Raw genomic sequence first — 56,950 nt, 5'->3', positions numbered from 1 at the left:
ATCGCCCGTGGGATCTAACGCCTTGTAATTTACTAAAAGTCCCATTTCAAAATACCGTTGATTTATTGTATGGGGTGGAAGAAGTGTTTCGGAAGACTGATTTATATTTTTATGAGAAATTTATTCATATAAGGAAAGCTGGATTCATTGACGTAGAAGAACGTGAAAATAAAGCGCCAGGAGCCGCTTGTTTTACCTTGCCTCATAGTAAAGAGGTTTTTGTGTATTCTAATTTTAGTCCATCATTTTATGCAATTAATGCACTTATACATGAAGTAGGGCATGCCTTTCATTTTTATAAACAATTTAACAATGATAGTAGTATGCAAGAAAAATATCTTCGCGAAGAAGTGGCTGAGCTTTATTCTCTCAGTCTTGAGTTTCTAGTAATGGATAAGCTGGATATCTTTTATAAGCAAGAGGATGAATATAAAGAAGTACAGCGCGTACAATTATATCGTGCTTTCTCACTGTTAATGTCGTCAATTGCAGGAGATGTATTTCAGCACTGGCTGTATTCAAATCCAAACCATACTCCAGGAGAACGTGATAAGAAATATATGGAACTATGCGAAAGGTATCAATATTCATCAGTCGATATTGCTGGATTAGAAGATGAAATTAGTTCAAGTTGGTTAGAATCATTTCATTTTATTCAGTTTCCTTTTTATAAAATTGAATATGCAATTGCACAAATAGGAGCAATGCAATTGTTTCAAATTTATCGAGAAGACCCAGAAAAAGCGATTGCTTTCTTTAAAGAAGGTGCGAGTGCAGATTGGAATTTATCCATGCAAGAAATATATGAAAAAACAGGTATCACGTTTGACTTTTCGGAAGAAAGGATAGAAAGTACTGCAAGTGTAATTTTTGATCTAATTAATGAATTAAAATAAGGATAGCATTTGCTATCCTTATAACTGTTTGTTCGTAGATTTTTTCTTGTTTATATAAAATGTAATAATAGCCGCAATGATGAAAATAGGTATGGCATACGCTTGCCCAACAAACAACTTCCAGCCAATATGATTATAACCTTCAGATGCTGGAGCAATCATAGCGATTATGCAAACAATAATATAGAGTACTAGTGCAGGGATTATATTTTTCATTTGTTCACCTCCTTTTCATAAAATTATCACATGTATATTTGTATAATACATTATAGTTTGAGAAAAGATATATGTTTTTCTAACATTTATGTAAATAAAAGGGTTGTTATTAAGTGGAATAGAATAGGTGTATGTAGAATGATATAGGGGTGTTACATATAATGAACAATATATTAAATCGAATAAAGAAAGATGTAAGTATAGAATTATTGAATACACTATGGCCTGGTTTTAATAGGGCTGCATTTGCACTATATAATGATGAGCATGTGTATGTATTTCATCATCCATTATTTTTGAAAGATGATGGTGAGTATGCCATTTTAAAGCGGGATGAACAATTTAAGGCTGATACATTTATCCTATTAAAAGATTATCCGACTGCCATCGTGAATATGAATAGGCATAGAGATTATGAAAGTTTACTTGCAGTTGTGGTGCACGAACTTTTTCATTGCTATCAATATTTGAATAAAGAAAGTAGATTTCCAAATGAAACTTTAGGATTTCAATATCCTATAATAGAGGGAAATATAGAATTGCGAAATAAAGAACGAATGTGTTTATATGATGCTGTGCATTGTAAGTCACAAGCTGAGAAATATAATTATATTAAGCAATTTATTGAACTAAGAGAGCAAAGAACTAGTTTTATGAAAGAAGAGTTTATCACTTATGAGTGTATGGTTGAAAGTATAGAGGGGCCTGCTTGGTATGTTGAAATGAACGCCCACATTGCAGTATGTAAAAATGATGAAAGTGAAACATTACGAAAATATAGCGGACTTATTTTAGATATATATGATGCTAATTGTAACATTAGGAAGAGTTGCTATAGCTCAGGAATGCTTTTATGTTTATTATTAGATGAGATGCATTCTGAATGGAGAACGAGCTTCTTTAATAGTGATAAATCATTATATGCTTTTTTAAAACAAAACATTAATGTTGTTTTAAGTTTAAATAATGAATTTGCAATAAGTAAAGAAACGAAGCAAATCCTTCATTTTGTACAAAACGAAAGGGATAAGGATTTTATGCAATTTTATAAAGAAGAAGGGTATCATCTGTATATTGTAGGGAATATAAAATTAAATTCGTTTAATCCAATGAATGTAAAATTAAACAAAAATAAAGCGTTACATAAAACCTTTTTAAGTGTATGTATACATAATAAAACATATATGATAAATCAACCTGTTTTAGCATCTTTTGAAGAAAATTTTAAAAATATGACACAAGTTCATATTATAATGAATGAAAAGCCGATAGTAACAAATAATGGTTGGAACGTAGTGGGTGTTGGTAATATAGAAGCTGAGTATGAAGAAGAAGAGAATTCTATATTTTTATATTTAAAAAGTTAGAAGTGAGGTAAGAAATAAAGATGAAAAGGTTATGCATAATTCCATGCGGAAAAAAGAAGATTTGGGATAAGTATCCAGATTTCGGACCGATGGAGGCAAAAGATGTATATATTAGCCCGTTCGGAAAAGCATGTCAGGCGTATGCAACTCTGTTTTTCGAGAATTGGGTTATCTTATCGGCGAAGCATGGATTTTTAAGACCAAATGATATTGTTCTAGAAAACTATGACCTAGCATTTGATTCAAAAAGCGATGAGATTATTAGCGTGGAACAATTAAAACAACAGATGATTGAAAAAGACTTGCTTCAGTTTGATGAAATTGTTTTACTTGCAGGCAAGAAGCATAAGAAAGTAGTGACACAATTATATCCAGAAGAAAACATTACGTATCCGTTAGCAGGATGTAAAGGAATTGGATATATGTTACAGAGGTTGAAAGGGGCTGTGGGGGAAGGAAAGGAACTATAGCCAACTTGTTGTAAGAGCTTTTTAGTTATATATATTGTGAGCAAAAAAATAGAAAATACATATTAATTTAAAGCTCAAATATTGGGCTTTTTTCTTTGTAGTAATCTCTTTAAATATATTAGGTACAACTAATAGAAAAGTATAACATTTATAACTATACTTATAAATCTAGAATGTAGACTAGTAAACAAACCTCTTTCTACTTTTCATCATAGAATATGATGAATTCTATTTAGGAGGAGGAATATTTATGGGGAATCATTGTAATTGCAGGCGTTCATTTTGGGATGATTTAATGTTCGGAAGATGTGGATGTAAATGCAGGGATTGTCACGAATGTCGTTGCAAAGAGAAACCGAAATGTGATTGTCACGAATGTCGTTGCAAAGAGAAACCGAAATGTGATTGTGACGAGTGTCGCTGCAAGGAGAAATCGAAGTGTGATTGTGAAAAATGCAATTGTAAAGAGAAACCGAAATGTCATTGTAAACATGAAGGGTATTAATAATAAAAAAGAGTACGCTAAGTACTCTTTAATTTTTTAAGGTTATATTCCATCTTGAACAGATTTTTTTACAATTTCCCACGTGTCTTGTTTTTTAATCTTGATAGCTACATTAGTTCCGGTAGATTCCTTATAAAAGATATATCCATTGTTTTCGTCCACATATGTCAATGGTTCACTTATGCAATCTCGCGAACAAGATGTATTAATTAGCTCGATTAATGATAGTTCGCTCGGATCGGTTTTACTTGCATCTATAATAGTATCAACGTCTATTTTACGGTAACCTTGTAAATTCACATGGAAACTTTGTTCGATTTCACCTGTAATACTAGTATTCATTACTTCAACTGAAAGTTTCTTTTCTTGAAGAAATCCGTTTTCAAAAATTAATTTTGTATATCCAAGCCATGCGATTAAAACTAGCATGATAAACATAGTAAATATTTTAAGTGTTCGAAGCCGTTTACTAACAATTGTTTCTGAGTATTTCATCCAGTTTAATCCTCCAATGTTTTTAATTTAAAGTATGCCTAGATACATATTTTTAGAAGAAAGATAGAAGTTAACGAGTGCTTGATTCAAAAAAGAAAGCATCCGAAGTTAGATGCTTTCTTTTTTGCGTATATTTCGCTATCTGTTCGTTACTTGTTTCATAAGTGGTCTAATTTCTTTAACGGGTGGTTTTTTATCATAGGCATCAACGTAAGAGAAATAGTAATTTAAGTTTCGAAGAAGACCTTTTCCTATTTTAGCGCTCAAGAACGGAAATACTTGTCCAGTATAATCATCGAGAGATTTACAGTAATATTTTTCATCTAGATAAATACTGTATTTACATGTTAGTTCTACTAGTGAGTTCCCTTCTTCATCAATTACTTCTTTAGAATCAATAATGTCTATTAATGCGAATTTTTCATTTAGATAAACTTTCTTCTTTTTCTCGTGTTTATTTGTGAGGATAAATACGAGACCAATGGCGTTAATCAAACTATTTCCTCCTATAAAAAACGGATATTAATAAAATATATCGATATACGTTAAATGTAAAGAGGAGAGGTGAAATTTCATTGATAGAAAGTTTAATAAGCCGATTTGTGTTTTCAAATCGGCTTATTATTATTGAAACACTTGCGGGAATTGTTTTACGATTGCGTTTGTTATCATATCAGCCATTTCTAATGCTTCTTTTTCAATTTTATCATATAGTTTTACGCTTGCTTCAAAATCTTTATTTAGGAAGGCAAGCGCTTCTGCTTTCGTAAGTGCTAAATGTTCATAAAACATTTTTCTGAATTCTTCTTTTTCTATATAAGGGTTGATGCTAGCAAGAAACGCCACAATTTCATCACCATTAGCGTACCATTTTTTCTCTATAGCGGCAGCTGCATTTTGATCACCAGCTTTTGCGGCTTTAACTAGATCCGCAGCAATGACTAAGTGGTCTTTAATTAATGCACTATATTTTTTTACAGCATCCTCACCATAGAATGGTTCAAGTGATAGTCCCATATGTGTTGCATTTTGAAGAAGACGCCCAACTGTCACGTTAACGTCTGGTAAATTAAAGACAATACTTATAATAGCTAATCTCGTCCAAGCGACATGTTGTTCCCATAAAGAACGCATATAACCTTTTAAAAAGTTCTCGTTTTTACTAATTCGGTAATTACGTACAGATGTATCAAAGTGTACATAAGGGTTATGATAGGGGGAGTAATACGATTGCCAATAAGAATACATAAACGGTAACACTCCTTTGAACATGTATAACTCAAAGTATGATGGGAATTTATTTTTAGTTACGTGTCCTAGATTAATTTCAGAAATTGATATGGAAAAAGATGAAGGATTTTATTGTGGTATATATAAATAAAATGAATATAAAAATAAACAAGGCTCTGCAAGGGAAGTTGCAGAGCCTCAAAAGGGTATTGCCGAGATGTCGGACTCGACTAAGTAATGTTATCATAAAATTCTATTAAAAAAACCTGGTAAATGTGTCCAAATAAAAGTGGATCTTTAATAAAGTTAAAGGGATCCGCTTCCCGCAGCAGATCCCTTTAACTAGATAATGTTGATGAGCAAAAACTCATCTAGAGTACTTTTATAGTAACAAGTAAAAATCGTTTTGTGTATTGAGAAAAAAAGAATTACTTCATTAAATGTTAAGAACTTATATTTTACTTCTGGTTAATATAATCATTTGTTGTAAGTGAAGTATGGTTATAAAATGGAGAAAAGACTTGCAAGCATCTAAAAGCGTAATGAAATATATAATAGTCAAAAAAGACCTGCTTATATAAGCAGGTCAAATTAAGGGGTTTTATCCAACAGAATATGTCATATGATATCAACTGTATTGTATTAAGTCTATAAGGTTTATATTGAGAAAAGTTTTGTGAATGGATATATTTCGCACACGTATTAACGTTTAAAAAGTTGAGAAAGAAAATGAAAAAGCTTTTTATAAGAAAATAATGGCTGGTATTTATAATATGCTTCATATTTCCACGCATCATGATTCGAGAATTGGAGTTGATTCGGTACTGTTTTCTGCTTGGTGGAACTAATATTCTGCTGTTTCATATAGTAACCTCCTGAATTCATATGTATAAGATTAGTAGTATTCAAGGAAGATTAATAAAATGTATATTTATTTTGTAATTCATTTTATATGTGCTTTATTTATGTTTTAAAATTTATAAATAGCCATTAAAACACCGTTGCTAAACAACCTCTAAAACGTAGAGAAGCATAAAATAATGAAAAAGCAAGCTGTTAGTCTTGTATTCATCACTTTCATGACACATAAGTGATGATATAATAGTAATAGATGAAAGATAAAGAAAAGCAGGTGACTCTTTTTTGTTTACAAAAGCACAAGAACTTTTAGCGTCTTATTTCGGTTATTCGTCATTCCGAAGAGGGCAAGATGAAACAATTAAAAATGTATTAGATGGGAAAGATACAGTCTGTATCATGCCTACGGGCGGTGGTAAGTCAATTTGTTATCAAATTCCCGCATTAGTATTCGAAGGAACGACATTAGTTATTTCACCTTTGATTTCACTTATGAAAGACCAAGTAGATACATTAGTACAAAACGGTATTTCAGCTACTTATATTAATAGTTCTATTTCGATTGCGGAAGCGAATCAACGAATTCAATTAGCAAAACAAGGACATTATAAGTTACTTTATGTGGCGCCGGAGCGTCTTGATTCAATGGAATTTGTTGACCAACTTATCGATATGAAAATCCCGATGATTGCAATTGATGAGGCGCACTGTATTTCGCAGTGGGGACATGATTTCCGTCCGAGTTATTTACATATACATCGCATATTAGATTATCTTCCAGAAAAACCGCTTGTCCTAGCATTAACTGCGACGGCAACACCACAAGTTCGTGAAGATATTTGCAACACGCTTGGAATTAATCAAGAAAATACGATTATGACAACGTTTGAGCGCGAGAACTTATCATTTTCTGTTATTAAAGGACAAGATCGTAATGCATATTTAGCGGATTATATTCGTCAAAATCAAAAAGAATCTGGGATTATATATGCAGCTACTAGAAAAGTAGTTGATCAGTTGTATGAAGATTTAATGAAAGCAGGAGTTTCTGTATCAAAATACCATGCTGGTATGAGTGATACAGATCGAAATGAGCAGCAAGAACTCTTTTTACGTGATGAAGTGAGTGTAATGGTAGCGACATCTGCATTTGGGATGGGAATTGATAAATCGAATATTCGTTACGTTATCCATTATCAACTGCCAAAAAACATGGAAAGTTATTATCAAGAAGCAGGACGTGCTGGCCGTGATGGATTAGATAGTGCATGTATATTGTTATATTCTTCTCAAGATGTGCAAGTACAGCGCTTTTTAATTGACCAATCGACAGGAGAATCTCGTTTTTCAAATGAACTTGAAAAACTGCAAAATATGACTGATTACTGTCATACAGAACAATGTTTACAATCATTTATTTTGCAATACTTTGGAGAAGAACCGAAAGAAGATTGCGGCCGCTGCGGTAATTGTACGGACGACCGCGAAAGTATCGATGTGACGAGAGAATCACAAATGGTTCTATCTTGCATGATTAGGACGAACCAGCGATTTGGAAAACAAATGATTGCACAAGTACTAACTGGATCTAAAAATAAGAAAGTTATTGAATTTAATTTTCATACTTTACCAACATACGGATTACTATCAAATCGAAGCGTCAAAGAAGTCAGTGAATTTATTGAGTTTCTAATTTCAGATGAGTTAATTGCAGTTGAACATGGTACGTATCCAACATTAAAAGTAACAGAAAAAGGGAAAGAAGTATTATTAGGTAAAGAGAATGTTTTACGTAAAGAACGAGTAGAGACAAGACAAATTGTTCAAGATCATCCTTTATTTGAAGTGCTTCGCGAAGTACGTAAAGAAATTGCGCAAGGAGAAGGTGTACCTCCATTCGTTATTTTCTCTGATCAAACGTTGAAAGATATGTGTGCAAAAATGCCGCATAGTGACTCTGAACTTTTAACTGTGAAAGGGATCGGCGAACATAAACTTGTGAAGTATGGTTCTCATTTCTTACAAGCAGTTCAGCACTTTATTAAGGACAATCCAAACTATGCTGAAACAGTTAAAACAGAAGTGGTGACAGAGCGGAAAAAGTCAGGGAAAGCTTCAGCAAATTCTCATTTAGAAACGTATGAAATGTATAAACAAGGCATTGATCTTGATGAAATTGCGAAAGAACGTGGCTTATCAAGACAAACAATTGAAAATCATTTAATTCGCTCTTTTGAGGATGGAATGGAAATAGACTGGAACAGTTTTGTTCCTGCAGAATATGAATCACTGATTGAAACTGCCGTGCAAAATGCAGAGGGTGGTCTGAAATCAATTAAGGAACAACTTCCAAATGAAGTGAGTTACTTTATGATTCGTGCATATTTACAATTTAGAAAGTAGATATATAAAAAGGGGATAGGGATATATGCATCACGTTTTCGTGTATGGCACATTAAGAAAAGAGCAAACGAATGCTCATTTTATGCAAGGGGCAATATGCATCGCAGACGGAGCATGGACGTATGGTAAATTATTTGATACAAACGAAGGGTATCCGGCAATGATTTGTTCAAATGAGGACAAAGTATACGGAGAAGTTTATGAAGTAAATGAGGTTGTTCTGCAAAAATTAGATGAACTTGAAGAATATACAGGTAATGCAGAAAGTGATTTATATGACCGAATCACCGAAACGGTTTATTTAGGTGATAGAGAAATACGTGCATTTGTGTATGTTGCTCAAGATATAGGGATGTTAAAGAAAGTTATCATTTCTGGTGATTGGGTAGAGTATCAACAAGAAAAATAATAGCAGTCATAGAGCGGATAGTGGTATCATCCATTATCTGCTTTTTATATTGGTACTTTCAAAATTCTTATTATTTTGATAAATTGTAAATATAGGGAAATTTGAATGGTTTTTTTCATGGGTGTTAGAGATTTAGTTTTTCACCTGTAGAAGAAAAATCTATTGCAGGAGGAGAATAATAATGAACGAATTAAATGTGAGAGAATTTTACGAAAAACAATTTAAACTATCCAATTACGATATCAATACAGAAAGCTGGTTAGAGCAAGTTGCGAAAGAAGTTAAAGAACAAGTTGGATATCCATTCCATTCGATGTTGGAACTAGGAGCAGGAAATGGTGGATTCGCAAGGGCGATGTCTAAGTTACAAGTGAAAATGACTACAGTTGAGCTTATACCAGAGTTAGTTATGTTTGCAAAAGAGCATTCTACTAATGATATAGATATTCATTGCGCTGATTTTTATAAAATTAATTTTGAAGAAAAGTTTGATGTTGTTAGTTATTTAGATGGATTTGGTGTAGGAACAGATGATGAACAATTGATTCTATTAAAACGCATTAAAAACTGGATGAAGGATGATGGATGTGCACTTATTGATATGTATCAACCATTGTATTGGAAAAAAGCAAGTGGACAAGAAATGACCTTAAGTGCAGCTATGCGAAAATACGAATATGATCTTATAAATGAGAGAATGTTAGATCATTGGTGGCATCCTAATAATCCAAATGATATAGTTACACAGTCTTTACGTTGTTATACGGTAGATGAGATTAGCAATCTATGTGCTGAAGCTGGTTTAAGTATTGTAGGATTCTTCCCAGGAGGAGCATATGATTTTGAAAAACGAAAATATAAAGAATTAGCAACTTTAAATGAATGCTTGGCGTACCGGATTAAAATAAAGAAGAGTAGAGATTAATCTCTACTCTTTTTTGATTTAGAAAATTCTTACTAAAACTATTGACTTTATAAATGGATTTTTAATACAATTGTATTTCGACTAAAAAATTGAACGGACAGGAGGGAATCATCAAATGAACAACATTTTTGAAGAAGAGTTACAAAGGATGAAAGCTACATTAAGTACGATGGATGATCAATTAGAACAGCTCGAAAGCATTCCGGTTTATTATGGAGATGATTTTAAAGAACAAATTCTAGAAAGTATGAGAGAATCTAATAGACAAAACTTACGTATTGGAGTGCAAGAACCATACTTTGGAAGATTAGATTTTCAAGAGGACGGCAAGGAAGAAGTTATGCCGATCTACATCGGTAAAGTAGGTGTTTCACATAAAGACACAATGAAACCGATTGTAATTGATTGGCGGGCACCTGTCGCAAGTATGTTTTATTCATTTACCGGCGGTGATGAATTAGCGTTTTATCAATCGCCAGATGGATTAGTAGAAGGTGATGTTTATTTAAAGCGAAACATCTCAATCCGAAAAAGAGAACTAGAACGTGTTGTTGATACATATGTAAAAGGAAATGAAGATGTATCTCATGCCGATGATTTTCTTCTATATCGATTAGGTGAGAATAAAGATAATAAACTAAAGGATATTGTTTCAACGATACAATCGGAGCAAAACGATATTATTCGTGCGGAAAGAAACTTACCATTATTAATTCAAGGGGTTGCAGGAAGCGGAAAAACAACGATCGCTTTACATCGCCTTGCTTTTTTAATTTATGAATATCGTGAACAATTAGAAGCTGAGAGAATGATTGTATTCGCTCCGAATAGTCTGTTTTTAGACTATATTTCGAGTGTGCTTCCTGAATTAGGTGTAGGGAATATTAGTCAAACAACATTTCCAGATTGGGCATTACGTACGTTAGATGATTCGGTGAAACTGAAGCAGACAGAAGAAAAATTGAAAGAAGCATTTTCTATTAATCGTGATGAAGAAAAGGTTATGCTCGGTAAATTGAAAGGTACACTAGAATTTAAGTCCTTTATTGAAGAGAGAATGATTCAATTTGAAAATGAATTAGTACCAACAAGTGATTTTGAGGCATGGGACAAAGCTATTATTCCGGTAGAAGACATAAAAAAATGGATGCAAGTTGAATATAAACATTATCCATTAAAGAAAAGAAGAGAAAGATTAGTCGGCAGAATGAAGCGCTGGATTGAAATTGAACTGAAAAAGTATGGAGAAACAAACGAGAAGAAATTACTAAAAAAAGAAGCGACAAAGAGATTGAACACATATATGAAGTTTTGGCCGAAAATGAGTGCACTTTCACTATATAGTTCAATATTGAAAAGTAAAGAAATACTCGAAGTATTGCCTGAAGAACTTGTGAAAGAAACTGAAAAGAGTTGTCGTAAAAAAGAAGTGTATGTAGAAGATTTACCAGCTTTAATTTACATACATCACCGCATAACAGGTATTGAAATCGGACAGAAATTCCATCACGTCGTTATTGATGAAGCGCAAGATTTCTCGCCATTCCAAGTTTATGTAGTAAAAGAAATTACACTAGGTAATTCTTTTACTATATTAGGTGATTTATCTCAAGCAATTTATGATTATCAAGGGATTGAAGATTGGAGTGCTTTTAAAGAAGTATTCCAAGAAACAGGTTATTATGAACTGACGAGAAGTTATCGTTCTACAAAAGAAATTATAGAATTTGCGAACGAAATAATTAAAAATGCAGAGATTCCAGTTGGGCTCGCAACACCAGTTTTTCGCAGTGGTGAAGATGTTAAGGTAATCCATGCAGAAGATCAATTTAATGAAATTATGAAGACGTTAAAACATCTACAAAACGAAGATGTGAAAACCATTGCGGTAATAGGAAGAACAGACGATGAATGCCGCGATATATATGGAAAATTAACAAAAGCAGGATTGGCCGTAAACGTCATTGAAGCAGATCAAAGTAAATATGAAGGTGGTATTTCAGTAGTACCTGTATACTTGGCAAAAGGGCTAGAATTTGATGCTGTTCTATTAATCGATGTTGATGAAGAACATTATAAAAATACGAAACATGATGCAAAGTTACTATATGTCGGATGTACAAGGTCACTTCATGATTTATGGATTTTCCATAGCGGAGAAATATCGCCTTTAATTAATGGATTAAAATAAATATTACATACAAGAGGATTTTCTAGTAACAAAAAGAAGAACCTCTTGTTTTTCTATATAAAGACATGGAGAGAGGATAACTATGATAACAAAAGTAATAACAAAAAGAAATTGGGAAATCGCAAAGGTAGATGGAGAAGTTAATGAAGCTTCACTTAAAGAAGAGGGATTTATTCATTGTTCATTTTTACAGCAAGCTTTAAAAGTTGTTGAAAAATGTTTTAGTCATGAAGAAAATGTTTTATTACTGACAATCGATCCATCCTTAATAAAAGCAGAAATAAAATATGAACTTGCTTCTAACGGTCAAGAATATCCGCATGTATATGGAGTAATTAATATTGAGGCAATTGTAGGTGTTACCCCATTTACTAAAGAAAAAGGAGAGTTTATATTACAAGAGGTACAAAATTAAGGTTGTAATAGCTGTTTAAATTAACAAGAAAAGCACAAATTATATAGTTTGTGCTTTTTTATTATCTATTTTTTGTAAATACGCATTGTTTTTATCACACTAATACTGTACGATACATAGTATAAAACATATACTGTATGACATATAGTAATGGAAATGAGGTGAGTGAATGGATGCTTTATTAAATTCGTTAATTACTGAACTAAGAAGAGGGACATTAACATTAGCGGTTTTAAGCCAGTTAAGAACACCGCAGTATGGGTATTCACTTGTCCAATTATTGGAGCAATCAGGGATCACAATCGATCAAAGTACTTTATATCCACTACTTCGCCGATTAGAAAAGCAAGAGCTAGTGACGAGTAGTTGGGATAAAACGGAGAGTAGGCCTCGTAAGTATTACGTTTTAAGTGAATACGGATTAGAGATATTTTTGCAGTTAAAAAAGGAATGGATAAAGGATTCGAAAGAACTTTATAACTTATTAAAGGAGGAGGACAAGAATGAATTTGATTGATATTTATGTCGAAGAAGTAGCGAAGAGATTACCTGAAAAAAATCGTGAAGATATTATTCTTGAACTACGGTCAACTATCGAGGATATGTTACCTGATGAGTATAATGAGGAAGATGTAAAGAGTGTCCTTGAAAAATTGGGAAGCCCAGTTTCATTGGCTAATGGCTATCTGGATAGACCGATGTATTTAATTGGACCACGTTATTTTGATGTATATACGACATTGTTAAAAATGATTATACCAATAGCAGCTGTAATCGCACTTATTGCAATGGTTGCAGAAAATTTTGTAGGATATAATGGTGAGCAAGCGGTATTAAATGTTATTTTAAATTTGATAGGTAAAGGAATTGGGGAAATTGTCGAAGTAGGCCTCCATGTATTTTTCTGGTTGACACTTGTATTTGCAATTTTAGAAAGAACAGATAAAGACAAAGGTACTCAACCGTTGACGACAAGTTTAAAAAAATGGACGCCTGATGATTTGAAAAATACTTCGTATGTTCCAAAGAAAAAGTCGATCTCAAAGTTCGAAGTGTTTGGAGGTCTAATGTGGACGGCAATATGGGCGACACTTTACTTTTATGCGAATCATCTCGTTGGCGTATACCACGGTACGGAAAATGGATTGAAGTTTATTGCGCCGACGTTTAATCAAGATGTATTAATTCAGTATTGGCCAATCGTTGCTATTATGATTGTATTTGAAATAGGTATATCTCTTTATAAGTTAGTACAGGGACAATGGACGCGAAGATTAGCAATCGGGAATGCTATACTTCAAATAGCTGGAACAATAGTATTCATTGTAATTGTAGTAAATCCGTATTTATTTAACGAAGGATTTATTACGTATGTGGCAAATGTGTTTACTACTTCTCCAGAGGAATTTAAAAAGTGGTTAATTGGTGGAGGTATTATCATTTATATTTTATCTGCGGTATTAAATATATTTGATGGTTTCCGAAAAGCTCGTATTCGTATGTAGTAGTGAAAGGAAAGAAGATATACTTTATGAAAGGAAGAAAGCAATGATAAGGGAAGCAAGGAAACAAGATGTAACATACATGTTAGATATTTATAATGATGCTATATTGAATACAACAGCCGTCTATACGTATAAACCTGTAACCCTTGAAAATAGAATAGATTGGTATGAACAAAAAAAGGCTAACGGCTATCCGATTTTAGTATGTGAATTAGATAATAAAATAGTAGGATTTGCGACATTTGGCCCGTTTAGAGCTTGGCCTGCCTATAAATATTCAATTGAGCATTCTGTGTACGTTCATAAGGAATATAGAAAAAATGGGATAGGAACTTCTTTAATGAAAGCATTGATTACAGTTGCAAAAGAAAGGAAATATATGACCTTAATTGCTGGAATTGATGCAGAAAATGAGAAAAGCATTGCCTTACATGAAAACTATGGATTTGTTCATGCGGGGACAATTAAGAAGGCTGGTTATAAGTTTAACAGGTGGTTAGATTTAGCTTTTTATCAATTGGAGCTTAATGGTCCTAAAAAGCCTACGGAAGAGTAAATGTTTGCGTTATGCGAATTATGTATTTTAGAAAGATAGTATGGGGAAATTTCATGCTATCTTTTTTATTGTATGGATAAATAACATGTAATAAAAAAAGTTTTTTATATTCTATATCGAATTGTGAGAAGATGATAAAACAATATAAAAAGAGGTATGGATATGCATTTACAAAAAGTATAGCAAAGGCATACTAGGGGTGAGTGATTGAAAAGAAACTTAAAAACTTCAACAATCATCATATTAATTTTAACGATTATCGCTATGGAAGTTGGAATCGCGATTTACGATCATAATCTGTCATTAGATACAATTTACTTTGCAGCAATCCTCATTTGTATTGTATTGCTTTTTGGCACACGTGTTTCTGAAGAGAAAGAAAGTACATCGAAACAGAGACGAAGAAAAACAGCTTGGCCATCTATTTTATTATCTATCGCTTGTTTTGCCGTTATAAGTTATATAAGAATAGGCTATGTCTCTGTGCCAGGGATAATTGGTTTTTCATGTTTTGTTACTTATGGTGGATTCGTGTTTATTAGTATTTTAAAAAGGAAAAGGAAAAATTAAAGGTAGCTAACTAAATTGAAAGGAAGAAATATATGAAACACTTAGAGAATGGGACTCGCGCTGAAGGAGAATACATAAAAAATAAAGTAATTCAATATAACATATCTATTTTAACAGATGAAGCAAAACGGCCGATGGAACAAGTAAGTTTCGTAGTGAAAGATGAGGGTGGAAAAATCTTTGGCGGGGTAACAGGAACGATGTATTTTTATCACCTTCATATAGATTTTTTGTGGGTTGATGAATCAGTTCGTCATGATGGTTATGGTAGTCAACTGTTACATAAAATTGAAGACATTGCGAAGGAAAAACGTTGTAGATTAATATTATTAGATTCATTTAGTTTTCAAGCACCAGAATTTTATAAAAAGCACGGATACCGAGAATATGGTGTAGTTGAAGATCATCCTAAAGGACATAGTCAACACTTTTTAGAGAAGCGGTTATAGTAATAGTATTCGTGTTCTAGAAGGAAAGTGGATTTTAAAAGCATCACCAAACAAGGTGATGCTATTTTTAATTTATAGCAACTACTCAAGCTGATGTAATTATGGGGACAAATAGTACGATTCGTATAGCTATGATTTTCTTTTTTACTGTAAATGAGTTACTGTCTTTGTAAAAGACACTTGTCGTATTTACTATATGTACTAATAAATACTATTGAATTTTTAGGAGAGGAAGAGCAATAAGACGAGCTCTGAATATAATAATGATAAAGGAGGTGTTAAGCAATGGGTTATATTGTAGATATTTCGAAATGGAACGGTAACATTAACTGGGATGTAGCAGCTCCACAACTAGATTTCGTAATCGCTAGGGTACAAGATGGTTCGAATTACGTAGACCCTTTATATAAAAATTACGCTCAAGCAATGAAAATAAGAAATATTCCTTTCGGTAATTATGCATTTTGCCGATTTATTTCAATTTCTGATGCGAAGAAGGAAGCGCAAGATTTTTGGAATCGCGGTGATAAGAGCGCTACTGTTTGGGCGGCTGATGTAGAAGTAAAAACAATGGATGATATGAGAGCCGGTACACAAGCTTTTATCGATGAATTACGCCGACTAGGAGCTAAGAAAGTTGGCTTATATGTTGGTCATCATGTATATGAACCATTCGGTATGGCGAACGTAAAAAGTGATTTTGTATGGATTCCTAGATATGGAGGTAATAAACCAGCATATCCTTGTGATATTTGGCAATACACCGAGACAGGTGATGTACCAGGTATTGGCAAATGTGATTTAAATCAATTAATAGGAAATAAGCCACTTTTCTGGTTTACTGAATCAGTACCAAAACAAGAAAATATACAGGCACAAGTTTCTAAACAAAATATTATCCAATCTGGAGCCTTTTCACCTTATGAAACTCCAGATGTTATGGGAGCATTAACTTCTTTAAAAATGACTGCTACCTTCATTTTACAATCGGATGGTTTAACGTATTTTGTTACTGAACCTACCAGTGATACGCAATTAAATGCTATGAAAGGCTGGCTTGATCAAAAAGGTTGGTGGTATGAAGTTAAATAGCTCCTATATGTGAAAAAAGAAGAGCCATCCAACAGGACGGCTCTTCTCAAATTATTATTGAATCTTGCTATTCAAATAATTTATCCATTAAATTCTGGATTTCACGTCTTCTTTTATCTGTTTCGTTCTTATCAATTGTATACGTATCATCCTCGATTATAAGAATATCACCTTCTTTTGCAGTAGAAGGGAGTTTTGATTTAGGTACATCAATTGTTACGTTATTTACTTCAATAACTGCTAGTTCGCCTTCAAAACGGTCAATAATACCTCTTTTCATAATTATCTCTCCGTTCTTACAGAAATTTTTGAACCATCACCATTAATAACTACAGTTCCATTTAAATCTGTTCTATATACATTAACAGACATTGCATTTAACTTTGCCAAAGTTTCCTGTGTAGGATGGCCATAGCGGTTACCTGCACCGGCACTGATCACAGCGATACTTGGTTTCACTGCATCTAAAAATGGCTGAGAAGAAGATGTCTTACTTCCATGATGACCAGGTTTTAATACATCAGATTTTAGGTTAGAACCATGTGCTAGAACCATATCTTTTTCGCTTTTAGATTCAGCATCACCAGTAAATAAGAAAGATTTGCTACCGTGTGTTACTTTTAATACCGCACTCCACTCATTTAGATCGTTACCGTATTCTTTCACGGGAGCTAAAAATTGTGAGTTTAAACCGTTGATTGGTAAAGTTACTCCAGATTTCGCTTCTTTAATTGTTAATCCTTTGTTAGCTACTGCAGTTAGGAAGTCTTTGAACGTTTGTGTCGTATGACTTACTTTAGGGGCATAAACGTTTTTTACATTCATAGCATAAAGCACTTCATCTAATCCGCCTACATGATCAGCATCAGGATGAGTGGCAATCATATAATCAATAGTTTGGAATCCTAATCCTTTTAAATAATTTGCTACTACTTTACCTTTGCCGTTGTTACCAGCGTCAATAAGGATCGTTTCTCCACTTGGAGATTTAATAAAAGTAGCATCACCTTGTCCGACATCAATATAATGTACCTCTAAGTTACCTTTTGGCTTAGGAAGAGCTGGACGGAAATTTGGTTCTAATACACGAGCCAAAAATGCAGCGAATTGCTCACGAGTTACTTTTACACCTGGACCAAATGTACCATCAGGCAATCCAGTAGTAATATTATTTTGTGCTAAAATTTTGACATAATTGTAACCCCAGTGATTAGATGGAACATCAGGGAAATTGACGTCTGCACCTGTAGGCTTCAAATTAAAAGTTTTAACTAAAACTACTGCCATTTCTGCACGAGTTAATGAGCGGTCAGGGAAATAGTTTGTTTCACGTTGTACAATGTTATTATGTGCTAACTTATGTACAGAATCATAGTAATAGATACCTTTGGCTACATCGGAAAAAATATGATTATAGCTAGATGGTTTTTCTAATTTTAATGATAAATCTAGCATTAAGGCCATTTGTCCACGAGTTACATCATCACTCGGTTTAAAAGTTCCTTCTGGCGTACCTTTAATGATACCTTTATCCGATAAATAGTTAATTTCTTTAATTGCCCAATGATTAGATTGGACATCAGGGAAAGATTTAGCACTTGTAAAATTAGGGATGAATAATGATAAGATTATGACAAATGCTGTTAATAATAAACTAAACTTTTTCAAAAGATCGCCTCACTTTATGTATTTTTTACCTAATTAACTTTACCATTTTTTTCAATAAATTCAAGTTTTAATAGGTAAATATTATAATAGAAATACTTTTGGTGTTATATTCATTGATTTTCTCTTATTTTGTATATTTGGTATAATTAATATGAAAGGATGAGAGTAACGATTGCAATTGTAAAATCGATATAATAAATTTATTTTATGAAGGTTTTTTGTAACAGGTTGGATTCTATAGTTTTATATGGAAAGAAGTAAAGTAAGACAAATTATATATAATGAGCAATTTGATGGGAGAAGGAAAATGTACACATATAAATTGCAAAATGAACAACCAATTTGCGTAGAAAAAATAAAAAAACTTTATGACTCTGTCGGTTGGTGGCCAGAAAGAAAAGAAATCGATATTCAAAAAATGTTAAAGCATAGTATAGCAATTGGGGTATGGGAAGAAAATGAATTAATTGGATTTGCTAGAGTTGTTTCTGATGGCGTTTTTCGAGCGTACATAGAAGATGTTGTCGTACATGAGAATGTAAGAAATAAAGGTATTGGAGAGAAGATGCTTACAATATTACTTCAAGAAATATCTCATGTTCATATTGTTAGTCTATTTTGTGGAGAGAAATTAATAAAGTTTTATGGTGAACAGAAATTTCAAGCGACAAAGCAAATTGTGATGCATCGTAATCAAATAGTGAAAGAATAAGAGGTGCCAATGAGAATGAATACAACAAGAACATATTGTTTATCAAAAAGAAAAGCAACAGAAGATTCTCCTGATGGTTGGAATGCAACATGTATGAGGCTTAATAATAAAATATTTGCGATAGTAAACCATGAAGAAGGAGAAAAAGCTGCGATTACTTTAAAATGTGATCCAGAACTTGCATTAAGATTAAGAGAAGAGTATCCAGAAGCAATCATTCCGGGGTATCATATGAATAAAAAGCATTGGAATACAGTGTATATACATAAAGATGTAGAGCAAGAGCAAATTAATAAGATGATTGATTGGTCATATGATTTAGTTCTACAATCATTTTCAAAGAAAAAGCAGCAAGAGTTATTAAATTAATATGTATAAGGGGTGGCAGTATTGAAAGACACGATTAAAGGTACATATGATAAATTAGCGAGTACATATAAAGAAAACCTAGATGTGGCAAATCCATATAATAGCTATTACGAAAGACCAGCGATGATGGAGATGATTCCAAAGAATTTAGAAGGGAAGAGTATACTAGATGCTGGATGTGCAGCTGGATGGTATACTTCTCAATTTTTAGAAAGAGGAGCAAATGTTACTGCAATTGACGTAAGTTCTGAAATGGTAAAAGCTGCAAAGGAAAGTACGGGTAATAAAGCAACGTTTCTTTGTCATGATTTGCAAGAAGTATTACCATTTGAAGATAATACTTTTGATGTTATTGTAAGTTCGTTAACGCTTCATTACTTAGAAAATTGGAATAAAGTATTTCAGGAGTTTCATCGCGTATTGAAGCCAGATGGCGAATTTATATACTCCATTCATCATCCTTTTATGGACTTTACAAAGTTTCCTTGTGAAAATTATTTCGAAAAACAATTATTAGTAGATACTTGGGTTAAACCAAATATTACAATAGAAGTTAGCTTTTTTAGAAGATCACTCCAAGATATAATTAATGAAACAACAAATTATTTTGTGTTAGATAAAATAGAGGAACCGAGGCCAGTTGAAAAAATGAGAGAAGTAAACGAAAAATCATATCATTATCTAAATACAAATCCACATTTTCTTATTATGAAAGCGATTAAAAAATAGCTAGTAAAATAATTATATTTTACTAGCTATTTACAGTTTTAAATTACATATTAGGAGATTTTGAGATGAATAAGAAACGAAGTAGATTATTATATGCGCTATTTACTATCGTTATAATTATTTTAGGTCTTAGCTCAAGAAAGTTAGCTTTTGCGTTACCTCATCTATTAAACGAGTACTTAGGTGATGCTTTATGGGCATGTATGATTTTTACTGGATGCGGATTTTTATTTCCTAAAATAAACACGATGAAATTGGCTTTTATAAGTTTGCTGTTTTGTTATGGGATTGAAGTGAGCCAATTGTATCATGCCGGATGGATAGATAGCATTCGTGCAATGACTTTAGGTGGACTCGTATTAGGTTACGGATTTTTGTGGAGTGATTTAGTTGCTTATACAATTGGTGTTGGGATTGGAATGTTTTGTGAGTTTATGTTACGGAAGAAATAAAAGATGTAAGAAGGGGTATTTATGAAAAAAATAATATTAATAGGTTCTGGTGGTTCAGGAAAATCTACATTAGCAAGACAATTAGGAAACAAACTAAATATTAAGGTGCATCATCTTGATGCACTATTTTGGAAACCAAATTGGGAGGGGGTTTCCAAAGAGGAGCAAAGAACGGTTCAAAATGAATTAGTTAAAGAAGATGAGTGGATTATTGATGGGAATTATGGCGGGACAATGGACATAAGAATTAACGCAGCTGATACAATCATCTTTCTTGATATTCATAGAACAATATGTGCTTATCGTGCTTTTAAAAGGGTTGTACAATATCGGAATAAAACAAGACCGGATATGGGTGCTGGATGTGAAGAAAGGTTTGATTTGCAATTTTTTAAATGGATATGGGAATATCCTAAAACGAAACGACCTTCAATTTTAAAGAGGTTAAATCAATTGAGTAAAGATAAAGATGTTATTATTTTAAAATCTTCAAATGAAGTAAGACTATTTTTAGAGAAGTACGATCACTTAAATTGTTAGATTATAAAAAGAAGTCAAATGGGGGAATAGCATTGAATAGATTCATTGGCTCCGTTGATTCTAATATGGTGAAAATTCCAGCAGGAAAAGTAGAATTAAGAGATGATCGAATAAAAAAACAATGGCAAGTACAAATAAAACCATTTCTTCTTGCAAAATATGTTGTAACGATGGAATTATATGATGCGATTGCGAATAACAAACCAAGTTTATTGAAAGATAAAAATAAACCAGTTGTAAATATTTCATGGAATGATGCCGTTATATTTTGTAATTTACTTTCCAAAAAAGCGGGATTAAAAGAATATTATTCTATTAGTGAAGATGGTCTAATTGTTAGTTGTAATTTAGATTCAAATGGCTACCGATTACCTTTTGAAGCAGAGTGGCAATATGCGTGTAAGGCAGGAACTACGGGATACATATATGGAGAACTGAAAGAGATTGCTTGGTACAATGAAAATTCAAGTGGATATATTCATGAGGTCGGAAAAAAAGAACCGAATGCATGGGGACTTTACGATATGTTAGGAAACGTTTGGGAATGGTGCTATGATTTATATGATGAACAAGTGTACGGATCATACCGAATTTTCCGCGGCGGTAGCTGGGCTGAAGCAGCTAGAGGTTGCGGTGCGACTTGTCGTCGCCGTAGTCATCCTACATTTCATATAGATGACCTTGGGTTTAGGCTTGCTAGGTCCATTTAGAAGAATAAGACAAAATACCTATAATACTAATGGCAACATAGACAAGATTTAAATTAAGGAGTGTTTAAAGTGGCACGTGTTTTATTCATTAATACTGGATCAGAAGGACATATAAATCCAACGTTGCAAGTTGTAGAAGAATTGGTTTCACGCGGGGAAGAGGTAGTTTATTTTTCAATTGAATCTTTTAGAGATCGTATTGAGAGAACGGGTGCTACTGTACGAACAATTGACGAGCAAAAGTTTTTAAAAGCTTTTCTTTCTGGTGGTCGAAATTATTTATCAGAGAGAATAAATGGTCTTTTACATACGGCAGATGTTATTATACCAAATGTTCTTGAACAAATTGAAGGGGAACATTTTGATTACATCATTCATGATTCAATGTTTGGTTGTGGACATATAATTGCTCAAATTTTAAAGCTTCCAGCAATAAATTCCTGCACATCGTTTGCACAGGATGAAAAATCATTTGAACAAATGTTAGACCACTTGTCTAAAAATATCCCAGTGGAAGTTCATAATAGGATACATAATGATTTTGAAAGATTAACAAAGGGAATCACGGAAAAATATGGTGTTGAAATAAACTCACCGTATGAAGTTTTTTGTAATCCAGCGCCACTTACTATTGTGTATACAATAAAGGAGTTCCAACCTTTTGGAGACATGTTTGATGAAACATTTACATTTGTAGGTCCATCTATCTCTACACAAGTAAAAAATGAAGAGTTTGATTTTACTACAATTGAAGGGAAAAGCCCGATTTACATTTCACTAGGTACTGTTTTTAATGAAGCACTTGATTTTTATAAACTTTGTTTTAAAGCGTTCGAGAATAGTAATCATACAATTGTGATGTCTATTGGTAATAAAACGAGAATAAGTGATTTAGGTGAAATTCCTAAAAACTTCATTGTAAAAAACTATGTACCACAAACGAAACTACTTACATATACAAAGTTATTTATTACACATGGCGGAATGAACAGTACACATGAAGGATTATATAACGGGATTCCGCTTATTGTAATTCCGCAAAGTGCAGATCAGCCAGTTATCGCGAAGCAAGTGGAGAATCTCCGAGCTGGGGTTAAGTTGCACATGAAAGAATTGACTGAGGAACAACTACGTGAAAGTGTAGAACTTGTATTAAATAATCCTTCATATAAAGAATCTGCTTTGAATTTGAAGGAGTCTTTCCGGAAGTCTGGTGGATATAAGCAAGCTGTTGATGAAATTACTACATTTGCTGGTCAGTAATAAATAGAAAATTAAACATGAGAAGAGTGTCTATATGAAAGGATATAGGCACTCTTCTGTTATATGGAGCGAAGAATCGATTGTTTTGAAAGGTTGAATATCCTGCATTATAAATTTAGGTGATAGTTTTACGTGTTACTAATGATTTCACAGTTTCTGCACAACTTTTGCACATGTTTTGGTAATTTCTATGTCATGATATATTCATTAAGTGAAATATTTCACAAGAAACGAAATATATTCTCGCTATGGTGTATGAATTACTAACACATACATCGATACAAGATTGTCTCTTGTTATTCTTTTACATCAAAGCCCACATTACACTACGAAGTATAACAAGAAGGGGACAGAAACATGAATAATCGATTTTTAAAACAACTACAAAACATGAAAATGAACAAAAAAAGTCTAGGAGCTGTTGCATTAACAGCCGGAATTATTGGCACGACACTTATTCCTCAAAACGCATACGCGCACGGTTTTGTTGAAAAGCCTGGCAGTCGATCTGCTTTATGTAGTCCAACTTATGGTGCACTAAATGTAAACTGCGGAAGTGTTATGTATGAACCGCAAAGCTTAGAAGCACCAAAAGGATTCCCGCAAGGTGGCCCACTTGATGGACAAATCGCTTCTGCAGGTGGTAAATTTGGTGGTATTTTAGATCAACAAACAGCAAATCGTTGGTTTAAAAATACAATCACTGGTGGAGAAAATACATTTACTTGGAAGTATACAGCGCCTCACTTAACGAGCAAATGGCATTACTATATTACAAAAAAAGGATGGAATCCAAATAAAGCGCTCACAAGAGCAGACTTTGAACCAATTGGAACTGTACAACATGATGGTTCTGCAGCCTCAAATCATTTAACTCACAAAATCAATGTACCTACTGATCGTAGTGGATATCATGTGATTTTAGCAGTATGGGATGTAGCTGATACAGCAAATGCATTCTATAATGTAATCGATGTTAATCTTATCAATGACGTAAAACTAGATACAGAAGCTCCAAGTATTCCAAATGGAATTCAGGCACAAAAAGTAACAGCGAATAGTATAGAACTAGCATGGAACGCTTCTACGGATAATGTAGGGGTAAAAGGGTATCAAATCTTCCGTAACGGAGAGATGATTGATACAGTACCAGGAACTCATTTTATTGATAAAAAATTACAACCAAGTACAGAATACTCTTATACTGTAAAAGCAATTGACGTAGCTGGAAATGTCTCGAAAGAAGGTGCAGCGCTTACAGTAAAAACAACAGTTGAGGCTCCTGATACAGAAGCACCAACACAGCCAAAAGGATTACATAGTATGGGAACGACAGCATCAAGTGTTGATTTAATGTGGAGTCCATCTGACGATAATATTAGTGTAGACCATTACGATATTTATAGAGAAACAGAAGGATCAATGAAAAAGATTGCAACATCTAATACGACTTCTTATATGGATAAAAATTTACTCTCTAATACTACTTATAAATATGTAGTGAAAGCTGTTGATGTAGCTGGAAATGAATCTGTACAGAGTGATATATTCACAATTACTACAAAAACTGAAAGCGCTTCATATGAAGGTTGGGATGCAAAGAAAGCATATGAAAAGGGAGATAGAGTTCTACACGAAGGAAAAGTATATGAAGCAGTCCAGAGCTATCAAGGAAATGGGGATCCAAACTGGATTTATGCCTTATCATTATGGAAAACAGTGTAAGCTTTACCTAGGTATGAACTAAGAGATGATGGGCTTTGACGTAAAAGGAAATCTTGAGAATTCACTTTTCTGTTTATAAAAAAGACGACGTTGAATACGTCGTCTTTTTTTCTAAATTTTACTTTCCTTCATTAAATGATGATAAGTCCCGTAATTAAACTAAAGTGTTATTTTTATAAAATAACGGGGAAGGAGAGATTTAAAGAAAAATCATAGTGTATGATTCTAAAATGTTTTTGAAAATGTATGGAGCGAAATAAAAAGAACCCTGTATAAAACGGTTTCTTTTGCTGCGTTAATCTATTAATTACAATCTTGATAATATTCATCACACGAATCCTTATTATCGTTACAGCAAATACAAAATGTTTTTTGCGCAAATAAACTAACTATACTAGTAGGACCCTCCTGTTTGGTAAAAGTAAGACTTTGAAAATCTTCAACTTGAAATATTTTTGTTTGAACAGGTTGTAATGTTGCAGTAATTGGGCGGCTAGATTTTCTTGTTAGAATAGTTACTTGAACGGGTGCACTCATCCCGACAACGAATAACTGAATTAATGTTTTATTATGATTGTTTGTGAAATCCTCAAATACAGTTTGTGGCGCGGTGGTTTCAAGGAAAACAGATAAAGGTATATTTCCATTTGCATTTTCTGCAGAACCAGTTATCGTATGAGTTTCAATAAAACAGTTATTTTTTTGATCGTTCGAATGCGATTGATTTTTATAATATTTTTTACCATCTTTATAAAAATAATTAGCCATAAATATTTTGCTCTCCTTTCTTTGTAATATCAATATATATTATTAATTAAAAGGAAAGAGTGCTTGTACAAAAGAATAATATCCGCTTTTGTAAAAAAAGAAATATATTTGAGGATGTTGTAGTTTCTAACTAAAAATAAGCACACATTAAAGTGTGCTCTAGATAAGAAAGGTAAGAATCTTATGAATGGAGAATCTCCATTCAATAACATATGCTTGTCTAATTTTAAGGTGAAAACTTTTTAACAAAAAAGTTATTCGGAAAATTTTCCTGTGATAATACAATTATATTTTTTGATTTTAGATGTTTGGAATTATGAATATCGAGTTGGATTTTTAAAAAAATCTGAAATTTAATTTCATTGCAAATAATGAAGTGGTTAGCCAACTTTAACTAATCGATACAGGGGTAGTAATCTAGATACATAGATATTATATTGAGTTATGTATTGTATTCGAGGGGGAATACAGAATGTGTACGTATTGGGAAACGTATTTAAAGAATTCTTCGAGAAGCAAGAACGAAATAAAAGAGCGATTAGCAAAAGCTAACTGCTCCAAACAAGGATGTCACACTTGATGTATTTATAGTATTAACGAAATATCGAGTTTTATTCAAATGGAGAGAAGTAGGCTATTAACATGGAGATGCATAAATTCATATCCTGTAAGTAGTAAATTAATGACGGGATAGATTGAAAATGGATGATCCGATTAAGGAGATAGTTGGTGCTTGGTTTGTTGCAGTAGGGACAATTATTGCTGCGGTTGGTAGTACACCTTTTAAAAAATTGAACGACGAATTAAGAAGAGATTTAAACATATGGGGGAATGTATTACAGGCAACAGGGAACGGTCTGGAAGCTGATGGACAAGGGGAAATATCTCTTGAAAAAATCGGTAATGAAATCCAATCAATTGGTAATGTAACGGTTTTAACAGGACTCATTATAGAATTTGAAGATAATACACAAAAAAAAGTAGTGATTGCAGGGAATTGGATACAAGCATTAGGTGGTATTACAGCAATAGGTGGAGAATTAGAGGATAGTTCCGATATAGATGAATCGTATAACATTGCCGGGAATGTGTTACAAGCGACCGGAAATTCATTACAGGCAATAGGTGGAATTGATGAATTGAAAGCTAGTCGGGATAAAGTGGAGGGGATTTCGGAAGGCAATGAGGAGGATGGACAGATTATAGTAATTACGGGGAGCTGGATTCAAGCAGTTGGTTCTGTAGTTTCATTAATCGGTCAAATAAGAGAAGAAAGACAAGAGATAGTAGATAACAATTCATAGTGAGTTTAATAAAATAATCTTTTTAAAGTGAAAGCAAACAGAATATAGTGCGAATAGAAAACTAGAGAACGCCAATTCATTAAGGTTCTTTTAAGACTATGTATGCTAGGTTCTTTGCTTTCAAGTGAATAAGATACAGAAAGGTGACTATATGAATAAACAATATAGCCATCTTTCTATTATGATAACACTTTCATCATAAGTATATGTGGAATACCATCTTCCATAAATATATCAGAAGAAGTTTCGTAGCCTAATTTCCTATAAAATCCTTCAGCTTGTGTTTGCCCGTGTAATTTCACTTTTGTAGCTTGTTCATTACGAGCAATTTCTTCTAACATTTGAATGATGACTTTACCTAATCCGTATTTACGATAGTCTTTTAAAATACAAATACGTTCTAATTTTCCTGCGCCCTCAACAAATCGTATACGACCTGTACCTACAGGAAGCTCGTTATAATAAACTAAAATATGTTTACATTCCTCACCGATTTCATCGAATGTATCGAATTCATCTTCAAGAGGTACATTTTGTTCCTTTACAAATACTTCTTTTCGAATATGAAAGGCAGTTTCTAAATCTGTAAGTTCTGTTATGAGTTTGGAGTGCAAATTGTTCAGCCCTTTCTAGTGTGATGTGCTTTTGTTTTCATAGTATATCATAATGATACGAAATAAAGAGAAAATATAAAAAGCTGACTGTAAGAGTCAGCTTTCATTATAATTCCTTTATCCCATTTTTTGTTCCAATAATCGCCTTACTAGTCATATTAACAAACAACCCTGTTTCAACTACACCTGTAATCATTTTTAATTGAGTGTGTAAATTGGCAGGATTAGTTATGTTATGAGGGAATATACAATCAATAATCATGTTATTGTTATCGGTAAAAAACGTTTCATTATTTTTTAAACGTAACGTTGTTTGACAACCTAAAGATTGAATTTTCCTTTCGGTTTGTTTCCATGAAAAAGGTATAATTTCAACAGGTAATGGGAAAGTACCTAAATGTGTTACAAGTTTCGATTCATCAGCAATAATAATTAGTTCTTTGGAGGAAGTGGCAACAATTTTCTCGCGAAGTAATGCGCCACCACCACCTTTTATAAGCTGTAAATTAGCATCAATTTCATCCGCTCCATCAATTGTAAGATCAAGACTTTGTACGTCGTTTAACGAAATTAGAGAGATATTTAGTTGTTTAGCTAATAATTCCGTTTCTTTTGACGTTGGTACAGCTTGAAATGATAATCCTTCTTTTACACGCTCACCTAATTTTTGTATCGTCCAATATACAGTAGAACCTGTACCAAGTCCAACTTTCATCCCATCTTTTACAAAGTTAGCAGCATATTCACCAGCGAGCTGTTTGAAATTTAGCATATCATTCTGCTGGACGTGGGCCTGCATCAAGACCTGAATTTTCTACTGTAAGTATAGGACGAACGACTATATCTTTATGTACGTGCATTTGGCATGATAAACGTAAGTGATCTTCAATTCCTTTTTCTGTAATCGCATTTTTTTCATTAGAACTGGCTTCACAAAACTCACCTGCTATAATTTCTACTCTACAAGTTGTACAGCGGGCTTTCCCGCCGCAGCGATGGAGAATGTGTACACCGTTATCTTCGATCGCTAATACTAACTTTGTGCCTTCTTTCACATCGAAAGTTCCCGCACCTTCAATTGTTAATTTTGGCAAATTTATTCCTCCTCAAGTAAAATTGTACATAACATATTTATGACCGCGAATTATTGAACATAAACATAATTTTTTTATATGCCCCGTAACTTTTTTATTTGTTGAATCGTTAATTAAGTAAGCGCTGAAAAGGAGTGGTTATTTTGTGCACAAAAGTAACTCATATTTTAAAGAATCATATCGATATAAATCATTCAAATATAAACTTTTTAATTGAGCAATACGGAGAGTTGAAAAGGTATTGTACATTTTTAACGAAAAATAAATGGGACGGCGAAGATCTTGCCCAAGAAACGGTTTGTAAAGTTCTTCAAAAATATAGTAAGAAAGATATTTGTATGACGCTTGTATATAAAATAGCTAGAAATCGCTGGATAGACCAGATGAAATCAAAATCAGTTCATGAAAAAATAAAGAAACAAATTATTTTTGATGCCCCACAAGAGAACATTGCAGATTTGCATGAAATGGTAGGGAAAGTATTATCGTCATTAAATGTACAGCAATCCGCAATTTTACTATTAAAAGATGTGTTTCAATATAGTATAGCTGATATTGCTAAAGTATGTTCCGTATCAGAAGGTGCAGTGAAAGCTTCTTTATTTCGGAGTAGAAATAGGCTGAAAACTGTAAGTGAAGAAGGGATTGAGATAGTCGAATTCACAGATGATATTGAAGTTGTAGTAACGTCTATTCGGGAAGAAAGGCCGGAATTGTTAACTAAGCTTCTTCCGACAATAGATTTTACTAAGTTACCATCTAAACAGCCAGTCTTATTATTTAATGCGAAAAAACCTTCTTCTTACAGTTGTATGCTTTTAGCGGCATAACAATTATTGGAGGGATTTAAAATGAATGCAATTCCATATGTGGTAGAACAAACGAAATTAGGAGAACGTTCCTATGATATATATTCAAGGTTATTAAAAGACCGCATTATTATTATCGGTTCAGAAATTAATGATCAAGTAGCGAGTAGTGTCGTAGCTCAATTATTATTTTTAGAAGCGGAAGATGCAGAGAAAGATATTTATTTATACATCAACAGCCCAGGTGGTTCAACGACAGCAGGTTTTGCCATATTAGATACGATGAATCTAATCAAACCAGATGTGCAAACACTTTGTATGGGATTTGCAGCATCATTTGGTGCATTGTTATTATTATCAGGTGCAAAAGGAAAACGATTTGCACTCCCTAACAGTGAAATTATGATTCATCAGCCACTTGGTGGTGCGCAAGGACAGGCAACAGAAATTGAAATAACAGCGAAAAGAATACTAAAGTTAAAGCGTGATATTAATAAAATGATTGCAGAAAAAACGGGGCAATCGATTGAAAGAGTAGCACATGATACAGAAAGAGATTATTTTATGACTGCTGAAGAGGCAAAGGAGTATGGAATTGTAGATGATGTTGTTACAAAAAAATAAGATAAAAACAGGCTAGAGGATATGCTAATCCTCTAGCCTGTTTTATTAATCTTTTACCCATTCATCAACTAGTGCTTGATTTTTTTCAATCCATTTTCGTGCAGCTTCTTCGGGATCTTTCGTTTTATTTAACGTGACCATTAATGTGCCAAGCTGCTCATCATTCATTTTCCATTTGTCAAAGTATTTCACGATATCCGGATGATCTTTTTCGAAACCTTTACGAACAGAGTAATAAATGTCATCTTTTTCACCATATACTTTCTTAGGGTCTTTTAAATATTTTAAGTCAAATTCTGAAAAGCCCCAATGCGGATTCCAAAGCGTAACAGCGATTGGTTTCTTTTTCTTATATGCTTTCTTTAGTTCACTCATCATCGCAGCTTCAGAAGATTGGACAAGCTTTAGTTTTATATCATATTCCTTCATTGCTTTATTTGTTAAATTCATAAGACTACTACCGGGTTCGATACCGACAATTTTGTTATCTAGCTCATCTTTATGAGCATTTAAATCTTCGATACTGTTTATGTTTTTCACATAAGAAGGGACGACTAAGCCTAGCCCAGTACCCTCATACCATTTGGATTTTAAGACAATATCATCTTTATAACGAGCATTTAGCGGTTTATCCGTAACGGGTAGCCATACTTCTAAATTCGCATCCACATCACCACGAGCAACGCCAGTCCAAATCGCAGCTTTTTCTAAATACATGAGTTCAACTTTATAGCCTTTTTGTTCTAATAGAACTTTCCACATGTTTGCAGTTGCAATGTTTTCTTTCCAACTTGTTACACCAAGTTTAATTTTTCCTTTCGAATTTGCATTTGTTGCATTACATGAAGAGAAAATCATAGTAATAAATAATGCAAGGCATATAAGCCATATTTTCTTTTTCATCGAAACCCTCCTAAGAAACGTTTGCCTTTTTAAATAAATGTATAAGTAAGCATTCTTATTATGAACGGAAACGCGAATTTTAAAGAAATCTTATGAATGTCATTTTTATGTAATATTTCTTTGTAAAATCGCAACACTATATGAATAGATGGGTAGAAAAGGAGTAGTGACATGGATAATACAAAGGTGCGTGTTGAAAACGTAACAAAAGTATTTGGGAAACACCCGCAAAGAGCGCTGTCTTTATTAAAAGAAGGAAAAAGCAAATCGGAAATTTTAAAAGAGACAGGAATGAACGTTGGTGTGAAAAAGGCAACGTTTGAAGTATACACGGGAGAAATTTTTGTAATTATGGGTTTGTCTGGTAGCGGAAAATCTACGTTGGTCCGTATGTTAAACCAATTAATTAGACCAACGGCGGGGCATATATACATAGATGGTGAAGATATCGCAACGATGGGAAAAGAAGAGTTGCGAAGAGTGAGAAGAACGAAGATGAGCATGGTGTTTCAAAAATTCGCTTTATTCCCTCACCGTACAGTGATACAAAATGTTGCGTACGGGTTAGAAATTCAAGGAGTTCCAGTAGAGGAACGAGAAAATAAAGCATTAGAATCGCTACAGTTAGTAGGACTCGATCATCATAAAGATAATTATCCGAGTCAACTTAGTGGCGGTATGCAGCAGCGTGTTGGAATCGCAAGGGCATTAACAAATAATCCAGATGTATTGTTAATGGATGAGTCATTTAGTGCATTAGATCCACTGATTCGCAAAGAAATGCAAGATGAATTGTTAGAGCTACAAGATAAAATGGAGAAAACAATTATATTTATTACGCATGATTTAGATGAAGCGCTTCGAATTGGCGATCGGATTGCGTTAATGAAAGATGGAGAGATTGTTCAAATTGGAACGCCGGAAGAAATTATGATGAGTCCAGCGAATGAATTTGTTGAGAAGTTTGTTGCGGACGTAAATTTAGGAAAAGTAATTACGGCGGAATCTATATTAAAACGACCAGAGACTTTATTAATTGATCGTGGACCACGTGTAGCACTTCAGATTATGAGAAATGCAGGTGTTTCAACTGTATATGTTGTTAACAAAAAATATGAGTTTTTAGGTATATTAACTGCGGATGATGCGAGTAAAGCCGTTCAAAAACAATGGCCAATTGCTGATTTATTACTAAACGATATTCCGCACGTGTATTTAGATACTTTACTGGAAGAAACATATGCAAAAATGGCGGAGATGAAATATCCGTTACCCGTAATTGATGAGAAGAAAAGGCTAAGAGGAATTATTAAACGCGAAAGTGTCATTCAAGCTCTTGCAGGTAATATTGAGGAAGAGGTGAAAGACGATGAGTAGTATACCACGTATTCCATTAGGGGAATGGGTCGATTCATTTGTTGCAAGTTTATATGAGCATCTTGAAGGCTTATTCCGAGGATTCTCTTATATTATCGGTGGATTCGTTGATTTACTCACTAATTTTTTAACAATAATACCGGCCATATTGATGATTATTATCCTTTGTTTCCTCATTTGGTACACAACGAGAAAGGTATCTTTAATTATTTTTACACTCATCGGTTTATTATTTATTTTAAATATTAACTACTGGGCACAGACGATGCAAACATTAGCACTTGTACTTACGTCTGTTATTATTTCAATTATTTTAGGAATCCCAATCGGAATTTTAGCTTCTCAAAATGAACGCTTCTCAAAATTTTTAAAACCGACATTAGACTTTATGCAAACAATGCCGGCTTTCGTATATCTTATTCCTGCAATTACATTTTTCGGAGTAGGTGTAGTGCCTGGGATTATCGCATCCGTAATCTTTGCAATGCCACCGACAATTCGTTTTACTGACTTAGGAATTAGACAAGTTCCAGAAGATTTAATTGAAGCAGCGAATGCGTTTGGCTCTACTGCATCACAAAAATTATTTAAAGTACAATTACCACTCGCAACTGGAACAATCATGGCTGGTGTGAACCAAAGTATTATGCTTTCTTTATCGATGGTAGTAACAGCATCTCTTGTAGGAGCGCCAGGTCTTGGAGTTGATGTATACCGCTCTGTAACACAAGTTAATATCGGAATGGGATTTGAAGCCGGACTAGCTATTGTTGTCATTGCAATTATACTAGACCGTATTACACAAGGATTTCATCAAAAAAGAAGATAAAAGGAAAACACACTTTATTATACAAAGTGTGTTTTTTGTTCGGAAAAATTACATACGAACGATAACAGAACTACCAGCTGGTGCACAAACATGGTTTTGTTGTTGTTCCATTGATTTAATTAAATGATTATTCTCTTCGATTAATGAGATTAATTTCGCTAATTGACTTTCAAGACTTGCGATACGCTGCATCATATATTGTGAATCATGATGCAGTGTATTTCTTACGGGATGTGGGGAATACACATATTGTTGATTTATATTTGGATTCCAGTGAGGATGCATTTAAACCTTTCCTCCTTCAATAAATTACGAAGCTTTTTTATAGTAAATGCCTATGTATAATTAATGGTTACTTGAAATTTTATTATGATAAAAGGAGTATGTACAGAAAATGGAAAATATTATTATGTGAAGTTAAGGTACATTTTTTGGAAATATTCAAGTGAGGTAGTGAATATATTAATACATTCAAGTAAATGTATGTTATTTAGGGAGAAATGATGGGAGGAGATGCAATTTTGGCTAAAAATAATAAAAGAAATGAAGCCTTGGCAATAGGTATCGGTATAGGGGTTGTAATCGGTGTGTTTCAAGGGTTTTTTACTAATAATTTGGTAATCGGAATTGTGATAGGAATCGTAATTGGCGTTGCATTTTTGAAGAAAAAGTGAGTATTAAAATCATTTCAAAAATTACCCCGTTAAATGGATTTTCGGAATATAAATCCTGTTTTTCCTTTTTTTATGATATTATAAATAAAAAGGATGGTGATGGATATGTCAACAAACAATCAAGTAGAACAAAACTGCTTTATTTGCGAAAAACATAGAGGAAACATAATAGTTCCAGGTGGAGCTATATACGAAGATGAACTCGTTTACGTAGGACATGTCCACTGGGATAGTGAAGAAACATACCTCGGTTATGTAATGATAGATATAAAAAGACATGTACCTGGTCTTGCTGAACTAACAGATGAAGAAGCGAAAGCGTTCGGACTTATAACAAGTAGAGTAAGTAAAGCGCTAAAAGAAAGTGAAGGTGCAGAACATATTTACACTTTTGTTTCAGGGAATGGTGTACCACATACGCATATGCACATTATACCGCGTTATCCAAATACACCCAAAGAGTTTTGGTCACCGACTGAAGTAGCGAAATGGACTGGTGCACCATATGGTGACGCAGAAAAAATCAAAAAACTATGCGAAAGAATACGAAAGTATATGGTGAGTGAATATGCATACAACAAATAATAGACAATGTTCATGGGTTGGAAATAAGAAGATGTGTTTAGACGAAGTTTCAGTAAAACAATATGGTGATATCGTACTCGGTGCATATGGCGGGAATATAAGTGCTGGAGCAAAAAAGAATGAAGATGGTGCGTTAGTTTGGTCGAATGGTGATTGGGAATTTGCAGCTATTTTAGATGGACATAATAGTGCGGAAAGTGTTGATTTAGTAGTAAATACAATCCAAAAAGAATATGAACATATAAAAGCAATGTTGAATGAATCGATTGATACAGTATTTCGATCGGTTGAAAATCATCTACTTACAATCTTTAAATCCCCCTCATTTAAAGAAAAGTGCAAAAAAGTAAAAGGTGAAACAGCGTGCTTAATATGTGTAAGAAAAGAAAACTACATATGGTGGTTATCTATTGGTGATTGTTTAGTTTATGTATTTCATGAAGAGTTACATAAGTTAGGACAATATGCATTAAATCAACGCCATTTTTACGAATGGATTGGAAATGTAAATACATTTCATTTACCAGTCCCTTGCTATTCAACAGGAATTCGTGAATTACGTGCTGGAAAGAATCGAATTGTAATGGTTACAGATGGGGTATTAGAATGCGGGGAACGTCATTATGAAACACCATTGAATCTGTATAATGATATGAATAGAAATAATATAGAACTTGAAGAAAGTGTTCATCATGTATTAGAGCAAGTTCATCATCAATTCGGACGAGATAGTGCGACAATTATTAGTTGGGACGTTGAAAACAAAGAGAATGCTACTTATCCGAGTGATCAACCGGATAAAAGGTAAAGGAGGAGACATCACTGCTTTTAGTTAAAGGGATTTTATTAGTATTATGGATCATATTATTAGTTATTTTGGAAAAAGTAGTGAGAAAAAAATTAAATATACCGAAACAAACTGACTGGAATAGTAAATATGTAAACAACGCTCATAAATGGGGCATTAGGGCTCTTATCATTTCTTATATAATAGTAACGATGATATGTGCCACTTTAAATCCTATTTATATTAGTAATTTACCCATATTATTTTTAATAACTTTATACTGCTTTCAATCATATATGGAGTGGAAATATGATAAAGAGTCGAGGGAATATGTCATTTCTTTAGGAACAGTTCCATTATTAATAATAACAGGAATTATGATTAATCTATTCTTTTATAACTATTGGATTTAATCATATGCGGAATGAATGGGGAGACAAATGAAAAATCCTAAATTACGTGCTGAAGTAATGATTTTAAATGAAGACCATTCTAAAGTGCTTGTTCAATGTGATTTAAGGGGAACATTTTATCGTTTTCCAGGCGGTTCTATGGAATTTGGTGAAACATCAAAAGAAGCAATAATACGAGAATTAATAGAAGAATACGATTTGAAGATTGATGTTCAAGAGTTAGCCGTTGTAAATGAGGATATTTTCAAGTGGAATAACGAAAAAGGACATCATTGCACATTGATGCATTGGGGATCTGTTAAAGAGAGAATAACAAATGAAATAAGACATAAAGAATATGAGGATATTATATTAACTTGGAAAAGTATAAATGAATTAAAGGAGAAGCCCACATATCCTGAAGGGATTGTAAGTTATTTAGAAGAGAATAACCGAAATATAGTCCACTTTATTTCTAAAAATAAATAAAGTAATAGGAGGGGAACAACAATGAGTACCTCTACAATCTTGATTATTATTATTGGACTGCCTATAGGTGGTTACTTTTTAGAACAGTTTTTAAGAAGAAAGTTGAATGCGGAAAAAAGAGGATTATTTGGATATAAGCATGTGAATAGTTTACATGTAAAATTGGAAATAGGGCTTATGATTATTTATATAATAGGTAGTTGTTATTATATGTTTAAATTTGAAAACTCTAAAATGGCTTATGTTATGTTCACTTATTTAGGGATATCATTGACTTTAAGAGCATGGATGGAATGGAAGTATGATAGAGAATCAAAAGAATATATACTTTCAATAACGGGAATGGTTGCATTTATATTGATGCTCTCAATACTAGTTTATTTCGTTCCACCTGCTGCATAATAAGGTGATTATTAATGGTACAAATCAAGAGTTAACTAATTAATAAGAAACCATTGAGTAGTAAATGGTTTCTTATTTAAATTTATCATTTATTTTAGCTAAAATGGATGTAACGAAATTTGTTTTATCCTCTGCATATTGATGTTTTTCATTAGGATTAGCTTGTGAAAGTTGAACCTTTAACTGTTCATACTGTATACGAGAAGTTTTATTGTCAATTAAGTAATCTCTGAATTGTAATTGTTCTATTAAATATGTATTGCCTTGTTCATATATATGAATTTGATGAGTTCGTGGTTCTCCTTTATTAAAATAATATCGTTCAGGCAGTACATCTTTTCTGTATTTATAGTTTAGTAGTTCTAACTTTTTTATACATGTTAAACCGTCCGTATAATTTTCTAGTTCGATTGCAATATCAATAATTGGCTTTGCACTTAAATGTGGAATAGAGGTACTACCAATATGGTGTATCGCTAAAATATGTTTGCCAATTTGTTCTTCAATGAGTTGTTTTTCTTTCATAAACTCAATTTGCCATTCTTCAGTCCATGGAACTAAAAACACTTTTCCAAACGGTAAACCTAACATTTGATTAGCACCTCTTTCAAAATGTTATCAAAAAAGTAAACTACATTTTCTTAAAGCTTCTCAAAACAAGGTATTCCCACAATCTCCAAGGAAGAATCTTCTTCGCAAAGATCATAAATTTTACACCTTTTCCAATCGGATATCGTAATTTCGTACGCTTAGATTCAGCAATCTCTACAATTTTATTAGCAACATCTATCGGATTACCAAATGTATCACTGCCGCTATTAATATGTTTTTGTATTTTAACCATATATTCTTTGTAAGGAGAAGGTCTATCAGATTGGTTTGTAGCTAGTTGTTTACCAACTTCCCAAATATTTGTGTTATAAGAACCAGGTTCAATTAAAGCAACATCTATTCCGAACGGTTTTACTTCTAAACGAAGTGATTCACTCCAGCCTTCTAACGCATATTTTGAAGAAACGTAAGGGGATAGACCAGGGAATCCAACTTGACCACTAATGCTGCTTATATTAATGATTTTCCCACTTTTTTGTACTCTCATATAAGGTAATACAAGTTGAGTAATTGATACAGCTCCAAAAAGGTTCGTTTCAAATTGTTTACGGTATTCCTCTACTGGAATTTCTTCTACAAAGCCCCCATTTGCATATCCTGCATTATTAATCAGTAGGTCTACTCTGTTTATTTCTTTTAAATATAATTGAAAGTTATGTATAGAATTTTGATTGGTTACATCTAATTGTTGAACTGTTATGTTTTGTTGTAAGTTGAGTTGAGTAGCTTGAGATATTAAAACTTCTCGTTTATTAAGGTTTCGCATTGTAGCTATGACTAAATAGTCTTTTTTCGCAAGCTCAAGTGTTGTTAAAAGACCGAAACCACTTGAAGCCCCAGTTATAACTGCGATTTTTTTATCCATTTTCCGCCAGCTTTCTTTTTCTTTTATCATAACGAGTTATGGGGATAAAATCTATTTATTGTATAAAGATATTTGTTATAATTGAAAATGGTTATCAATTAAATTTAGTTTTCACATAAAAGGAGTGTGGATTTCATGGAGACTAACGGTTTTCATGATATTTTTCATAAATACTTTCATGGTTTACAAGTTGTAGAGGAAAGGCATATGAATATGCCCAAAACAATAGGTAAGGGTGAAATACGAAGATGGACTTCATTTTCAGGAATGGAAATTGTGTTATCAAATTATCAATTTCATAAAAATTATCGCATCCAGTTTGCATCTGATGCAGCAATGGTTGAGCTTAATTTTTGTTTACAAGGGTTCGGAGAAGTGCAAGTTGGTCATTCCGCGTATGAATTAATGACTGGAAATAGTTATTTATATTTTATGAATGATTTTGATGTGTTATTTGAATATGAAAAAGAAAGGCCTCTATATTCATTAGCAATTGGGATTCCTGTACAATTATTTAATCATTTCATGATGAATAATGCTATTGAAAAAAGTCTTGATTTTCATTCTATATTAGGAAATCAATCTTTTAAAAAGTTTCAAAATCCAATTGATTCTATAACATCTAATCTTATTAAGAAAATGATAGAGCCTCCCCAAAAGGATCGTATTAGTCAACTAGAATTAGAAAGTAAAGCGCTCGAATTGCTTTCTATACATTTTGGGAGAGTGTTGCTTAATGATTGTGACGCAAATAAAAGGAGTCAATTATCAAAAAAGGATTTGAATAAAATAAAACAGGCTGAAGAAATTTTACTTCAACGAATGGAATCACCCCCATCATTATTAGAATTGGCTAAAATAGTAGGATTAAATGATTATAAATTAAAAATTGGATTTAAAGAATTATTTGGGATGTCCACATTTGCATATTTACGAGAAAAACGTATGGAACATGCGATAGATTTACTACGTTCGGGAAATAGTAATGTGACCGAAACGGCATTTGCAGTTGGGTACAATAATGTCAGTCATTTTTCAGAGTTATTTCGTAAAAAGTATGGAATGAATCCATCAAAACTTTTACGGATTTATTAACGTAAAACAGGAATAATCCGCTATACCGTAAATTCCTCCGTTATTTGGTAGTTGCTTTTTGTAATGGTCATTATAATTACAAACAACATCCAATTGGAAATAATTTTTTATGGAGGAATTTAAATGAAAGAGCGGAATGAAAGTCATTTTTGGCTATTTGTATTAACAGGGATGTTTCTTATTATAACAACAACCGGTTTTGCACGTATGGCATATGGAATTATATTGCCATTTATGCAAGAGGGACTTCATTTATCTACAGCTCAATCAGGTATGTTAGGAACAATACTTTTTTTAGGATATTTATTAACTGTAGGAACATCTGGAATATTTACTATCCGTTTCGGCGCAAAATCCGTTTTATTAATAGGGAGTTGGCTTGTTGTTGTAAGCTTATTGGGATTAGCCTTTGTTTATTCATTTTGGCTAGTCGCTATTTGTATGCTATGTGCTGGAGCTGGTAGTGCTTTAGTATATACACCACTCATGTCAATAACGGTAGGATGGTTTCCGGACAAAAGAGGAACTGTAATGGGGCTGTTATTAAGCGGTGCTGGCATAGGTATGTTATTTAGTGGAATAATTGTTCCTTATGTAGTACGTACATTTCCTGCGTACAGTTGGCGTGGTGTATGGTTTTTGTTTGGGGTTATTACATGTATCGTAGTATGTATCGCTTCAATTATTTTGAAAAATCCTGATGTAACCGAAGATGAGGAAAAAGGGAATTATAAATCGTTTTTATGGAAAACAAAAGAACTATATGTTATTGCATGGATGTATTTTATTGTGGGCATTGTTTACTTAATTCCGAATTTATATCAAACTAGTTTTATGATTGATAGTGGTATTTCGGCAGCGATGTCAGGAACTATTTATGCAATTGCCGGTATGTTTTCAATAGTAGGAGCTCCTATCTGGGGATTGATTTCAGATCGGATTGGCATAAAGAAAACGTTATGTATTGCACTTATATTAGCTGTAATAGGTGATGTGGTGCCAATCCTTTTTGAAAACATAATGGGTTTTATCGTATCGGCAATAATTTGGGGTTCTAGCCTCGGTGGTATCCTTTTATTAATACAAGTTGCAGCATCAAAGCAAGTATCCCAAAAGTATGTATCGATGGCAATTAGTTTTATATCTGTTTTTTATGCAGTTGGTCAAATGATTGGACCAGGACTTGCAGGCTGGATTATTGAAACAAGTGGTTATACAGCTGCTTATGGATTAGGTGCGTTCGGTTTCTTTATATGTATATGTATGGGATTGCGTTTAAAAAGAGGAAATCTTACAAACTCAGCGTATTTAGAGAAGTGAGTATTGTCATGAAATGAATCTTTTTAAAGGGAGGACGTAAAGTGGTACATGTGAAAGATGTATTAGCAGATCAATTATTAGCGAATGCAAACGATCCTAGTTGGTATATTCCATTTTCAGATGCAGTGAAAGATCTACCTGAGAGAGAAGCTTTCTGGAAACCGAATGAAGAGAGTAATAGTATAGCTGAAATTGTACAACATTTACTGTATTGGAATTCAACGTGGCAAACTAGGTACAAAGAATCGAATGTGGATGCCGTGCCCGCTATTGGTGATAATAACAAAAGTTTTATGCTTTCAAATAATCAAACCTTCGATGAGTTGAGAGAAAAACTACTAGAGAAACTGTTACAATGGCAAAAGCTTATAAATGAAGAGAAGGTGGAAAGTGATGTAGTTGGATTTTCTGTTTCCGCAAAGTGGTGGGAAATATTGGCGAATGTAACAACTCATAATGCTTATCATATTGGTCAAATTATTTACATCCGGAAGTTACAGAAGAGTTTTGAGAATGAATAAGATAATAATTCTCAAATTAGGTGAACAAAAGTGGACAAAACGAGACATATGTCTCATTTTGTCCACTTTTTTATTATGAAAGAAATGAGAAAACCCATGAAATCAAGGATTAGAATTTGGCACAGTACTTGCAATATAAAAGATGAACAAGAAAATAGGAGGGCTGGACATGTTAAAAACAACTGAAAGTAAAGGGAATGAAATTACGAAAGAACAAGCTCGTTGGATGTATGAAAAAATGTTAGAGATTCGTAAGTTTGAAGACAAGGTGCATGAATTGTTCGCGCAAGGCGTTCTGCCAGGTTTCGTTCATTTATACGCTGGTGAAGAAGCAGTAGCAGTTGGTGTATGTGCCCACTTAACAGATAGTGACAGTATTACAAGTACGCATAGAGGACATGGACATTGTATCGCAAAAGGCTGTGATTTAAACGGGATGATGGCTGAACTTTTCGGGAAAGTGACAGGGTTATGTAAAGGTAAAGGCGGTTCCATGCATATTGCCGATTTAAATAAAGGAATGCTTGGTGCAAATGGGATTGTAGGCGGAGGTTTTCCACTTGCTTGCGGCTCAGCATTAACAGCTAAATATAAAGGAACGAAAGATGTAAGTGTTTGCTTCTTCGGTGACGGAGCAAATAATGAAGGAACATTCCATGAAGGGGTTAATTTAGCAGCGATTTGGAAGTTACCAGTTATTTTTATCGCAGAAAATAACGGTTACGGTGAAGCAACGACATTTGAATATGCTTCTAGTTGTAACTCTATTGCTGATCGTGCAAAAGCATATAACATTCCGGGTGTTCAAGTAGATGGAAAAGATCTATTAGCAGTATATAAAGCGGCGGAAGAGGCTGTTGAGCGTGCACGTAATGGCGGTGGCCCAACTTTAATTGAATGCATGACATATCGTAATTACGGTCATTTTGAAGGAGAAGCACAAACGTATAAAACAGCGGAAGAAAAAGAAGAACATTTAAATGAAAAAGATGCGATTGTGCATTTCCGCAAGCATTTAATTCATGAAGCTTTATTAACGGAATCCGAACTTGTGGATATGGAAAAGGCAGTAGATGAAGCAGTGCAAAGATCGATTGAATTTAGTGAACATAGTCCATATCCAGAGGATGAAGAATTATTAAAAGATGTATACGTTTCTTACAAATAAGAGGAGGGTGAAAAATAATGACTAGAACAGTAAGTATGTCAACTGCAATTAATGAAGCGATGAAAATTTCAATGCGTCGTGATGAAAATGTAATTTTGATAGGAGAAGACGTTGCAGGAGGTGCACAAGTTGATCACTTGCAAGATGATGAAGCATGGGGCGGTGTTCTTGGTGTTACGAAAGGACTTGTACAAGAATTTGGCCGAAATCGTATTTTAGATACTCCAATTTCTGAAGCTGGTTATATGGGAGCAGCGATGGCAGCTGCGGCAACAGGATTACGTCCGATTGCTGAATTAATGTTTAATGACTTTATCGGTAGTTGTCTTGATCAAATATTAAACCAAGGTGCAAAATTCCGTTATATGTTCGGTGGTAAAGCGAAAGTACCAGTTACAGTACGTACGATGCATGGTGCTGGTTTTAGTGCAGCAGCGCAGCATTCACAAAGTTTATATGCTTTATTTACGAGCATTCCAGGTATAAAAGTCGTCGTTCCTTCTACTCCGTATGACGCAAAAGGCTTATTATTGGCGGCAATTGAAGATGATGATCCAGTAATCTTCTTTGAAGATAAAACACTTTACAATATGAAAGGTGAAGTGCCAGAAGGGTACTATACAATTCCTTTAGGAAAAGCAGATATTAAACGTGAAGGTTCTGATGTAACAATCGTCGCAATTGGAAAACAAGTTCATACAGCACTTGCAGCTGCAAAGCAATTATCGAAAAAGGGACTCGAAGTAGAAGTAATCGATCCACGTTCTTTATCACCGCTGGATGAAGATACGATTTTAGCATCTGTTGAAAAAACGAATCGCCTGATTGTTATTGACGAAGCAAATCCAAGATGTAGTATCGCAACAGATATTGCAGCAATTGTAGCGGATAAAGGATTCGATTTGTTAGATGCACCAATTAAACGAATTACAGCACCACATACACCAGTTCCGTTCTCACCACCACTTGAAAAGTTATATTTACCAACGCCGGAGAAAGTAATTGAAACTGTATCAGAAATGATCGGAGACCAATCTTTATTACATGTGTAATGAAACGATTAGAAGGGAGAGAGAACTATGGCTGTAGAAGTTGTAATGCCAAAGTTAGGTATGGCGATGAAAGAAGGTATTATTACGAGCTGGAATATTAAAGCAGGTGATAATGTAGAAAAAGGTGAACTAATTGCTAGTATTAACTCAGAAAAAATCGAAACGGAAATAGAAGCACCAGCTGATGGAACTGTTCTTGACATAGCTGTAAGTGAAGATGAGGGAGTTCCACCTGGCACTGTAATTTGCTATATCGGTAAACCGAGCGAAAAAGTAGATGTCTATGAAAGTACAAATGTTGAAGAAGAGAAAACACCGAATCCAGAACCTAAAATTTTACAACATGCAGAACAATATGCGATAGATGTGACGAAGCAAAGAGTCAAAATATCTCCTGTTGCGAAGAAAATTGCAAAAACTGAAAATCTTGATATTAGATCATTAATTGGTACAGGTCCTGGCGGAAGAATTACAAAGGTAGATGTTTTAAAGGCACTTGAGGAAAGAGTTACAATTCCAGAAATACTTGAACAAGAGGGAAGTAAAGTCATTCCTGTTACTGGTATGCGGAAAGCAATCGCAAACCGTATGCATACAAGCTTACAAAATAGTGCGCAATTAACATTAACGATGAAAGTAGATGTGACAGATTTAGTTGCTTTACATAAAGACATAGCGGAAGTTGTACAAAAACGATACGATAACAAACTAACCATTACGGATTTCGTTTCTCGCGCTGTTGTATTAGCACTTGCGGAGCATAAAGAAATGAACAGCGCTTATATAGATGATGCAATTCATCAATTTGAACATGTTCATTTAGGCATGGCAGTCGCGTTAGAAAAAGGATTAGTCGTTCCGGCTATTCGCTTTGCTAATCATTTATCTTTAGTAGAGTTATCTAAAGAAATTAAAAATGTGGCACAAAAGGCACGAGCAGGCAGTTTAAATAGTGATGATATGCAAGGAACAACCTTTACAATTAGTAATTTAGGTAGCTTCGGTATTGAATATTTTACGCCGGTATTAAATACACCTGAGACTGGTATTTTAGGTGTTGGTGCAATTGAACATGTCCCTGTATATAAAGGGAAAAAATTAAGAAAAGGAAGTATGTTACCTTTAAGTTTAACATTCGATCATCGTGTACTAGACGGTGCACCAGCAGCTGCATTTTTACGCACAATTAAACGTTATTTAGAAGAATCTGTAACAATTCTTTTATAAAGAGAAGGTGAGAGAATGAGTAAATTAGTCGTTATTGGAGGCGGACCTGCTGGCTATGTAGCAGCAATTACCGCGGCTCAAAATGGGAAAGATGTCACTCTTATTGATGAAGCGGATCTTGGCGGGACTTGTTTAAATGTTGGTTGTATGCCTACGAAATCATTGTTAGAAAGTGCAGAAGTGCATGACATTGTGAGAAAAGCGAATCATTATGGAATTGCACTTAACAATGGAAGTATATCAATTGATTGGAAGCAAATACAGGCGAGGAAATCACAAATCGTAACGCAGCTCGTCCAAGGAATTCAATATTTAATGAAGAAAAATAAAATAAAAGTTATACAAGGTAAAGCGAATTTTGAAACGGATCACCGAGTACGAGTTACAAACGATAATAAAGAGGATGTAGTAGATGGAGAACAGTTCATTATAGCGGCAGGATCAGAACCGACTGAATTACCTTTTGCTCCATTTGATGGGAAGTGGATTTTAAATAGTAGCCATGCAATGTCCCTAGAAAGTATACCAAAATCATTACTAATCGTTGGCGGTGGTGTAATAGGTTGCGAGTTTGCAAGTATTTATAGTCGTCTTGGAACAAAAGTTACGATTGTTGAAAGGGCATCGCAATTATTACCTGGTGAAGATGAAGATATCGCACATATTTTAAGAGATAAACTAGAAAATGATGGCGCAGAAATATTTACAGGAGCTGCTTTAAAAGGATTAAATAATTATAAGAAGCAAGCTTCATTTGAATATGAAGGAAGTATCCAAGAAGCCAATCCGGAATATGTTATCGTTTCTGTCGGCCGAAAACCACGTGTACAAGAATTAGGTTTAGAAAAAGCAGGTATTCAATTTTTAAATAAAGGAATTTCTGTGAATGAACATATGCAAACAAACAGATCACATATTTACGCAGCAGGTGATGTGATTGGTGGAATACAACTTGCTCACGTTGCCTTCCATGAAGGGATGACAGCAGCATTACATGCGAGCGGAGAAGATGTAAAAGTTAACTATCATGCAGTACCTCGATGTATATACACATCCCCAGAAATCGCAAGTGTTGGTTTAAGCGAAAAAGATGCAAGAGAACAATATGGTGATATTCTTATCGGAGAATTTCCTTTTACAGCGAACGGAAAAGCGCTTATTATTGGAGAACAAACGGGTAAAGTAAAAGTTATTGTGGAACCTAAATATCAAGAAATTGTTGGGATTTCTATTATCGGTCCTCGTGCAACGGAACTAATCGGACAAGGAACTGTAATGATTCATACAGAAGTTACCGCTGATATTATGAGAGATTATATTGCAGCACATCCAACTTTATCTGAAGCGATTCATGAAGCGTTATTACAAGCTATAGGACATGCTGTACATGCTTAAATGAAAATATAATAAACCACTATTCTCTAAATGAATGAGAGAATAGTGGTTTGGATTTTTATAGAAGAAATTAAATAACTTTTTACTTTTTAACGTCAATCGCTGAAGTAATATCGTTCCAATCAGCAGCTAAATTAGCAGTTTTACCGTACCAATCAGCATGTTTGAATACAACACCTTTTCCATATCCTTGTGTTGAAGTATGCTCCCAAAGTGTCGTTGAATAACTTGCTGAAGGCGATGCTGTACTTACAGAAGAAATTCTGTCATTCCAGCTAGAAGGCAAGTTTTTAAAACCGCTGCTCCAGTAAATATATTGGCCACCTTTATCTTTATGTTCATAAAAATCAGTACTACCAGCACCGCTACCTAAAGGATTAATTTTATTTTTAAGCGCTTTTTTATCCTTTTCAACATAAGCATCCAATGTTTCTCTACTAGTAAACCCGTAAGCTAACCAATCTCCATTTTCATTTTGCTCAGGTAGGACCATAGTAATTTGGATGTCTTTTTTCTCCTGCTCGCTTAATTTTGCAAAAGAAGTAACATTTTGTTCATCAACTTTTAAATAATCAAATGATTTAATTACATTACTTTTTTCTTCAGCACTTGCTACTCCTAGTCCTCCAGTGAATGCAAATCCCGCTACTAGTGTACCTGCTACTAATTTCTTCAACATATAACCATCCCTTTTTGTTTAGATTTTGTACAGGTGAAACTTTGTACTAGTAAAATGTATTCTAATTATTAACTATTGTAAATATTCTGAAGTTTTAGAAATAAAAGGCGGAATATTTACAGTTTTGCATTTTTTCTTTAGAAAAAATAGTTATTGGAATGATATAATAAATAGATGTATTGCTTTTGTTGGATGTTAAAATGTTTTAGGAGGGAAGCGATTGAAGTATTTCAATAAAGATTGGTATAAAGAAATGCAAGTATCTGGATTTTTAATTTTCCCAGAAACAGTAGAAGAATGGGAAGAGTTGTTGCGAGAGAGCAAAAAGATAGGAATGGATTACAAGCAAGGTTTAAGAGAAGACGTGGAAGAAAAGAAAGAAGATCTATTAAAGTGTCTACCTAAGTCATTACATCCATACATTCATGAAAATACAATTAATTCAGAATACCCATCGGAAAAATTAAAGAAACTTACGCTTGAGTGGACAGTAGATTATGAGAAAAGAATGAGTGATTTAGAACAAGCGTATTTAGATAATTATAATACTATAAAAGAAAAGCTTGCGCAGAATGTCGTTCAACTACATGAATACTCACTACATGACAGTGTAGTCAAATCAGTAGAAAGAAGGTCAGAAGATAAGCTAATAATAACTTTAGATTGCAGTGGTACTTTCAGTGAATTTGATAAACTGCAAGTAACTTTTATAGGGGTAACGAAATGTTCTATTCCGGAAGATTTTGAAGGTGCTTGGTGGTTATGTCATGAAATAGATCTTACTAATGAAGGGTTCGAATTGGGTGTTTTATTTGATTGCCCATTTGAAGAAGTGACAATTTGTGCAAAAGACGTATTGCTTGAGATAGGTAACTAGTAAACTTTATAACTTTACAAACAAAAAAACAGTCTTATAAGACTGTTTTTTATTTAGATGCTAAATTATCAAGTTTCCAATAAGTATCTGTTAACGGCGCAGCTTTGCTATCTATGTATAAATACATATTATTTAAATCTTTTGGAGAAGCTTTCATATTAAATACAATGTCGGTAGTTAAAGAAAACTCAGAAGGAACCTTTTTAGCATTTTCATTTTGTATAACTTCACCTTCGTGTTTTTCACCTGTTTTTTCATCTTTTATGAAATATTTTATTTCTGAAAGATCTATCGTTTGTCCGTCAGCACGAGCATTATTCATAGTAACACGAGCTGTGAGACGCCACTCTTTGTCTATTTTTTCGAATTTAGCATTTTCAACAGTTGCTCTATAGTATTCATTTTTATATATTTCCCCATAATGCATTGCATCCTTTTCAAGAGCGCTCTTTTCTTGTTTTGGTGTAGTACTACCATTACATCCTACCATTATTCCTGTAAATAATAATGCTGTACAAGTTACTTTAATTATAGATTTCATAATAATTCCTTTCTGTGTTAAAAAGTAAAACATAGGAATAATTTTACATCAATAGGAAGTTAAATGGAAGTATGTTTGTGAAATATACAAATATACATTTATTTCGTTATAAAGTTAATGGTATAGAAAGAGGGAAAAGCTGAATAAAACGGAGTGAATAAGAATTGAAAATATTGTAAAACGGAAGAGACATGCATATAATTAAAATAAGGATGAGATTTCAGAATCTTCAATAACGGCGGTGGGTATATGTTTACTGAAGAGCGTAGAGAGAAAATTTTGGAGTTACTTAAGAAAGGTGGAAGGGTAATTGCTAAAGATCTTGCGGAAAGTTTCGATATGTCTATTGATTCTATAAGAAGAGATTTGTCTATTATGGAGAAGGATGGCTTGTTAAAAAGAACACATGGAGGTGCAATCGAACTTACGCGAGTGAGAAACTTAGCTGCCGAACCAACGAAACGTTATCGTGATAGTTCAATAGAGGAAGATGCGATTGCGAAAGTTGCTGTATCCTACATACAAGAAGGCGATTCCGTTTTTATTGGCGGGGCTTCTACTCATTATGCTATGTTAAAATACTTACCTGAAATGTCATTTACAGTGATTACGAATTCTTTAGAAATTGCTAGTACCTTACGGGAATATAAGAACATTGATACATACTTAATTGGTGGAAAGGTGAAACCATCAGGGAATATGACAGATACAATTGCCTCTGAAATGATAAGTAGATTATCTATTGATCTTTATTTCTCTACAGGTGGGGGCATTTCATTGAATGGTATAAGTACTGCAACGCCGGAAGTTGCTTATTTTGGAAAAACAGTAAGTAAAATTGCTAGAAGAAACATTTGTTTAGCTCCTCATAATAAACTCGGAATAGACTGCTTTATTAAAGGAGAGTCACTAATAGAAATTGACCTTATAATAACAGATGAAGAGGCTAGTAAAGAAACGATTCAACAATTTGAGAAACAAGGTAAAGAAATTATAATAGCGTCAATAACCCCCATTTAAAAGGAGTTTGAAATGATTATAAAAGGACAAGAGTTTCATATAAATGGATTAACTTTTACAATTCGTTCTACAGCTGAAACGGATGCTGAGCAGTTATCGGAAATTAGAGCTCAGATCGATGGCGAAACTGAAAATATGGATAGAGAAGCTGGAGAGGGATTTATAGATAAGATAGGTTTTCAAAAAATAATAAAAACAGATAGTGAAGAGACGAAAAATCTCTTTTTAGTTGCAGAAGTGGACAAGCGAATCGTGGGATTTTCAAGATGTGAAGGATCAAATTTGAAGAGATTAACTCATAAAGTAGAATTTGGTGTTTGTATTTTAAGAGAGTTTTGGGGATATAGAATTGGTAAAAGTCTCTTGCAACAATCTATTCAGTGGGCTGATGAAAATGAAGTGAAAAAGATATCATTACAAGTGCTAGAGACAAATGAAAAAGCTATTCAACTTTATAAAAAATTAGGTTTTGAAGTAGAAGGTATTTTGAAAAATGACAAAAAGCTGTCGGATGGGAAGTATTATAATACGGTTGTAATGGGAAGATTCATAAAAGAGGTGTAGTGGGATGTTTTACAGAAGAAAGTACTATATAGTAAAAAATGAATTTGTAGAAATATTTAATGAGCATTTTACTAACACAAACTTACCTAACCAGTTAAAGCATGGTTCCAGGCTAATAGGACGCTGGATGAAAGATAATAATGATGGTACAACTGAAATATTCGCCATATGGGAATATGATAGTTATAAACAGTATAAAGAAATTGAATCGAAAATTAGAAGCGACGAGATGCATATTAAAAGAATACATGATTGGTATGAAAAACATGGCGGAAGAGAATATGTTTTTCAGAAGTACATATTAGAGTTAAAAAATGAAGAGTTAGTATGTACTGTAAAGTGATAGAGGAGTGAGAGATTATGAGAATTAAAACAAAATTATATTTTAGTTTAGCTTCTACCATTTTATTTGCAATAACGGTCATAGTTTTCTTTATAAATGATACTCCACAAAAGTGGTTTTGGTTATGTATTTTCTTTGCGTCTATTATACAAAATATAGTTTTACTAAAAAAGAATAAAGAAGTGCATTAAGATATTCAAATTATTAACATATTTGTGTCGTCTTTCTAGTTTTATTGAAAACGCTTTTATTCAGTTTTATAATAAAAGTATGTTTTTACAAATCTCCAAAATAATGAATAGGGAGATGATACAATGTTAGCTTCACCGTTTTACTTACATACATGGAAAAAGTTTGTTGATGAAGGAATCCTTGATTCGAACCGTATGAACGAAAGAATTTCAGAGTCATGGCATCGATGTAAACAAGCAAATGTGAATCCTCATATGAATAAAGGTCAGAAAATTTTGTCTTCTAATGTTTTTCAAGATCAAAAGAAAAAGAGTGAAATCTTCCTTGATATAGCAATACCTCAATTACAAAATATGAGGAAAACCATTGATGAGCTGCAAATGATGGCATTATTAATTGATCCAAACGGTTACGTTCTATCGTTAAGTGGAAATCAACAAACGTTAAAACGAGCGAAACATATTAATTTCATTGAAGGTGTGAAATGGACGGAAGCAGCTGTTGGTACAAATGCGATAGGAACCGCGTTACAGATTGAAGAGGCTATTATGATAAGTGGTACAGAGCATTATTCTATCGCATCTCATAGCTGGAGCTGTGCGGCCGCTCCCATTCATAATGATGATGGGAAATTAATTGGAGTTCTAGATTTCTCCTGTCCAATTGAATTTTCACATCCATATATGCTAGGGATGGTAACTTCGATTGCACATGCGATTGAACGTGAATGTAGTATTCGAGTGCATCAAAACGAACTACACTTAATCCATCGTTTTTTAGATGTAATTGACAGTGATGAACAGGTTGTTATATGTAATCATCGTGATGTTATCGTTTCTGCTAGTAAGAGGATTCGGGAACGTGTTTCTAATTGGTCACGAATGAAACTTGAAGTTTTAATGCAATATGGATTGAAATCTAAATTAGAAGTACCAGTATATAGTAATGAAAGAATGATCGGGAAATGTATTTATGTAAAGGAAAATAAACAAGGAAATGTATTTTCAACTTCTCCATTTATAAACGGAATTACTTTCCCTGGAGTTATTGGGACAAGCAATGCATTTCAACATACTTTAGAAGAAATTAAGCTTGTATCTCCAACTGACGCTAGTGTATATGTTTGTGGTGAAACAGGTGTAGGGAAAGAATATGTAGCGAGAGCGATTCATGAAAATAGTCCAAGAAAAAATGGTCCTTTTATAGCTGTTAACTGTGGTTCATTGCCGAAAGAATTAATGGAAAGTGAATTGTTCGGTTATGTTGAAGGAGCGTTTACAGGTGCACGGCGCCAAGGATATAAAGGGAAATTCGAACAAGCAGACGGAGGGACAATATTTTTAGACGAAATTGGTGAAGTACCGCCAGAGATGCAAGTCGCATTATTGCGTGTTTTACAAGAACGAACAGTAACCCCAATTGGTAGTTCAAAAGAGGTACCAGTAAATATTCGTATTATTACTGCGACACATAAAGATTTACTGAGATTAGTAGAAGAAGGGAAATTCCGTCAAGATTTATATTATCGTTTACATGTATATCCGCTATATGTTCCATCGTTAATGGAAAGAAAAGAGGATATTCCATACTTCATACAACATTTTTGTGAACAAAAAGATTGGAAGGTTGTATTTCCAAAAAGTATTTGTAATCAATTTTCTCAGCATACATGGCCCGGAAATATTCGAGAGTTATTAAATGTATTAGAACGTATTTACATTTTGTCGCAAGGTCAGGAAATATGCGAAAAACAAATTTCTTTTTTATTACAAACCATGATGGGAAATCAACATCAACTTGCATTGCAAGTAGAAAATAAAACGGAGCATACATTAAATTTCCGTGAAAAAATACAGCGTGATAGCATGATTGAAGCGCTAGAAAAGACGAACGGAAATGTTTCATTAGCTGCAAAATTGTTAGATGTACCTCGAAGTACATTTTATAAGCGAATGCAAAAATATAAGCTATAAAGTAGATTTTTGTAATCTACTTTTTCTTTGTGGGCTCATGTTCTGTCGGAATGTGCGCTTGCCGGGGAAATAATAGAATAGTTAGAAAATAATTTTCGGAAGGTGGAATATGTGAAGTATATTGAAATTGGCATCGGAAATAGGTGGTTCGTTCGAACGGAAACTGAAAATAAAGATGGAACTGAATTTGAGGAACAAGGAATTATAAAACCTATTTATTTTGAGTCTTTATATGTACGAATTTGGTTTCGGAAAACGTGTTTTATCTTTGATACGAAAGAAGGGTTTAAGAACGCAAGAAAAAGTAGAGCTGAATATAAGTTTATTGTTGGAATCGTAAGTAGGTTAAAACAATAGAATTAAATAGGGGTGTTTTTATGATTAGAATTACCACATTCATACTCGCTTTTATTGTAATGGGCTATTCTATTTACAGTTGGAATGATGATTCGAAGCAAAGCATGCTTATTTTGCAATTATTATTAGGTTTTATGCTTGCTAGTATGGGGATACAAAATGTTAAGAAGGATGAAAAAAAGAATAAGAATATGGGACTGTTGCTTTTACTTACATCGTTATTTTGTATCATTGTATCTTTAATAAAATATTTAAAATAAACTGTTACTCAACATATCGAGTAACAGTTTATTTTTTTAAGTTTTCTCATTAAAATTCTAGTAGCTGTTTTGCACATTTTTTTAACAATACAAAATCTTTCTGTTATCCAATAAGTAAGTTCAAAAGAGGTGAGAATACATTCTTTTTTCTTACCTTGGAAATATTACTAAAACATTCCTGTTATTTAAAACAACACTTTTAGCATAACCATACCCACATATAGACCATATAATAGCACACTTATATAAATGAGTGTGCTATTTATATAGCCCAGTCGTATACATTTCCGTCAATGTATGTACTATCACTTCTAATTCTAATTTTTTATCATTTTTCACAATTGTCCAAAGAAACATCTCATTCATCGCGAACCAAGCACTAGCTACAATTTCTTTATTTAATTCAGGCTGTGCTAAGCCACCTTCTTGAGAGTATGTAATATCCTGCGCAATACTGTTTATAAAGCGTTCCCGTATCTCGTCCCATTTTTGACGTATCTCTTTTGATAATCCTATAGCTTCTTGAACAACTTGCAATATAGCTCGTTCTTTTTCTGCTAGTTGTAGGAATGCTCTAACTTGATTTTGAATCATTTTATGTGCTTCTTCTTTCGTTTGAGGCGAAAAGGAGCGCTCAGCAATATCATAAAATTGATTCATAACATCTTCCATTAAAACGATGAGGAGATCATCTTTGTTTTTAAAGTATACATATGCCGTTCCATAACCGGTTTCTGCATGTTTAATAATTTGTGTAATTGTCGTTTTTTGAAATCCGTTCTGTATAAAAATAGTGTAACCAGCATGTAATAGTTTCTTCTTTGTCTCTATGGAGCGGTGTTTTCTTGATGAAAGAGTATTGTTTTTCAAAGAATCACCTCTTTATACTGAAATATCTGAAAATATAACTGTATTGTAAAAGAAATTCATATATAAAGTCAACTGACATAATATCATTGACGTTATATCAACTATGGTGATATATTTCAATTAGTTAGAATAAAAAGAAAATTAAAAGAAGGTGACACCATGTATAAAGAACCATTTCAATCAACTTATGAATATGCGCTTGAATGTGATAAACATGATGAACTGAAAGATTTTCAAACTGAATTCTATAAAAAAGAAGGAACAATATATTTAGATGGAAACTCATTAGGACTACTTTCAAAAAGAGCAGAGAAATCGTTACTTACGTTGCTCGATTCATGGAAGGAGTATGGAATTGACGGCTGGACTGAAGGAGAGCATCCGTGGTTTTTCCTTTCGGAGAAATTAGGTGAATTGACAGCGCCTCTTATTGGAGCTTTACCGGAAGAAGTTATTGTAACCGGTTCTACAACGACTAATATACACCAAGTGATTGCGACATTTTATGAGCCGAAAGGAATACGTACAAAAATTCTTGCGGATGAATTAACATTCCCGTCAGATATATATGCACTTCAAAGTCAAATTCGTTTAAAAGGATTAGATCCAGATGAGCATTTAGTACGAGTGAAGAGCCGAGATGGTAGAACACTTTTTGAAGATGATATTATTCGGGAAATGACAGATGATATCGCGTTAATTTTATTACCTTCTGTACTATATAGAAGTGGCCAAATTCTTGATATGAAACGTTTAACAGCCGAAGCACATAAGCGTGGTATTCATATCGGATTCGATTCATGTCATTCAATCGGTTCTATTCCGCATCATTTCAAAGAATGGGATGTTGATTTCGCTATTTGGTGTAATTATAAATATTTAAATGCAGGACCAGGTGGAGTTGGGGGTCTTTATATAAATAAAAAGCATTTTAATAGAATTCCAGGATTATCAGGTTGGTTTAGTTCTAGAAAAGATAAGCAGTTCGATATGGAACATATATTAACAGCTGCTGATCATGCAGGTGCTTATCAAATTGGTACACCGCACGTATTAAGTACTGCACCTTTAATTGGTTCTCTTGAAATATTTAAAGATGCTGGTATAGAACGTTTACGTGAAAAATCGCTACATATTACAAGATACATGCTGGATTTAATTGATCATGAATTAAAAGATTTCGGATTTATAATTGGAAATCCATTAGAGGATGAAAAACGAGGCGGGCACATTTATTTAGAACATGCAGAAGCAGCACGCATATGTAAAGCGCTAAAAGCAAATGGAGTTATCCCTGATTTCCGTGCACCTAATGGAGTTAGACTTGCGCCTGTTGCTTTATACAATACGTATGAGGAAGTATGGAACTCTGTACAAATTTTAAAGAAAATTATGAAAAATGAAGAATATAAAAACTTTGAAAATAAGCGAGAGGTTGTGGCGTAAGCATGAAAACATCGCAGTGGATTGATATTTCACAACCGCTAAATAATGATATCGCGACATGGCCAGGGGATACACCGTTCTCGTATGAAGTTTCATGGTCAAAAGAAAACAGTGGTTCAGTAAATGTCGGAAAGTTAACGATGAGTATCCATACAGGTACTCATATTGATGCACCTTTTCATTTTGATAATGACGGTAAGAAGGTGTTGGATTTAGATATTCAAGTTTATGTTGGCCCAGCGCGAATCATTGACGTTTCTAATCTTGAAAGCATCGGGAAAAAGGAATTAGAAAACTTTCATTTAGAAGGTGTAGAACGATTGTTATTACGTACATCTTCACATGGTAAAGCAAATGAATTCCCAGATGTAATCCCGCATTTACGCGCAGATATTGCAGCCTTTCTTTCTGAAAAGGGAATTCGTTTAATTGGCGTGGATGTACCATCAGTTGATCCATTAGATGATAAAGAATTAGCGGCGCACCATCAATTGTTTAAACATGGCATACACATTTTAGAAAATGTCGTACTAGATCATGTAGCAGACGGTGATTATGAATTAATAGCATTACCACTTGCCTTAACAGATGCAGATGGAAGTCCAGTTCGAGCTGTTATTAGACCAATATAAGTAGAAATGAACACAAAGGGGCGTTTGGCTAATATGAAAGAAAATGAAAAGGTAATTATGGAAAAAGGGATTCATACGGATTTTAAGGAGAATATGACGTATGGAGAGTATTTACAGCTAGATAGCTTATTATCTAGTCAACAAAGATTATCAGATCATCATGATGAAATGTTATTTATCGTTATCCACCAAGCGAGTGAGCTTTGGATGAAACTAATTTTACATGAATTGAATGCTGCAATTGAATCTATTAAACAAGATAAATTACCACCAGCTTTTAAAATGTTAGCACGTGTATCAAAAATTCAGTCGCAAATTATTCAATCTTGGGATATTCTTGCGACATTAACACCATCAGAATATATTGAGTTTCGTGATTCACTTGGTCAGGCTTCAGGTTTTCAATCGTATCAATATCGAATGATTGAATATGCACTTGGTTATAAAACACCACATGCATTAAAGATTTATGAAAAGGACCCAGAATTACATGCTCGTCTTCATAAAGCACTTCATACACCAAGTTTATATGATGTGGCGATACAAGCGCTTGTTAAAGAAGGATTCCCAATTCATAAAGATGTGTTAAATCGTGATATTACGCAGCCTTACGAAGAGGATGCAACTGTAGAAGCGGCTTGGATAGAAGTATATGCGGACGTGCAGAAATATTGGGATTTATATCAGCTTGCAGAGAAATTAATCGATATTGAAGACTGGCTACAACAATGGCGTTTCCGTCATATGAAAACGGTAGAACGAATTATTGGTCATAAAATGGGAACAGGTGGATCTTCTGGCGTATCTTATTTGAAAAGGGTACTTGATCAATGTTTCTTCCCAGAGCTTTGGAATGTTCGCACGAAATTATAAAAAACAAACCTGTCAGTTCATTACTGGCAGGTTTGTTTTTTATTTGAACGCAATTATGTTTTAATGAAAGTTACAAGATATAATAAATTAGGTAATGAATTAATTGGAGGTAAAGTTTTGGATTTCAAGCCACTAGAAAATAAATTTGAAAAGAAAAAAGTAAATACATTTCTCGTTTATCAAAAAGGTGAGTTAACAAGTGAGTATTATAAAACGTTAGAGTGTGAAAATAATCTATTTAAAATAAATTCGATTACAAAAAGCATTGTATCTATATTAATTGGTATTGCAATCGATAAAGGCTATATAAATGATATACATACACCGATTACAAAATGGATTCCAAATATACCAGAAGAAAAAAACGAATTAACAATTTATCATCTATTAACGATGACTACAGGTGAAGATTGGAAAGAGTTCGGAAATGGAGTAGTGTTCCCAAATGATTTTGTAGAATCAGAAAACTGGGTGCAATACATATTAGAAAAACCAATAATTGAAGAACCCGTTACAAAAATGAATTATAACTCAGGGTCTTCGCATTTGCTTAGTTATATTATTCAAGAAGCTACTGGAATGTCGACAGAACAATTTGCAAAAAGATATTTATTTGATCCGTTAGAAATTACCGAATATGAGTGGCGGCAAGATCCTCAAAGCATATATGTTGGTGGATTTGGTATGAAAATGAAAT

At 33.5% G+C, this 56,950-nt stretch carries 70 protein-coding genes (2 of these 70 only partly in view); 52 read left to right on the top strand and 18 right to left on the bottom strand.

Annotation, left to right across the window (positions count from 1 at the left end; all coding sequences use genetic code 11):
• Positions 1–896, top strand: partial view of a M3 family oligoendopeptidase gene (locus tag ILT06_RS24635; protein WP_222655622.1) — the 3' portion only. 751 nt of this gene lie to the left of the window's left edge; 896 of the gene's 1,647 nt are visible here — the last part of the coding sequence; the start codon falls outside the window, past its left edge; it ends in the stop codon at positions 894–896.
• 18 nt (positions 897–914) lie between these two features.
• On the opposite strand, the gene ILT06_RS24630 is transcribed toward ILT06_RS24635, so the two are convergent.
• The gene (locus ILT06_RS24630; RefSeq protein ID WP_046954126.1) at positions 915–1,112 is read right to left on the bottom strand and encodes a DUF4017 family protein; all 198 of its coding nucleotides are present in this window, start codon (positions 1,110–1,112) and stop codon (positions 915–917) included.
• Between the two features lie 161 nt (positions 1,113–1,273).
• Between ILT06_RS24630 and ILT06_RS24625 the strand changes: the two genes are divergently transcribed.
• The 3 genes from ILT06_RS24625 to ILT06_RS24615 all read left to right on the top strand — a co-directional run bounded on the left by ILT06_RS24625 (position 1,274) and on the right by ILT06_RS24615 (position 3,494).
• Positions 1,274–2,479: a peptide ABC transporter permease gene (locus tag ILT06_RS24625; RefSeq protein WP_222655621.1), complete on the top strand. Its 1,206-nt coding sequence runs from the start codon at positions 1,274–1,276 to the stop codon at positions 2,477–2,479.
• Between the two features lie 20 nt (positions 2,480–2,499).
• Complete coding sequence (locus ILT06_RS24620; protein ID WP_064475513.1) at positions 2,500–2,949, top strand: DUF6884 domain-containing protein; 450 nt, start codon at positions 2,500–2,502, stop codon at positions 2,947–2,949.
• Positions 2,950–3,257: 308 nt separating this feature from the next.
• Positions 3,258–3,494 (top strand): hypothetical protein, encoded by a 237-nt coding sequence (locus tag ILT06_RS24615; protein WP_064475512.1) that lies wholly within the window; start codon positions 3,258–3,260, stop codon positions 3,492–3,494.
• Between the two features lie 2 nt (positions 3,495–3,496).
• Here ILT06_RS24615 and ILT06_RS24610 read toward each other — a convergent pair whose 3' ends face one another.
• The 4 genes from ILT06_RS24610 to ILT06_RS24595 all read right to left on the bottom strand — a co-directional run bounded on the left by ILT06_RS24610 (position 3,497) and on the right by ILT06_RS24595 (position 6,043).
• Positions 3,497–3,949: an SET domain-containing protein gene (locus tag ILT06_RS24610; protein WP_064475511.1), complete on the bottom strand. Its 453-nt coding sequence runs from the start codon at positions 3,947–3,949 to the stop codon at positions 3,497–3,499.
• Positions 3,950–4,087: 138 nt separating this feature from the next.
• Positions 4,088–4,444, bottom strand: a complete 357-nt coding sequence (locus ILT06_RS24605; protein WP_064475510.1) for a hypothetical protein — start codon at positions 4,442–4,444, stop codon at positions 4,088–4,090.
• 129 nt (positions 4,445–4,573) lie between these two features.
• The gene (locus ILT06_RS24600; RefSeq protein WP_064475509.1) at positions 4,574–5,197 is read right to left on the bottom strand and encodes a hypothetical protein; all 624 of its coding nucleotides are present in this window, start codon (positions 5,195–5,197) and stop codon (positions 4,574–4,576) included.
• A 684-nt stretch (positions 5,198–5,881) separates the two neighbouring features.
• Entirely contained in the window at positions 5,882–6,043 is a 162-nt protein-coding gene (locus ILT06_RS24595; RefSeq protein WP_176713064.1) for a hypothetical protein, read from the bottom strand.
• Between the two features lie 279 nt (positions 6,044–6,322).
• Between ILT06_RS24595 and recQ the strand changes: the two genes are divergently transcribed.
• The 11 genes from recQ (at position 6,323) to ILT06_RS24540 (ending at position 16,552) form a co-directional block, all read left to right on the top strand.
• Complete coding sequence (gene recQ / locus ILT06_RS24590) at positions 6,323–8,440, top strand: DNA helicase RecQ (protein ID WP_064475508.1); 2,118 nt, start codon at positions 6,323–6,325, stop codon at positions 8,438–8,440.
• A 25-nt stretch (positions 8,441–8,465) separates the two neighbouring features.
• Positions 8,466–8,849 (top strand): gamma-glutamylcyclotransferase family protein, encoded by a 384-nt coding sequence (locus ILT06_RS24585; protein ID WP_064475507.1) that lies wholly within the window; start codon positions 8,466–8,468, stop codon positions 8,847–8,849.
• A gap of 181 nt (positions 8,850–9,030) precedes the next feature.
• Entirely contained in the window at positions 9,031–9,774 is a 744-nt protein-coding gene (locus ILT06_RS24580; protein WP_064475506.1) for a class I SAM-dependent methyltransferase, read from the top strand.
• A 115-nt stretch (positions 9,775–9,889) separates the two neighbouring features.
• Positions 9,890–11,965, top strand: coding sequence for a HelD family protein (locus ILT06_RS24575; protein WP_098103148.1), 2,076 nt, complete (start codon positions 9,890–9,892; stop codon positions 11,963–11,965).
• A gap of 82 nt (positions 11,966–12,047) precedes the next feature.
• Entirely contained in the window at positions 12,048–12,380 is a 333-nt protein-coding gene (locus ILT06_RS24570) for a DUF952 domain-containing protein (RefSeq protein WP_222655620.1), read from the top strand.
• Between the two features lie 169 nt (positions 12,381–12,549).
• Positions 12,550–12,897, top strand: coding sequence for a PadR family transcriptional regulator (locus ILT06_RS24565; RefSeq protein WP_061679735.1), 348 nt, complete (start codon positions 12,550–12,552; stop codon positions 12,895–12,897).
• Positions 12,884–13,885, top strand: coding sequence for an HAAS signaling domain-containing protein (locus ILT06_RS24560; protein ID WP_149173552.1), 1,002 nt, complete (start codon positions 12,884–12,886; stop codon positions 13,883–13,885). Before ILT06_RS24565 ends, ILT06_RS24560 begins: the two co-directional genes overlap by 14 nt.
• Positions 13,886–13,928: 43 nt before the next feature.
• Positions 13,929–14,441, top strand: coding sequence for a GNAT family N-acetyltransferase (locus ILT06_RS24555; RefSeq protein ID WP_222655619.1), 513 nt, complete (start codon positions 13,929–13,931; stop codon positions 14,439–14,441).
• Positions 14,442–14,648: 207 nt separating this feature from the next.
• Positions 14,649–15,011 carry a hypothetical protein gene (locus tag ILT06_RS24550; protein WP_098103151.1) on the top strand — a complete coding sequence of 121 codons (363 nt, stop codon included), beginning with the start codon at positions 14,649–14,651 and terminating at the stop codon, positions 15,009–15,011.
• A 32-nt stretch (positions 15,012–15,043) separates the two neighbouring features.
• Positions 15,044–15,460 (top strand): GNAT family N-acetyltransferase, encoded by a 417-nt coding sequence (locus tag ILT06_RS24545; protein ID WP_098103152.1) that lies wholly within the window; start codon positions 15,044–15,046, stop codon positions 15,458–15,460.
• Between the two features lie 285 nt (positions 15,461–15,745).
• Positions 15,746–16,552: a GH25 family lysozyme gene (locus ILT06_RS24540; protein ID WP_098103153.1), complete on the top strand. Its 807-nt coding sequence runs from the start codon at positions 15,746–15,748 to the stop codon at positions 16,550–16,552.
• A 67-nt stretch (positions 16,553–16,619) separates the two neighbouring features.
• Here the strand turns inward: ILT06_RS24540 and ILT06_RS24535 are convergent, their stop codons facing one another.
• Positions 16,620–16,832, bottom strand: coding sequence for a DUF3006 domain-containing protein (locus ILT06_RS24535; protein ID WP_064475499.1), 213 nt, complete (start codon positions 16,830–16,832; stop codon positions 16,620–16,622).
• A gap of 2 nt (positions 16,833–16,834) precedes the next feature.
• Positions 16,835–18,220: an S-layer homology domain-containing protein gene (locus ILT06_RS24530; RefSeq protein ID WP_222655618.1), complete on the bottom strand. Its 1,386-nt coding sequence runs from the start codon at positions 18,218–18,220 to the stop codon at positions 16,835–16,837.
• A gap of 307 nt (positions 18,221–18,527) precedes the next feature.
• On the opposite strand from ILT06_RS24530, the gene ILT06_RS24525 reads away from it, so the two are divergent.
• The 8 genes from ILT06_RS24525 (at position 18,528) to ILT06_RS24490 (ending at position 24,720) form a co-directional block, all read left to right on the top strand.
• Complete coding sequence (locus ILT06_RS24525; protein WP_098103155.1) at positions 18,528–18,932, top strand: GNAT family N-acetyltransferase; 405 nt, start codon at positions 18,528–18,530, stop codon at positions 18,930–18,932.
• 15 nt (positions 18,933–18,947) lie between these two features.
• On the top strand, positions 18,948–19,301 hold the full coding sequence (locus tag ILT06_RS24520; RefSeq protein WP_064475972.1) for an MmcQ/YjbR family DNA-binding protein: 354 nt from the start codon (positions 18,948–18,950) through the stop codon (positions 19,299–19,301).
• A 21-nt stretch (positions 19,302–19,322) separates the two neighbouring features.
• The gene (locus ILT06_RS24515; RefSeq protein ID WP_064475496.1) at positions 19,323–20,030 is read left to right on the top strand and encodes a class I SAM-dependent methyltransferase; all 708 of its coding nucleotides are present in this window, start codon (positions 19,323–19,325) and stop codon (positions 20,028–20,030) included.
• 65 nt (positions 20,031–20,095) lie between these two features.
• The gene (locus ILT06_RS24510; protein ID WP_064475495.1) at positions 20,096–20,482 is read left to right on the top strand and encodes a ribosomal maturation YjgA family protein; all 387 of its coding nucleotides are present in this window, start codon (positions 20,096–20,098) and stop codon (positions 20,480–20,482) included.
• A 21-nt stretch (positions 20,483–20,503) separates the two neighbouring features.
• Positions 20,504–21,022 carry a DNA topology modulation protein gene (locus ILT06_RS24505; protein ID WP_064475494.1) on the top strand — a complete coding sequence of 173 codons (519 nt, stop codon included), beginning with the start codon at positions 20,504–20,506 and terminating at the stop codon, positions 21,020–21,022.
• Between the two features lie 32 nt (positions 21,023–21,054).
• Positions 21,055–21,732, top strand: coding sequence for a formylglycine-generating enzyme family protein (locus ILT06_RS24500; protein WP_098103156.1), 678 nt, complete (start codon positions 21,055–21,057; stop codon positions 21,730–21,732).
• A gap of 69 nt (positions 21,733–21,801) precedes the next feature.
• The gene (locus ILT06_RS24495) at positions 21,802–22,995 is read left to right on the top strand and encodes a macrolide family glycosyltransferase (RefSeq protein ID WP_149173556.1); all 1,194 of its coding nucleotides are present in this window, start codon (positions 21,802–21,804) and stop codon (positions 22,993–22,995) included.
• Between the two features lie 357 nt (positions 22,996–23,352).
• A complete protein-coding gene (locus ILT06_RS24490; RefSeq protein WP_064475492.1) occupies positions 23,353–24,720 on the top strand; it encodes a lytic polysaccharide monooxygenase in 1,368 nt (455 codons plus the stop codon).
• 303 nt (positions 24,721–25,023) lie between these two features.
• Here ILT06_RS24490 and ILT06_RS24485 read toward each other — a convergent pair whose 3' ends face one another.
• The gene (locus ILT06_RS24485) at positions 25,024–25,488 is read right to left on the bottom strand and encodes an exosporium protein D (RefSeq protein ID WP_154132146.1); all 465 of its coding nucleotides are present in this window, start codon (positions 25,486–25,488) and stop codon (positions 25,024–25,026) included.
• Between the two features lie 701 nt (positions 25,489–26,189).
• Between ILT06_RS24485 and ILT06_RS24480 the strand changes: the two genes are divergently transcribed.
• Complete coding sequence (locus ILT06_RS24480; protein ID WP_048560833.1) at positions 26,190–26,792, top strand: DUF6944 family repetitive protein; 603 nt, start codon at positions 26,190–26,192, stop codon at positions 26,790–26,792.
• A gap of 179 nt (positions 26,793–26,971) precedes the next feature.
• Here ILT06_RS24480 and ILT06_RS24475 read toward each other — a convergent pair whose 3' ends face one another.
• The 3 genes from ILT06_RS24475 to ILT06_RS24465 all read right to left on the bottom strand — a co-directional run bounded on the left by ILT06_RS24475 (position 26,972) and on the right by ILT06_RS24465 (position 28,500).
• Positions 26,972–27,406 (bottom strand): GNAT family N-acetyltransferase, encoded by a 435-nt coding sequence (locus ILT06_RS24475; protein ID WP_048560834.1) that lies wholly within the window; start codon positions 27,404–27,406, stop codon positions 26,972–26,974.
• 106 nt (positions 27,407–27,512) lie between these two features.
• Positions 27,513–28,178 (bottom strand): ribose 5-phosphate isomerase A, encoded by a 666-nt coding sequence (rpiA, locus tag ILT06_RS24470; RefSeq protein WP_064475490.1) that lies wholly within the window; start codon positions 28,176–28,178, stop codon positions 27,513–27,515.
• A 1-nt stretch (position 28,179) separates the two neighbouring features.
• The gene (locus ILT06_RS24465; RefSeq protein ID WP_001125375.1) at positions 28,180–28,500 is read right to left on the bottom strand and encodes a 2Fe-2S iron-sulfur cluster-binding protein; all 321 of its coding nucleotides are present in this window, start codon (positions 28,498–28,500) and stop codon (positions 28,180–28,182) included.
• Between the two features lie 143 nt (positions 28,501–28,643).
• Between ILT06_RS24465 and ILT06_RS24460 the strand changes: the two genes are divergently transcribed.
• Positions 28,644–29,330 carry an RNA polymerase subunit sigma-70 gene (locus tag ILT06_RS24460; protein WP_064475489.1) on the top strand — a complete coding sequence of 229 codons (687 nt, stop codon included), beginning with the start codon at positions 28,644–28,646 and terminating at the stop codon, positions 29,328–29,330.
• Positions 29,331–29,351: 21 nt separating this feature from the next.
• Positions 29,352–29,933 carry an ATP-dependent Clp endopeptidase proteolytic subunit ClpP gene (gene clpP / locus ILT06_RS24455; protein ID WP_000991621.1) on the top strand — a complete coding sequence of 194 codons (582 nt, stop codon included), beginning with the start codon at positions 29,352–29,354 and terminating at the stop codon, positions 29,931–29,933.
• Between the two features lie 45 nt (positions 29,934–29,978).
• On the opposite strand, the gene ILT06_RS24450 is transcribed toward clpP, so the two are convergent.
• The gene (locus ILT06_RS24450) at positions 29,979–30,836 is read right to left on the bottom strand and encodes a glycine betaine ABC transporter substrate-binding protein (protein ID WP_064475488.1); all 858 of its coding nucleotides are present in this window, start codon (positions 30,834–30,836) and stop codon (positions 29,979–29,981) included.
• 171 nt (positions 30,837–31,007) lie between these two features.
• Between ILT06_RS24450 and ILT06_RS24445 the strand changes: the two genes are divergently transcribed.
• Together ILT06_RS24445 and ILT06_RS24440 are read left to right on the top strand one after the other, a co-directional pair.
• Positions 31,008–32,213, top strand: a complete 1,206-nt coding sequence (locus ILT06_RS24445) for a quaternary amine ABC transporter ATP-binding protein (RefSeq protein WP_064475487.1) — start codon at positions 31,008–31,010, stop codon at positions 32,211–32,213.
• Positions 32,206–33,042 (top strand): ABC transporter permease, encoded by an 837-nt coding sequence (locus tag ILT06_RS24440; protein ID WP_098112026.1) that lies wholly within the window; start codon positions 32,206–32,208, stop codon positions 33,040–33,042. The genes ILT06_RS24445 and ILT06_RS24440 overlap by 8 nt, the downstream gene beginning before the upstream one ends.
• Before the next feature lie 48 nt (positions 33,043–33,090).
• Here the strand turns inward: ILT06_RS24440 and ILT06_RS24435 are convergent, their stop codons facing one another.
• The gene (locus ILT06_RS24435; RefSeq protein WP_064475485.1) at positions 33,091–33,327 is read right to left on the bottom strand and encodes a hypothetical protein; all 237 of its coding nucleotides are present in this window, start codon (positions 33,325–33,327) and stop codon (positions 33,091–33,093) included.
• A gap of 218 nt (positions 33,328–33,545) precedes the next feature.
• On the opposite strand from ILT06_RS24435, the gene ILT06_RS24430 reads away from it, so the two are divergent.
• The 6 genes from ILT06_RS24430 to ILT06_RS24405 all read left to right on the top strand — a co-directional run bounded on the left by ILT06_RS24430 (position 33,546) and on the right by ILT06_RS24405 (position 36,371).
• Positions 33,546–33,716 (top strand): glycine zipper domain-containing protein, encoded by a 171-nt coding sequence (locus tag ILT06_RS24430; protein WP_064475484.1) that lies wholly within the window; start codon positions 33,546–33,548, stop codon positions 33,714–33,716.
• Positions 33,717–33,809: 93 nt separating this feature from the next.
• Positions 33,810–34,301: an HIT family protein gene (locus ILT06_RS24425; RefSeq protein ID WP_098102847.1), complete on the top strand. Its 492-nt coding sequence runs from the start codon at positions 33,810–33,812 to the stop codon at positions 34,299–34,301.
• Entirely contained in the window at positions 34,285–35,109 is an 825-nt protein-coding gene (locus ILT06_RS24420) for a PP2C family serine/threonine-protein phosphatase (protein ID WP_098112025.1), read from the top strand. The genes ILT06_RS24425 and ILT06_RS24420 overlap by 17 nt, the downstream gene beginning before the upstream one ends.
• A 68-nt stretch (positions 35,110–35,177) precedes the next feature.
• Positions 35,178–35,501, top strand: a complete 324-nt coding sequence (locus ILT06_RS24415; protein ID WP_081257260.1) for a DUF4181 domain-containing protein — start codon at positions 35,178–35,180, stop codon at positions 35,499–35,501.
• A 27-nt stretch (positions 35,502–35,528) separates the two neighbouring features.
• Positions 35,529–35,969: an NUDIX domain-containing protein gene (locus ILT06_RS24410; protein ID WP_222655617.1), complete on the top strand. Its 441-nt coding sequence runs from the start codon at positions 35,529–35,531 to the stop codon at positions 35,967–35,969.
• A gap of 21 nt (positions 35,970–35,990) precedes the next feature.
• A complete protein-coding gene (locus ILT06_RS24405) occupies positions 35,991–36,371 on the top strand; it encodes a DUF4181 domain-containing protein (RefSeq protein ID WP_064475482.1) in 381 nt (126 codons plus the stop codon).
• A 72-nt stretch (positions 36,372–36,443) separates the two neighbouring features.
• On the opposite strand, the gene ILT06_RS24400 is transcribed toward ILT06_RS24405, so the two are convergent.
• A complete protein-coding gene (locus ILT06_RS24400; RefSeq protein ID WP_064475481.1) occupies positions 36,444–36,962 on the bottom strand; it encodes a GrpB family protein in 519 nt (172 codons plus the stop codon).
• A 40-nt stretch (positions 36,963–37,002) separates the two neighbouring features.
• Positions 37,003–37,848: an oxidoreductase gene (locus ILT06_RS24395; protein ID WP_064475480.1), complete on the bottom strand. Its 846-nt coding sequence runs from the start codon at positions 37,846–37,848 to the stop codon at positions 37,003–37,005.
• A 135-nt stretch (positions 37,849–37,983) separates the two neighbouring features.
• Here ILT06_RS24395 and ILT06_RS24390 point away from each other — a divergent pair, with 135 nt between their 5' ends.
• From ILT06_RS24390 to lpdA, 7 genes are all read left to right on the top strand, one after another.
• Positions 37,984–38,943: a helix-turn-helix domain-containing protein gene (locus ILT06_RS24390; protein WP_064475479.1), complete on the top strand. Its 960-nt coding sequence runs from the start codon at positions 37,984–37,986 to the stop codon at positions 38,941–38,943.
• Between the two features lie 123 nt (positions 38,944–39,066).
• The gene (locus tag ILT06_RS24385) at positions 39,067–40,263 is read left to right on the top strand and encodes an MFS transporter (protein ID WP_064475478.1); all 1,197 of its coding nucleotides are present in this window, start codon (positions 39,067–39,069) and stop codon (positions 40,261–40,263) included.
• A 41-nt stretch (positions 40,264–40,304) separates the two neighbouring features.
• Complete coding sequence (locus tag ILT06_RS24380) at positions 40,305–40,784, top strand: DinB family protein (protein WP_048560849.1); 480 nt, start codon at positions 40,305–40,307, stop codon at positions 40,782–40,784.
• 169 nt (positions 40,785–40,953) lie between these two features.
• A complete protein-coding gene (acoA, locus tag ILT06_RS24375) occupies positions 40,954–41,952 on the top strand; it encodes an acetoin:2,6-dichlorophenolindophenol oxidoreductase subunit alpha (RefSeq protein WP_222655616.1) in 999 nt (332 codons plus the stop codon).
• 17 nt (positions 41,953–41,969) lie between these two features.
• Positions 41,970–43,004 carry an acetoin:2,6-dichlorophenolindophenol oxidoreductase subunit beta gene (gene acoB, locus ILT06_RS24370; RefSeq protein WP_064475476.1) on the top strand — a complete coding sequence of 345 codons (1,035 nt, stop codon included), beginning with the start codon at positions 41,970–41,972 and terminating at the stop codon, positions 43,002–43,004.
• Positions 43,005–43,031: 27 nt separating this feature from the next.
• On the top strand, positions 43,032–44,231 hold the full coding sequence (locus ILT06_RS24365; protein ID WP_064475475.1) for a dihydrolipoamide acetyltransferase family protein: 1,200 nt from the start codon (positions 43,032–43,034) through the stop codon (positions 44,229–44,231).
• A 15-nt stretch (positions 44,232–44,246) separates the two neighbouring features.
• Complete coding sequence (gene lpdA, locus ILT06_RS24360) at positions 44,247–45,626, top strand: dihydrolipoyl dehydrogenase (protein WP_088046845.1); 1,380 nt, start codon at positions 44,247–44,249, stop codon at positions 45,624–45,626.
• An 82-nt stretch (positions 45,627–45,708) separates the two neighbouring features.
• Here lpdA and ILT06_RS24355 read toward each other — a convergent pair whose 3' ends face one another.
• Positions 45,709–46,305: a hypothetical protein gene (locus ILT06_RS24355; RefSeq protein ID WP_064475473.1), complete on the bottom strand. Its 597-nt coding sequence runs from the start codon at positions 46,303–46,305 to the stop codon at positions 45,709–45,711.
• Positions 46,306–46,525: 220 nt separating this feature from the next.
• Between ILT06_RS24355 and ILT06_RS24350 the strand changes: the two genes are divergently transcribed.
• Positions 46,526–47,182 (top strand): DUF4085 family protein, encoded by a 657-nt coding sequence (locus ILT06_RS24350; RefSeq protein ID WP_064475472.1) that lies wholly within the window; start codon positions 46,526–46,528, stop codon positions 47,180–47,182.
• A 49-nt stretch (positions 47,183–47,231) separates the two neighbouring features.
• On the opposite strand, the gene ILT06_RS24345 is transcribed toward ILT06_RS24350, so the two are convergent.
• Positions 47,232–47,723, bottom strand: coding sequence for a hypothetical protein (locus ILT06_RS24345; RefSeq protein ID WP_149173564.1), 492 nt, complete (start codon positions 47,721–47,723; stop codon positions 47,232–47,234).
• A gap of 249 nt (positions 47,724–47,972) precedes the next feature.
• On the opposite strand from ILT06_RS24345, the gene ILT06_RS24340 reads away from it, so the two are divergent.
• The 6 genes from ILT06_RS24340 to ILT06_RS24315 all read left to right on the top strand — a co-directional run bounded on the left by ILT06_RS24340 (position 47,973) and on the right by ILT06_RS24315 (position 52,432).
• Complete coding sequence (locus ILT06_RS24340; RefSeq protein WP_064475470.1) at positions 47,973–48,743, top strand: DeoR/GlpR family DNA-binding transcription regulator; 771 nt, start codon at positions 47,973–47,975, stop codon at positions 48,741–48,743.
• 12 nt (positions 48,744–48,755) lie between these two features.
• Complete coding sequence (locus tag ILT06_RS24335; protein ID WP_064475469.1) at positions 48,756–49,307, top strand: GNAT family N-acetyltransferase; 552 nt, start codon at positions 48,756–48,758, stop codon at positions 49,305–49,307.
• Positions 49,308–49,311: 4 nt separating this feature from the next.
• A complete protein-coding gene (locus ILT06_RS24330; RefSeq protein ID WP_064475468.1) occupies positions 49,312–49,650 on the top strand; it encodes an NIPSNAP family protein in 339 nt (112 codons plus the stop codon).
• A 314-nt stretch (positions 49,651–49,964) separates the two neighbouring features.
• Complete coding sequence (locus ILT06_RS24325; protein WP_064475467.1) at positions 49,965–51,815, top strand: sigma-54-dependent Fis family transcriptional regulator; 1,851 nt, start codon at positions 49,965–49,967, stop codon at positions 51,813–51,815.
• A 111-nt stretch (positions 51,816–51,926) separates the two neighbouring features.
• Positions 51,927–52,172, top strand: a complete 246-nt coding sequence (locus ILT06_RS24320; RefSeq protein WP_064475466.1) for a DUF3977 family protein — start codon at positions 51,927–51,929, stop codon at positions 52,170–52,172.
• A 20-nt stretch (positions 52,173–52,192) separates the two neighbouring features.
• Positions 52,193–52,432: a DUF3953 domain-containing protein gene (locus ILT06_RS24315; protein WP_064475465.1), complete on the top strand. Its 240-nt coding sequence runs from the start codon at positions 52,193–52,195 to the stop codon at positions 52,430–52,432.
• 258 nt (positions 52,433–52,690) lie between these two features.
• Here ILT06_RS24315 and ILT06_RS24310 read toward each other — a convergent pair whose 3' ends face one another.
• Complete coding sequence (locus tag ILT06_RS24310; protein WP_064475464.1) at positions 52,691–53,302, bottom strand: TetR/AcrR family transcriptional regulator; 612 nt, start codon at positions 53,300–53,302, stop codon at positions 52,691–52,693.
• Between the two features lie 159 nt (positions 53,303–53,461).
• On the opposite strand from ILT06_RS24310, the gene kynU reads away from it, so the two are divergent.
• From kynU to ILT06_RS24290, 4 genes are all read left to right on the top strand, one after another.
• Positions 53,462–54,748: a kynureninase gene (gene kynU, locus ILT06_RS24305; RefSeq protein ID WP_064475463.1), complete on the top strand. Its 1,287-nt coding sequence runs from the start codon at positions 53,462–53,464 to the stop codon at positions 54,746–54,748.
• Between the two features lie 2 nt (positions 54,749–54,750).
• Positions 54,751–55,380, top strand: coding sequence for an arylformamidase (kynB, locus tag ILT06_RS24300; RefSeq protein WP_064475462.1), 630 nt, complete (start codon positions 54,751–54,753; stop codon positions 55,378–55,380).
• A 33-nt stretch (positions 55,381–55,413) separates the two neighbouring features.
• Positions 55,414–56,253, top strand: coding sequence for a tryptophan 2,3-dioxygenase (gene kynA, locus ILT06_RS24295; protein WP_002127699.1), 840 nt, complete (start codon positions 55,414–55,416; stop codon positions 56,251–56,253).
• Between the two features lie 117 nt (positions 56,254–56,370).
• A protein-coding gene (locus ILT06_RS24290) for a serine hydrolase domain-containing protein (protein WP_149173567.1) crosses the window boundary here: on the top strand, positions 56,371–56,950 show its 5' portion. Its footprint extends 338 nt past the window's final position; only the first 580 of its 918 coding nucleotides appear in the window; it begins with the start codon at positions 56,371–56,373; its stop codon lies beyond the right edge, outside the window.

The sequence above is a fragment of the Bacillus sp. 17RED48 genome (assembly GCF_019837545.1).
GTDB classification, from domain to species: Bacteria; Bacillota; Bacilli; order Bacillales; family Bacillaceae_G; genus Bacillus_A; species Bacillus_A wiedmannii.
The sequence above is the reverse complement of the archived record's forward strand: the minus strand, read 5'-3'. Positions and strand labels throughout refer to the sequence as shown.

Bases quoted from the DNA above. Each gene is read 5' to 3' on its own strand.
- ILT06_RS24480 (WP_048560833.1), top strand. From the start codon at position 26,190: ATGGATGATCCGATTAAGGAGATAGTTGGTGCTTGGTTTGTTGCAGTA.
- ILT06_RS24450 (WP_064475488.1), bottom strand. From the start codon at position 30,836: ATGAAAAAGAAAATATGGCTTATATGCCTTGCATTATTTATTACTATG.
- ILT06_RS24340 (WP_064475470.1), top strand. From the start codon at position 47,973: ATGTTTACTGAAGAGCGTAGAGAGAAAATTTTGGAGTTACTTAAGAAA.
- ILT06_RS24430 (WP_064475484.1), top strand. From the start codon at position 33,546: ATGGGAGGAGATGCAATTTTGGCTAAAAATAATAAAAGAAATGAAGCC.
- ILT06_RS24490 (WP_064475492.1), top strand. From the start codon at position 23,353: ATGAATAATCGATTTTTAAAACAACTACAAAACATGAAAATGAACAAA.
- lpdA (WP_088046845.1), top strand. From the start codon at position 44,247: ATGAGTAAATTAGTCGTTATTGGAGGCGGACCTGCTGGCTATGTAGCA.
- ILT06_RS24325 (WP_064475467.1), top strand. From the start codon at position 49,965: ATGTTAGCTTCACCGTTTTACTTACATACATGGAAAAAGTTTGTTGAT.
- ILT06_RS24535 (WP_064475499.1), bottom strand. From the start codon at position 16,832: ATGAAAAGAGGTATTATTGACCGTTTTGAAGGCGAACTAGCAGTTATT.
- kynA (WP_002127699.1), top strand. From the start codon at position 55,414: ATGAAAGAAAATGAAAAGGTAATTATGGAAAAAGGGATTCATACGGAT.
- ILT06_RS24625 (WP_222655621.1), top strand. From the start codon at position 1,274: ATGAACAATATATTAAATCGAATAAAGAAAGATGTAAGTATAGAATTA.
- ILT06_RS24505 (WP_064475494.1), top strand. From the start codon at position 20,504: ATGAAAAAAATAATATTAATAGGTTCTGGTGGTTCAGGAAAATCTACA.
- ILT06_RS24610 (WP_064475511.1), bottom strand. From the start codon at position 3,949: ATGAAATACTCAGAAACAATTGTTAGTAAACGGCTTCGAACACTTAAA.
- ILT06_RS24420 (WP_098112025.1), top strand. From the start codon at position 34,285: ATGCATACAACAAATAATAGACAATGTTCATGGGTTGGAAATAAGAAG.
- ILT06_RS24565 (WP_061679735.1), top strand. From the start codon at position 12,550: ATGGATGCTTTATTAAATTCGTTAATTACTGAACTAAGAAGAGGGACA.
- ILT06_RS24510 (WP_064475495.1), top strand. From the start codon at position 20,096: ATGAATAAGAAACGAAGTAGATTATTATATGCGCTATTTACTATCGTT.
- ILT06_RS24440 (WP_098112026.1), top strand. From the start codon at position 32,206: ATGAGTAGTATACCACGTATTCCATTAGGGGAATGGGTCGATTCATTT.
- ILT06_RS24400 (WP_064475481.1), bottom strand. From the start codon at position 36,962: ATGTTAGGTTTACCGTTTGGAAAAGTGTTTTTAGTTCCATGGACTGAA.
- ILT06_RS24570 (WP_222655620.1), top strand. From the start codon at position 12,048: ATGATAACAAAAGTAATAACAAAAAGAAATTGGGAAATCGCAAAGGTA.
- ILT06_RS24520 (WP_064475972.1), top strand. From the start codon at position 18,948: ATGAATACAACAAGAACATATTGTTTATCAAAAAGAAAAGCAACAGAA.
- ILT06_RS24435 (WP_064475485.1), bottom strand. From the start codon at position 33,327: ATGCATCCTCACTGGAATCCAAATATAAATCAACAATATGTGTATTCC.
- ILT06_RS24620 (WP_064475513.1), top strand. From the start codon at position 2,500: ATGAAAAGGTTATGCATAATTCCATGCGGAAAAAAGAAGATTTGGGAT.
- ILT06_RS24585 (WP_064475507.1), top strand. From the start codon at position 8,466: ATGCATCACGTTTTCGTGTATGGCACATTAAGAAAAGAGCAAACGAAT.
- ILT06_RS24335 (WP_064475469.1), top strand. From the start codon at position 48,756: ATGATTATAAAAGGACAAGAGTTTCATATAAATGGATTAACTTTTACA.
- ILT06_RS24595 (WP_176713064.1), bottom strand. From the start codon at position 6,043: ATGAAACAGCAGAATATTAGTTCCACCAAGCAGAAAACAGTACCGAAT.
- ILT06_RS24545 (WP_098103152.1), top strand. From the start codon at position 15,044: ATGAAACACTTAGAGAATGGGACTCGCGCTGAAGGAGAATACATAAAA.
- rpiA (WP_064475490.1), bottom strand. From the start codon at position 28,178: ATGCTAAATTTCAAACAGCTCGCTGGTGAATATGCTGCTAACTTTGTA.
- ILT06_RS24540 (WP_098103153.1), top strand. From the start codon at position 15,746: ATGGGTTATATTGTAGATATTTCGAAATGGAACGGTAACATTAACTGG.
- ILT06_RS24600 (WP_064475509.1), bottom strand. From the start codon at position 5,197: ATGTATTCTTATTGGCAATCGTATTACTCCCCCTATCATAACCCTTAT.
- ILT06_RS24410 (WP_222655617.1), top strand. From the start codon at position 35,529: ATGAAAAATCCTAAATTACGTGCTGAAGTAATGATTTTAAATGAAGAC.
- ILT06_RS24390 (WP_064475479.1), top strand. From the start codon at position 37,984: ATGGAGACTAACGGTTTTCATGATATTTTTCATAAATACTTTCATGGT.
- ILT06_RS24395 (WP_064475480.1), bottom strand. From the start codon at position 37,848: ATGGATAAAAAAATCGCAGTTATAACTGGGGCTTCAAGTGGTTTCGGT.
- ILT06_RS24315 (WP_064475465.1), top strand. From the start codon at position 52,193: ATGATTAGAATTACCACATTCATACTCGCTTTTATTGTAATGGGCTAT.
- acoA (WP_222655616.1), top strand. From the start codon at position 40,954: ATGTTAAAAACAACTGAAAGTAAAGGGAATGAAATTACGAAAGAACAA.
- ILT06_RS24575 (WP_098103148.1), top strand. From the start codon at position 9,890: ATGAACAACATTTTTGAAGAAGAGTTACAAAGGATGAAAGCTACATTA.
- ILT06_RS24580 (WP_064475506.1), top strand. From the start codon at position 9,031: ATGAACGAATTAAATGTGAGAGAATTTTACGAAAAACAATTTAAACTA.
- ILT06_RS24630 (WP_046954126.1), bottom strand. From the start codon at position 1,112: ATGAAAAATATAATCCCTGCACTAGTACTCTATATTATTGTTTGCATA.
- ILT06_RS24355 (WP_064475473.1), bottom strand. From the start codon at position 46,305: ATGTTGAAGAAATTAGTAGCAGGTACACTAGTAGCGGGATTTGCATTC.
- ILT06_RS24560 (WP_149173552.1), top strand. From the start codon at position 12,884: ATGAATTTGATTGATATTTATGTCGAAGAAGTAGCGAAGAGATTACCT.
- ILT06_RS24405 (WP_064475482.1), top strand. From the start codon at position 35,991: ATGAGTACCTCTACAATCTTGATTATTATTATTGGACTGCCTATAGGT.
- ILT06_RS24425 (WP_098102847.1), top strand. From the start codon at position 33,810: ATGGTGATGGATATGTCAACAAACAATCAAGTAGAACAAAACTGCTTT.
- ILT06_RS24485 (WP_154132146.1), bottom strand. From the start codon at position 25,488: ATGGCTAATTATTTTTATAAAGATGGTAAAAAATATTATAAAAATCAA.
- clpP (WP_000991621.1), top strand. From the start codon at position 29,352: ATGAATGCAATTCCATATGTGGTAGAACAAACGAAATTAGGAGAACGT.
- ILT06_RS24345 (WP_149173564.1), bottom strand. From the start codon at position 47,723: ATGAAATCTATAATTAAAGTAACTTGTACAGCATTATTATTTACAGGA.
- ILT06_RS24330 (WP_064475468.1), top strand. From the start codon at position 49,312: ATGTTTTACAGAAGAAAGTACTATATAGTAAAAAATGAATTTGTAGAA.
- acoB (WP_064475476.1), top strand. From the start codon at position 41,970: ATGACTAGAACAGTAAGTATGTCAACTGCAATTAATGAAGCGATGAAA.
- ILT06_RS24555 (WP_222655619.1), top strand. From the start codon at position 13,929: ATGATAAGGGAAGCAAGGAAACAAGATGTAACATACATGTTAGATATT.
- kynB (WP_064475462.1), top strand. From the start codon at position 54,751: ATGAAAACATCGCAGTGGATTGATATTTCACAACCGCTAAATAATGAT.
- ILT06_RS24385 (WP_064475478.1), top strand. From the start codon at position 39,067: ATGAAAGAGCGGAATGAAAGTCATTTTTGGCTATTTGTATTAACAGGG.
- ILT06_RS24365 (WP_064475475.1), top strand. From the start codon at position 43,032: ATGGCTGTAGAAGTTGTAATGCCAAAGTTAGGTATGGCGATGAAAGAA.
- ILT06_RS24525 (WP_098103155.1), top strand. From the start codon at position 18,528: ATGTACACATATAAATTGCAAAATGAACAACCAATTTGCGTAGAAAAA.
- kynU (WP_064475463.1), top strand. From the start codon at position 53,462: ATGTATAAAGAACCATTTCAATCAACTTATGAATATGCGCTTGAATGT.
- ILT06_RS24445 (WP_064475487.1), top strand. From the start codon at position 31,008: ATGGATAATACAAAGGTGCGTGTTGAAAACGTAACAAAAGTATTTGGG.